This window comes from Algoriphagus sp. 10J20-15 (genome assembly GCF_055809615.1).
Genome location: NZ_JBVVUG010000035.1, coordinates 230,687 through 286,130 on the forward strand (window position 1 = coordinate 230,687; position 55,444 = coordinate 286,130).

General features: G+C 40.7%; 61 protein-coding genes and 10 pseudogenes (2 of these 71 cut by a window edge). 33 read left to right on the top strand and 38 right to left on the bottom strand.

The features are described 5' to 3' along the window. The 9 genes and pseudogenes from AC0L6R_RS14955 to AC0L6R_RS14995 form a co-directional block, all read left to right on the top strand. A protein-coding gene (locus tag AC0L6R_RS14955) for a glycosyltransferase (RefSeq protein WP_473271920.1) crosses the window boundary here: on the top strand, positions 1–1,064 show its 3' portion. The gene continues 7 nt to the left of window position 1, outside the view; only the last 1,064 of its 1,071 coding nucleotides appear in the window; its start codon lies off the left edge, out of view; the stop codon is at positions 1,062–1,064. A gap of 27 nt (positions 1,065–1,091) precedes the next feature. Further along, positions 1,092–2,303 (top strand): glycosyltransferase family 4 protein, encoded by a 1,212-nt coding sequence (locus AC0L6R_RS14960; protein WP_473271921.1) that lies wholly within the window; start codon positions 1,092–1,094, stop codon positions 2,301–2,303. Beyond that, positions 2,300–3,517, top strand: a complete 1,218-nt coding sequence (locus AC0L6R_RS14965; RefSeq protein ID WP_473271922.1) for an O-antigen ligase family protein — start codon at positions 2,300–2,302, stop codon at positions 3,515–3,517. Before AC0L6R_RS14960 ends, AC0L6R_RS14965 begins: the two co-directional genes overlap by 4 nt. 152 nt (positions 3,518–3,669) lie before the next feature. After that, positions 3,670–3,891: pseudogene (locus AC0L6R_RS14970) on the top strand (glycosyltransferase); the annotation flags it as partial. A gap of 113 nt (positions 3,892–4,004) precedes the next feature. Next, positions 4,005–4,499: pseudogene (locus AC0L6R_RS14975) on the top strand (glycosyltransferase family 4 protein); the annotation flags it as partial. A 76-nt stretch (positions 4,500–4,575) separates the two neighbouring features. Beyond that, a complete protein-coding gene (locus tag AC0L6R_RS14980) occupies positions 4,576–6,207 on the top strand; it encodes a right-handed parallel beta-helix repeat-containing protein (protein ID WP_473271923.1) in 1,632 nt (543 codons plus the stop codon). Between the two features lie 3 nt (positions 6,208–6,210). Beyond that, positions 6,211–7,128 (top strand): glycosyltransferase family 2 protein, encoded by a 918-nt coding sequence (locus AC0L6R_RS14985; protein WP_473271924.1) that lies wholly within the window; start codon positions 6,211–6,213, stop codon positions 7,126–7,128. A 167-nt stretch (positions 7,129–7,295) separates the two neighbouring features. Continuing rightward, on the top strand, positions 7,296–8,015 hold the full coding sequence (locus AC0L6R_RS14990) for a sugar transferase (RefSeq protein ID WP_473271925.1): 720 nt from the start codon (positions 7,296–7,298) through the stop codon (positions 8,013–8,015). 154 nt (positions 8,016–8,169) lie between these two features. Then, complete coding sequence (locus AC0L6R_RS14995) at positions 8,170–8,580, top strand: DoxX family protein (protein ID WP_473271926.1); 411 nt, start codon at positions 8,170–8,172, stop codon at positions 8,578–8,580. Positions 8,581–8,590: 10 nt separating this feature from the next. Here AC0L6R_RS14995 and AC0L6R_RS15000 read toward each other — a convergent pair whose 3' ends face one another. From AC0L6R_RS15000 to AC0L6R_RS15010, 3 genes are all read right to left on the bottom strand, one after another. Then, the gene (locus AC0L6R_RS15000; protein ID WP_473271927.1) at positions 8,591–10,708 is read right to left on the bottom strand and encodes an outer membrane protein assembly factor BamB family protein; all 2,118 of its coding nucleotides are present in this window, start codon (positions 10,706–10,708) and stop codon (positions 8,591–8,593) included. Positions 10,709–10,833: 125 nt separating this feature from the next. Beyond that, positions 10,834–12,102, bottom strand: coding sequence for an APC family permease (locus tag AC0L6R_RS15005; RefSeq protein ID WP_473271928.1), 1,269 nt, complete (start codon positions 12,100–12,102; stop codon positions 10,834–10,836). A gap of 101 nt (positions 12,103–12,203) precedes the next feature. Further along, positions 12,204–12,530, bottom strand: a complete 327-nt coding sequence (locus AC0L6R_RS15010) for a Rieske (2Fe-2S) protein (RefSeq protein ID WP_473271929.1) — start codon at positions 12,528–12,530, stop codon at positions 12,204–12,206. A 129-nt stretch (positions 12,531–12,659) separates the two neighbouring features. On the opposite strand from AC0L6R_RS15010, the gene AC0L6R_RS15015 reads away from it, so the two are divergent. Beyond that, complete coding sequence (locus AC0L6R_RS15015; protein ID WP_473271930.1) at positions 12,660–13,403, top strand: hypothetical protein; 744 nt, start codon at positions 12,660–12,662, stop codon at positions 13,401–13,403. Positions 13,404–13,468: 65 nt separating this feature from the next. Here AC0L6R_RS15015 and AC0L6R_RS15020 read toward each other — a convergent pair whose 3' ends face one another. From AC0L6R_RS15020 to AC0L6R_RS15030, 3 genes and pseudogenes are all read right to left on the bottom strand, one after another. Beyond that, on the bottom strand, positions 13,469–14,611 hold the full coding sequence (locus AC0L6R_RS15020) for a cysteine desulfurase family protein (protein ID WP_473271931.1): 1,143 nt from the start codon (positions 14,609–14,611) through the stop codon (positions 13,469–13,471). Between the two features lie 163 nt (positions 14,612–14,774). Continuing rightward, a pseudogene (gene glmM / locus AC0L6R_RS15025) lies at positions 14,775–16,168 on the bottom strand (phosphoglucosamine mutase). A gap of 58 nt (positions 16,169–16,226) precedes the next feature. Further along, positions 16,227–16,457: a hypothetical protein gene (locus AC0L6R_RS15030; protein WP_111609983.1), complete on the bottom strand. Its 231-nt coding sequence runs from the start codon at positions 16,455–16,457 to the stop codon at positions 16,227–16,229. Positions 16,458–16,529: 72 nt separating this feature from the next. Between AC0L6R_RS15030 and mazG the strand changes: the two genes are divergently transcribed. The 4 genes from mazG to fumC all read left to right on the top strand — a co-directional run bounded on the left by mazG (position 16,530) and on the right by fumC (position 19,763). Then, positions 16,530–17,333: a nucleoside triphosphate pyrophosphohydrolase gene (mazG, locus tag AC0L6R_RS15035; protein ID WP_473271932.1), complete on the top strand. Its 804-nt coding sequence runs from the start codon at positions 16,530–16,532 to the stop codon at positions 17,331–17,333. A gap of 82 nt (positions 17,334–17,415) precedes the next feature. Then, positions 17,416–17,796: a RidA family protein gene (locus tag AC0L6R_RS15040; RefSeq protein ID WP_283412262.1), complete on the top strand. Its 381-nt coding sequence runs from the start codon at positions 17,416–17,418 to the stop codon at positions 17,794–17,796. A 6-nt stretch (positions 17,797–17,802) separates the two neighbouring features. Next, a complete protein-coding gene (locus AC0L6R_RS15045; protein WP_283412261.1) occupies positions 17,803–18,288 on the top strand; it encodes a hypothetical protein in 486 nt (161 codons plus the stop codon). Positions 18,289–18,362: 74 nt separating this feature from the next. Then, positions 18,363–19,763: a class II fumarate hydratase gene (gene fumC / locus AC0L6R_RS15050; RefSeq protein ID WP_339866680.1), complete on the top strand. Its 1,401-nt coding sequence runs from the start codon at positions 18,363–18,365 to the stop codon at positions 19,761–19,763. A gap of 77 nt (positions 19,764–19,840) precedes the next feature. On the opposite strand, the gene AC0L6R_RS15055 is transcribed toward fumC, so the two are convergent. The 3 genes from AC0L6R_RS15055 to AC0L6R_RS15065 are packed head-to-tail and all read right to left on the bottom strand — an operon-like array spanning position 19,841 to position 23,713. Beyond that, complete coding sequence (locus AC0L6R_RS15055) at positions 19,841–21,169, bottom strand: dicarboxylate/amino acid:cation symporter (protein WP_283412259.1); 1,329 nt, start codon at positions 21,167–21,169, stop codon at positions 19,841–19,843. Between the two features lie 10 nt (positions 21,170–21,179). Further along, complete coding sequence (gene aroC, locus AC0L6R_RS15060) at positions 21,180–22,265, bottom strand: chorismate synthase (protein WP_283412258.1); 1,086 nt, start codon at positions 22,263–22,265, stop codon at positions 21,180–21,182. After that, the gene (locus AC0L6R_RS15065; RefSeq protein ID WP_473271933.1) at positions 22,265–23,713 is read right to left on the bottom strand and encodes a BatD family protein; all 1,449 of its coding nucleotides are present in this window, start codon (positions 23,711–23,713) and stop codon (positions 22,265–22,267) included. Before AC0L6R_RS15065 ends, aroC begins: the two co-directional genes overlap by 1 nt. Positions 23,714–23,826: 113 nt before the next feature. Here AC0L6R_RS15065 and AC0L6R_RS15070 point away from each other — a divergent pair, with 113 nt between their 5' ends. Continuing rightward, a complete protein-coding gene (locus AC0L6R_RS15070; RefSeq protein ID WP_283412256.1) occupies positions 23,827–24,015 on the top strand; it encodes a hypothetical protein in 189 nt (62 codons plus the stop codon). A gap of 62 nt (positions 24,016–24,077) precedes the next feature. On the opposite strand, the pseudogene AC0L6R_RS15075 reads toward AC0L6R_RS15070, so the two are convergent. Together AC0L6R_RS15075 and AC0L6R_RS15080 are read right to left on the bottom strand one after the other, a co-directional pair. After that, positions 24,078–25,308: pseudogene (locus tag AC0L6R_RS15075) on the bottom strand (ammonium transporter). Between the two features lie 35 nt (positions 25,309–25,343). After that, positions 25,344–25,682, bottom strand: a pseudogene (locus AC0L6R_RS15080) (P-II family nitrogen regulator). A 276-nt stretch (positions 25,683–25,958) separates the two neighbouring features. Between AC0L6R_RS15080 and AC0L6R_RS15085 the strand changes: the two are divergent. Further along, positions 25,959–26,864 (top strand): sugar phosphate nucleotidyltransferase, encoded by a 906-nt coding sequence (locus tag AC0L6R_RS15085; protein ID WP_283412253.1) that lies wholly within the window; start codon positions 25,959–25,961, stop codon positions 26,862–26,864. A 28-nt stretch (positions 26,865–26,892) separates the two neighbouring features. On the opposite strand, the gene AC0L6R_RS15090 is transcribed toward AC0L6R_RS15085, so the two are convergent. The 3 genes from AC0L6R_RS15090 to AC0L6R_RS15100 are packed head-to-tail and all read right to left on the bottom strand — an operon-like array spanning position 26,893 to position 27,929. Next, a complete protein-coding gene (locus AC0L6R_RS15090) occupies positions 26,893–27,387 on the bottom strand; it encodes a DNA replication/repair protein RecF (protein WP_473271934.1) in 495 nt (164 codons plus the stop codon). Then, positions 27,317–27,640 carry a hypothetical protein gene (locus tag AC0L6R_RS15095; protein WP_473271935.1) on the bottom strand — a complete coding sequence of 108 codons (324 nt, stop codon included), beginning with the start codon at positions 27,638–27,640 and terminating at the stop codon, positions 27,317–27,319. The genes AC0L6R_RS15090 and AC0L6R_RS15095 overlap by 71 nt, the downstream gene beginning before the upstream one ends. Then, positions 27,621–27,929 carry an AAA family ATPase gene (locus AC0L6R_RS15100; RefSeq protein WP_473271995.1) on the bottom strand — a complete coding sequence of 103 codons (309 nt, stop codon included), beginning with the start codon at positions 27,927–27,929 and terminating at the stop codon, positions 27,621–27,623. The genes AC0L6R_RS15095 and AC0L6R_RS15100 overlap by 20 nt, the downstream gene beginning before the upstream one ends. A 169-nt stretch (positions 27,930–28,098) precedes the next feature. Here AC0L6R_RS15100 and AC0L6R_RS15105 point away from each other — a divergent pair, with 169 nt between their 5' ends. The 7 genes and pseudogenes from AC0L6R_RS15105 (at position 28,099) to AC0L6R_RS15135 (ending at position 32,420) form a co-directional block, all read left to right on the top strand. Beyond that, entirely contained in the window at positions 28,099–28,686 is a 588-nt protein-coding gene (locus AC0L6R_RS15105; RefSeq protein WP_473271936.1) for a thiamine pyrophosphate-dependent enzyme, read from the top strand. A 34-nt stretch (positions 28,687–28,720) separates the two neighbouring features. Next, complete coding sequence (locus AC0L6R_RS15110; protein ID WP_473271937.1) at positions 28,721–29,137, top strand: thiamine pyrophosphate-dependent enzyme; 417 nt, start codon at positions 28,721–28,723, stop codon at positions 29,135–29,137. A gap of 115 nt (positions 29,138–29,252) precedes the next feature. After that, positions 29,253–29,441 carry a hypothetical protein gene (locus AC0L6R_RS15115; RefSeq protein WP_473271938.1) on the top strand — a complete coding sequence of 63 codons (189 nt, stop codon included), beginning with the start codon at positions 29,253–29,255 and terminating at the stop codon, positions 29,439–29,441. A gap of 11 nt (positions 29,442–29,452) precedes the next feature. Next, positions 29,453–29,968: a tetratricopeptide repeat protein gene (locus AC0L6R_RS15120; protein ID WP_473271939.1), complete on the top strand. Its 516-nt coding sequence runs from the start codon at positions 29,453–29,455 to the stop codon at positions 29,966–29,968. Positions 29,969–30,203: 235 nt separating this feature from the next. Continuing rightward, on the top strand, positions 30,204–30,680 hold the full coding sequence (gene ribH / locus AC0L6R_RS15125; protein ID WP_473271940.1) for a 6,7-dimethyl-8-ribityllumazine synthase: 477 nt from the start codon (positions 30,204–30,206) through the stop codon (positions 30,678–30,680). Between the two features lie 30 nt (positions 30,681–30,710). Beyond that, a pseudogene (locus AC0L6R_RS15130) lies at positions 30,711–32,032 on the top strand (aspartate kinase). A gap of 61 nt (positions 32,033–32,093) precedes the next feature. After that, positions 32,094–32,420 (top strand): DUF6787 family protein, encoded by a 327-nt coding sequence (locus AC0L6R_RS15135; protein WP_473271941.1) that lies wholly within the window; start codon positions 32,094–32,096, stop codon positions 32,418–32,420. Between the two features lie 105 nt (positions 32,421–32,525). Here AC0L6R_RS15135 and recG read toward each other — a convergent pair. The 3 genes and pseudogenes from recG to AC0L6R_RS15150 form a co-directional block, all read right to left on the bottom strand. Next, positions 32,526–34,636, bottom strand: a pseudogene (gene recG, locus AC0L6R_RS15140) (ATP-dependent DNA helicase RecG). An 86-nt stretch (positions 34,637–34,722) separates the two neighbouring features. After that, the gene (locus tag AC0L6R_RS15145) at positions 34,723–35,220 is read right to left on the bottom strand and encodes a phosphotransferase (RefSeq protein ID WP_473271996.1); all 498 of its coding nucleotides are present in this window, start codon (positions 35,218–35,220) and stop codon (positions 34,723–34,725) included. Further along, a complete protein-coding gene (locus tag AC0L6R_RS15150; RefSeq protein ID WP_473271942.1) occupies positions 35,141–35,506 on the bottom strand; it encodes a hypothetical protein in 366 nt (121 codons plus the stop codon). Before AC0L6R_RS15150 ends, AC0L6R_RS15145 begins: the two co-directional genes overlap by 80 nt. 571 nt (positions 35,507–36,077) lie before the next feature. Between AC0L6R_RS15150 and AC0L6R_RS15155 the strand changes: the two are divergent. Beyond that, a pseudogene (locus tag AC0L6R_RS15155) lies at positions 36,078–37,859 on the top strand (sodium:solute symporter family protein). Between the two features lie 19 nt (positions 37,860–37,878). Here the strand turns inward: AC0L6R_RS15155 and gldD are convergent. Further along, a pseudogene (gene gldD, locus AC0L6R_RS15160) lies at positions 37,879–38,435 on the bottom strand (gliding motility lipoprotein GldD). A 185-nt stretch (positions 38,436–38,620) separates the two neighbouring features. Between gldD and AC0L6R_RS15165 the strand changes: the two are divergent. Together AC0L6R_RS15165 and AC0L6R_RS15170 are read left to right on the top strand one after the other, a co-directional pair. Further along, positions 38,621–38,815 (top strand): hypothetical protein, encoded by a 195-nt coding sequence (locus AC0L6R_RS15165; protein ID WP_473271943.1) that lies wholly within the window; start codon positions 38,621–38,623, stop codon positions 38,813–38,815. Between the two features lie 20 nt (positions 38,816–38,835). After that, positions 38,836–39,054, top strand: coding sequence for a DinB family protein (locus AC0L6R_RS15170; protein WP_473271944.1), 219 nt, complete (start codon positions 38,836–38,838; stop codon positions 39,052–39,054). 68 nt (positions 39,055–39,122) lie between these two features. Here the strand turns inward: AC0L6R_RS15170 and AC0L6R_RS15175 are convergent. The 8 genes and pseudogenes from AC0L6R_RS15175 to AC0L6R_RS15210 all read right to left on the bottom strand — a co-directional run bounded on the left by AC0L6R_RS15175 (position 39,123) and on the right by AC0L6R_RS15210 (position 43,006). Then, positions 39,123–39,664 (bottom strand): annotated as a pseudogene (locus AC0L6R_RS15175) (nitroreductase family protein). Positions 39,665–39,846: 182 nt separating this feature from the next. Then, the gene (locus AC0L6R_RS15180) at positions 39,847–40,065 is read right to left on the bottom strand and encodes a DNA alkylation repair protein (protein WP_473271945.1); all 219 of its coding nucleotides are present in this window, start codon (positions 40,063–40,065) and stop codon (positions 39,847–39,849) included. Next, positions 40,029–40,193: a DNA alkylation repair protein gene (locus AC0L6R_RS15185; protein ID WP_473271946.1), complete on the bottom strand. Its 165-nt coding sequence runs from the start codon at positions 40,191–40,193 to the stop codon at positions 40,029–40,031. The genes AC0L6R_RS15180 and AC0L6R_RS15185 overlap by 37 nt, the downstream gene beginning before the upstream one ends. Then, positions 40,144–40,539: a DNA alkylation repair protein gene (locus AC0L6R_RS15190; RefSeq protein ID WP_473271947.1), complete on the bottom strand. Its 396-nt coding sequence runs from the start codon at positions 40,537–40,539 to the stop codon at positions 40,144–40,146. The genes AC0L6R_RS15185 and AC0L6R_RS15190 overlap by 50 nt, the downstream gene beginning before the upstream one ends. A 28-nt stretch (positions 40,540–40,567) precedes the next feature. After that, the gene (locus AC0L6R_RS15195) at positions 40,568–41,530 is read right to left on the bottom strand and encodes an outer membrane beta-barrel family protein (protein WP_473271948.1); all 963 of its coding nucleotides are present in this window, start codon (positions 41,528–41,530) and stop codon (positions 40,568–40,570) included. Continuing rightward, positions 41,505–42,443, bottom strand: coding sequence for an outer membrane beta-barrel protein (locus AC0L6R_RS15200; protein ID WP_473271949.1), 939 nt, complete (start codon positions 42,441–42,443; stop codon positions 41,505–41,507). The genes AC0L6R_RS15195 and AC0L6R_RS15200 overlap by 26 nt, the downstream gene beginning before the upstream one ends. Continuing rightward, the gene (locus tag AC0L6R_RS15205; protein WP_473271950.1) at positions 42,403–42,831 is read right to left on the bottom strand and encodes a carboxypeptidase-like regulatory domain-containing protein; all 429 of its coding nucleotides are present in this window, start codon (positions 42,829–42,831) and stop codon (positions 42,403–42,405) included. Before AC0L6R_RS15205 ends, AC0L6R_RS15200 begins: the two co-directional genes overlap by 41 nt. A 22-nt stretch (positions 42,832–42,853) precedes the next feature. Then, positions 42,854–43,006 (bottom strand): hypothetical protein, encoded by a 153-nt coding sequence (locus AC0L6R_RS15210; protein ID WP_473271951.1) that lies wholly within the window; start codon positions 43,004–43,006, stop codon positions 42,854–42,856. Positions 43,007–43,300: 294 nt separating this feature from the next. Between AC0L6R_RS15210 and AC0L6R_RS15215 the strand changes: the two genes are divergently transcribed. The 5 genes from AC0L6R_RS15215 to AC0L6R_RS15235 all read left to right on the top strand — a co-directional run bounded on the left by AC0L6R_RS15215 (position 43,301) and on the right by AC0L6R_RS15235 (position 45,658). Further along, positions 43,301–43,567, top strand: coding sequence for a hypothetical protein (locus AC0L6R_RS15215; protein WP_473271952.1), 267 nt, complete (start codon positions 43,301–43,303; stop codon positions 43,565–43,567). Next, on the top strand, positions 43,561–44,358 hold the full coding sequence (locus tag AC0L6R_RS15220; RefSeq protein ID WP_473271953.1) for a hypothetical protein: 798 nt from the start codon (positions 43,561–43,563) through the stop codon (positions 44,356–44,358). The genes AC0L6R_RS15215 and AC0L6R_RS15220 overlap by 7 nt, the downstream gene beginning before the upstream one ends. A gap of 308 nt (positions 44,359–44,666) precedes the next feature. Next, on the top strand, positions 44,667–45,014 hold the full coding sequence (locus AC0L6R_RS15225) for a histidine kinase (protein ID WP_473271954.1): 348 nt from the start codon (positions 44,667–44,669) through the stop codon (positions 45,012–45,014). A 6-nt stretch (positions 45,015–45,020) separates the two neighbouring features. Next, positions 45,021–45,326, top strand: coding sequence for a sensor histidine kinase (locus tag AC0L6R_RS15230; RefSeq protein WP_473271955.1), 306 nt, complete (start codon positions 45,021–45,023; stop codon positions 45,324–45,326). Beyond that, the gene (locus tag AC0L6R_RS15235) at positions 45,272–45,658 is read left to right on the top strand and encodes a response regulator (protein ID WP_473271956.1); all 387 of its coding nucleotides are present in this window, start codon (positions 45,272–45,274) and stop codon (positions 45,656–45,658) included. The genes AC0L6R_RS15230 and AC0L6R_RS15235 overlap by 55 nt, the downstream gene beginning before the upstream one ends. 687 nt (positions 45,659–46,345) lie before the next feature. Here AC0L6R_RS15235 and AC0L6R_RS15240 read toward each other — a convergent pair. From AC0L6R_RS15240 to pyrF, 8 genes are all read right to left on the bottom strand, one after another. Continuing rightward, positions 46,346–46,534: a hypothetical protein gene (locus AC0L6R_RS15240; protein ID WP_473271957.1), complete on the bottom strand. Its 189-nt coding sequence runs from the start codon at positions 46,532–46,534 to the stop codon at positions 46,346–46,348. A gap of 22 nt (positions 46,535–46,556) precedes the next feature. Further along, entirely contained in the window at positions 46,557–47,174 is a 618-nt protein-coding gene (locus AC0L6R_RS15245) for a phosphorylase family protein (protein ID WP_473271958.1), read from the bottom strand. An 8-nt stretch (positions 47,175–47,182) separates the two neighbouring features. Then, positions 47,183–47,485 carry a hypothetical protein gene (locus tag AC0L6R_RS15250; RefSeq protein WP_473271959.1) on the bottom strand — a complete coding sequence of 101 codons (303 nt, stop codon included), beginning with the start codon at positions 47,483–47,485 and terminating at the stop codon, positions 47,183–47,185. An 84-nt stretch (positions 47,486–47,569) separates the two neighbouring features. Beyond that, entirely contained in the window at positions 47,570–48,160 is a 591-nt protein-coding gene (gene trhO / locus AC0L6R_RS15255; protein ID WP_473271960.1) for an oxygen-dependent tRNA uridine(34) hydroxylase TrhO, read from the bottom strand. 56 nt (positions 48,161–48,216) lie between these two features. After that, the gene (locus AC0L6R_RS15260; RefSeq protein WP_283412231.1) at positions 48,217–48,852 is read right to left on the bottom strand and encodes an acetyltransferase; all 636 of its coding nucleotides are present in this window, start codon (positions 48,850–48,852) and stop codon (positions 48,217–48,219) included. Between the two features lie 92 nt (positions 48,853–48,944). Then, on the bottom strand, positions 48,945–49,172 hold the full coding sequence (locus AC0L6R_RS15265; RefSeq protein ID WP_473271961.1) for a DUF2851 family protein: 228 nt from the start codon (positions 49,170–49,172) through the stop codon (positions 48,945–48,947). A 113-nt stretch (positions 49,173–49,285) separates the two neighbouring features. Then, positions 49,286–50,206 carry a DUF2851 family protein gene (locus AC0L6R_RS15270; protein ID WP_473271962.1) on the bottom strand — a complete coding sequence of 307 codons (921 nt, stop codon included), beginning with the start codon at positions 50,204–50,206 and terminating at the stop codon, positions 49,286–49,288. A gap of 100 nt (positions 50,207–50,306) precedes the next feature. Then, a complete protein-coding gene (gene pyrF, locus AC0L6R_RS15275; protein ID WP_473271963.1) occupies positions 50,307–51,122 on the bottom strand; it encodes an orotidine-5'-phosphate decarboxylase in 816 nt (271 codons plus the stop codon). 664 nt (positions 51,123–51,786) lie between these two features. Between pyrF and AC0L6R_RS15280 the strand changes: the two genes are divergently transcribed. Then, on the top strand, positions 51,787–52,101 hold the full coding sequence (locus tag AC0L6R_RS15280; RefSeq protein ID WP_473271964.1) for a hypothetical protein: 315 nt from the start codon (positions 51,787–51,789) through the stop codon (positions 52,099–52,101). Positions 52,102–52,317: 216 nt separating this feature from the next. Then, positions 52,318–52,548, top strand: a complete 231-nt coding sequence (locus AC0L6R_RS15285; RefSeq protein WP_473271965.1) for a hypothetical protein — start codon at positions 52,318–52,320, stop codon at positions 52,546–52,548. A gap of 18 nt (positions 52,549–52,566) precedes the next feature. On the opposite strand, the gene AC0L6R_RS15290 is transcribed toward AC0L6R_RS15285, so the two are convergent. From AC0L6R_RS15290 to AC0L6R_RS15305, 4 genes are all read right to left on the bottom strand, one after another. Beyond that, the gene (locus AC0L6R_RS15290) at positions 52,567–53,286 is read right to left on the bottom strand and encodes an ATP-binding protein (protein ID WP_473271966.1); all 720 of its coding nucleotides are present in this window, start codon (positions 53,284–53,286) and stop codon (positions 52,567–52,569) included. Positions 53,287–53,297: 11 nt separating this feature from the next. Next, positions 53,298–53,741: an AAA family ATPase gene (locus AC0L6R_RS15295; RefSeq protein ID WP_473271967.1), complete on the bottom strand. Its 444-nt coding sequence runs from the start codon at positions 53,739–53,741 to the stop codon at positions 53,298–53,300. 63 nt (positions 53,742–53,804) lie between these two features. Beyond that, on the bottom strand, positions 53,805–54,686 hold the full coding sequence (locus AC0L6R_RS15300) for a lysylphosphatidylglycerol synthase transmembrane domain-containing protein (protein ID WP_473271968.1): 882 nt from the start codon (positions 54,684–54,686) through the stop codon (positions 53,805–53,807). A 21-nt stretch (positions 54,687–54,707) separates the two neighbouring features. Further along, positions 54,708–55,444 carry the 3' portion of a glycosyltransferase family 2 protein gene (locus tag AC0L6R_RS15305; RefSeq protein ID WP_473271969.1) on the bottom strand. The gene runs 250 nt beyond the window's last position, so 737 of the gene's 987 nt are visible here — the last part of the coding sequence; its start codon lies off the right edge, out of view; its stop codon occupies positions 54,708–54,710.

Below are 55,444 nucleotides of genomic sequence, written 5' to 3' on the forward strand. Positions count from 1 at the left end.
CACATACTAAAATCATCTTCAATCCCTGCGAAAACAAGGAAAATCAATACATCGCTATTCTGGTCAATGGACTGGAAAAGCATGGGTATGACGTGAACAGACTGGATGATTTTCTTTCTTCAATAAAGCATTATCAATCCATCAAATTGCTTCATCTGAATTGGTTTGAAAATCTGGATGACAGCAGTGCTACCAGTATGTGGAAAAGTTACTTTCGAAAATTAGTAGTGCTAGCTGCTGTAAAATTTGGGAAGAAAAAATTGGTTTGGACGATGCACAACAGGCTTTCTCACGAGAAGAAATCCGGGGAGCTAAGTCGGGTATTAACCGGAAAAATCGTCTCACAAGCAGATGCCATTGTAATACATTCTGAGGTGAGCAGAGATATTTTGCGCAGTCAATACCCAAATCTGAACGCAAAAATCGTCCATATTCCGCATCCTGATTTTGTCGATGTATATGGGCAAATTCTGCCAGAAAGTACTGAGAATAAGAAAGAAAAGTTGAAGCTACTTTTCATCGGTGCAATCAAACCTTATAAAAACATAGAGTTGCTGATCGAAGTGGTGAAAGGTTTTTCAGATTCAGTTCACTTAACCATTGCCGGCAATCCAAATTCTGAAGCTTATCGGGTGAAACTGCAGAAGTTGGCAGAGAAAGCGCCCAATATTTCTCTGGAATTGAAATTCATTCCGGACGCTGAATTACCAAGCCATATTCATCAATCCGATTTATTGATACTTCCTTATTCCTTGGAAAGTAGCCTGAACTCCGGAACTGTCATTCTAGCTTTTTCTTATGGAAGAACCGTCATCTGTCCCAGAATTGGCACTATTGCTGACTTGAATGCAGGAGATGATGTTTTTAATTATAGTTACGAGCAGGAGTCGGAGCACTTGAAAGCTCTGGAAAAGCAGATTCTCAAAGCAGTAACACTTCATCAAACTAACCCCAATTCTCTGATCGAAAATGGCCATAGAATGAGAGATTTGGTTTTAAAGAAAAACAGTAAACAAGTCGTAACTAATAGCCTTATCGAGCTATATGAAAGCCTTCTAAATTAAAACACTTTTTTCAGCTAGTCGAACTCAATGAAAATACTATACATCAACTCTCTCTATAGCCCACTCATCGAAGGAGGAGCGGAGATTTCCCTAAAGCTGATCGTGGAGGGAATGAAATCTCTTGGCCATGAAGTCCTAGTCCTGAGTCTAATGCCTGAACCAGGTCTGAAGATGGAGCATGTTGATGGAGTAAAAGTATATAGGGCTGGTTTGCAAAACGGGTATTGGCCTTATTCCAAAACGAAGAAAAACAAGTTAGTAAAGCTTAATTGGCACTATCAGGACCAGTCCAACGAAAAAATGGCTAGGGTAGTAAAAACGATTCTAGATGCTGAAAAACCAGATATTGTCTCCTGTCACAACCTCGCAGGTTGGTCTGCGGCAGTCTGGGAACCAATACACCATGCCGGAATCCCAATCGTTCAGGTGCTACACGATCTGTATTTGCTTTGTCCGAATAGTAACATGTTCAAGAATGAGCAAACCTGCGAAAATCAGTGTTTGAGCTGTAAACTTTTGCGAAGCAATCACGCTGAAAAGTCAACCCAAGTGTCTGCAGTAGTAGGTATCAGCAATAGCATTTTGCAGCGTTTTATTGATTTCGGCTACTTCTCGCGTGCTTCCAAAAACATTATTTACAACACACGAACAATTCCAAACCCATCTGCAAAAGCTCCTAGAAAATCTGAGCAACCAATTCGATACGGCTACTTAGGCACTCTATCTAAAGTCAAGGGATTGGAATGGCTAATCGAACAATTCAAGACCTTAGACTTCGATGCTAACTTGAGCATTGCTGGAAAAGGGGACTCGGAATACGAAAAACATCTGAAAGAAATTACCTCCGGAGCGAATATTGAGTTTGTAGGTTATATGAATTCCACCGAATTTCTAGCAGAAATCGATGTATTGATAGTCCCATCACTCTGGGAAGAACCGCTCGGCATGGTGGCTATCGAGGCCTTGGCAAACCATGTTCCGGTGATCGCAAACAAAAGAGGAGGACTTCAGGAAACGGTAAAGGACGGAATCAATGGGCTTTATTGTTATGACAGCGAACCGGGTTCTTTGAGCGCGGTGATGCGACAGATCTATTTTGAGCCACATCTTTACAATCAGTTTAGTCAAGCTGCTCGGGAATCTGTAGCTTCTATTTTGGATGCGGATCGCTTGATCGGGGAATATGAGACTGTTTTGAAAGAAGCATTGAAAAAACCACTAACTGTTTTTTCAAAATGAGCACACCGGAAATTACATTGAAAAATCAGACTTCGACCTTTGAAGGACATCCTTGGAAAGCAATTTCCATTGCGGAAACCCTTTTTTTGCTATCGCTGATCTCCATGTTCCTTCCGGTAAAAGTTTACCCGGTATTTTTTCTGGTGAGTTGCTTCTTTTTTTACAGAGAAACGCCTCAGATTAAATTCCCAAATTGGTCAATCGCTCTGGCCGTTTTCAGCTCCTACGCAGTAATCAGCTATTTGATAACTTATCCAGGGCAGCCCCTAGCTTTTACCAATATTATAAAGCTACTGATCAATTTCTCTTTCCTCTTTTTTGCTATCAATTGGCTGAACTCACAAGACAATGAATCAATAATAAAAAGGTTAGATACAGTTTTGCTGGCTGTTTTAGCACTATCACTTGTGCAACTTCTCATTTATCATCAGGCATACGATTTCAAATTAATCACCGGGAGTGAATCATCTGGACAAGCGAGCACCCTTTATCGAGACTCGCTATATTATTGGGGATTGGACGATAAAAACATGTTCGGTGCGCGCATCGCCCTTATAGGATTTGTATTTATCTGTATTCCAGTGGTTTTGAAAAATAAGCTGTCGGCCTGGAGAATCCTTTTTGTATTCCTAGTTGCCTTTCTAAGCCTTTCCCGCACGCCTATAGTTGCTCTAATTTTTGGAGTTTTCTTTCTTATTTGGATTTCCATAGGAAAAAAATGGAAAATCGCTATGCTCGTTTTAGTGGCATTTGCCCTTCCTTTTGTACTTCAGAAAGTTATTCGAATAGATTCTTTGACCTCATCCAATGACGGCATGGGCATCCGGTTAGTCTATTGGAAGGCCTTCATCCAGAATTTTAACTCTATCTCACCCTTTGGAAATGGATTTCTAAGCGCTCCAGAATTCCTTGGAGAAAATGCGGAATTTTACAGAGGCGAACCTCACATTCACAATACATTTATGTCCGCTTATCTGGAGTTAGGTGTGGTTGGGTTTATTTCCTTCACCGCCTTTATATTCTGGTTTATACGGGAGTGCTGGCGCAAAATGGACAATTCTAAACTGTGGGTTGCTCTTTTTCTACCTGTTTTAGCCATTATGATGATTTTGTATTCCGGCTATGACAACGATCTGGTGATGTACTTCTGCCTAATATTTCTCATCGGCTCCTTCAAGGAAATCAATTTCAAAAAAGTCCAAATAAGCCTATGAATCGACAACAAAAGATATTGATCGATAGCCGCTGGGCGGGTAATACAGGAATCGGTAGACTGTATCACGAGGTAATGAAGCTTGCTCCAGTGGAAGCCAACTGTGAATTTGTAAAGAGCAAAATGGGCTTGGGGAGTTTACTTTCCCCTTTGATGCTAGGTGAGGAAATAAAGAAATCAAATGCTGATGTTTTCTACAGTCCGTCCTTTATGCCTCCTGCTTTCTCGAAAACGCCATTTATTTTCACCGTGCATGATTTGATGCATTTATTTTACTATTCAAAGCTGCACAAGATTTATTACGAGCAGGTGATAGCTAGGCTGGCGCCAAAAGCTAAGAAAATCATTACTGTTTCTCATTTCAGCAAAAAGCAGCTGGTAGAAATTCTTGGAATTCCCGAAAGCTTGATTCAAGTGATTTATAATGGAGTGGATAACCACTTTCTGCAAAATGAAGAGGAATACGAAAGCGCCCGCCCCTATTTTTTATATGTGGGAAACCGGCGCAAAAACAAAAATGTACCGGCCATGCTAACTGCTTTTGCAAAGGCAAGGATCCCGAACGACTTTATGTTTTTTCTTTCTGGTAACGAGGATCCGGAGCTCGAGGCATTGATCAACAGTCTCGGTATCCAAAAAAGGGTTCGGTTTTTGGGTTTTATAGAAGACTACCGAAACTATACAAAGGCGCACATGCTACCTTATTTGTTTCGCTAATGGAAGGCTTTGGCTTACCTATCATTGAATCCATGGCGTCGGGCACTCCTGTTTTGACTTCAAACACTAGCTCCCTTCCTGAGGTCGCTGGCGGAGCTGCACTTTGTGTAGATCCTGAAGATGTTTCTGCGATACAAAAAGGCATAGAAAAATTGGTCAACGATGAGAATTTCTATGTAGAATGTGTTGTAAATGGATTGAAACGGGCGCCGGAATTTAGCTGGGAAAAAACTGCTAAAGCCACTTGGGACACCATTCTTTCCTAAATCAAACCATGCTTAACTACCTTTCATTATTTCTGCTTTTTCTTCACCATTAACAGGAATCTGCCAATCGGATTCTTTGCAAGTTGGAGGGTACACCAATGTTCTTGACTTTGGTATATTGGCTGATTCCGAAAAGGACCAGACAGAGGCAATTCAGACCCTGATTAATCAGGCAAAAGAAGGTGAGACTATTTTTTTCCCGGAAGGTGAATACCAGATTCGCACCATCCTACTTAAGTCCGGCGTGAATATTCTTGCAGAAGGAATTCTAAAACATCACCCTTCAGTTAAAGTGGGTGAATATTCCATCGAGAAACAAAACTCACCAAATCCCTTGATTCTCGGACAAGGCGTGATTGATGTGAGAATTTCTTTGAGGGGCGAATCCAAAAATGAAGGCATTTACCTATTAAAAAGCCATCAAATCCGAATTTATAACACCGAGCTAATTGGCGATTCGACAAAGCTAAGAGCGTATCCTGGCATTATGACTTTTGAGTCTAGTGGTATTGAGATAGTCAATTCGAAGATTCATCATTTTGGTATGCCTAGGACCGAAACTCACACCTATCAGCCGGGAACAGGTATTCGAATACTGTCTAGTAATACAATTTCCATACATGATTCTGAGATTTATCAAAACGGTGAGAATGGTGTATTTATTCACGGTAGCCGCAAAGTAGAAGTCATCAACAATGTCATCCGCCACAATGGAATGTCGGGTATACAAGTGGCCTTCGGCGAGACCGGCAAAGAAAAAGATTACAATTTCTCCTATAATATCTTGGAAGAAAATGCCTCCGATGCGATTGACATTAACAACCGATCCAAAGAAAAAGCAAAGGATATAGAATGTGTGATTACAAAAAACATCACGTGTGGAAATGGTTTTGTGAAGGGTGAGTCTACTCCGGATGGCTCTGGAATCGTTACATTGATCAATGTATCCAATGTGTTGATTTATAAAAATGAAGCATACCGAAATAACCGACCTGCTATTTACGTGGAAAGCTGTGGAGTCATATTGGGGAAAGAAAACTGGGCAGATAATCAAGTTGAAATAACGCTGGATTTAGAGGAATTGCTTCTAGAGAAAAATAGATTCAGCAGCATTAATTTGATCGCAAATACAAAAGCTCAGAAAATTCATCTTCGGGACAATGAGCTGGGTTCTCTTTCCCTTCCAAATGGTATTCGTGTCGATAAGTTCTTCATAGAAAACAACAGCTTTTCACATGCTAACTTCAATCTAAACTTGAAAGGGGAAGTTGAATTGAAAGACAATAAGATTGAGAATAAATCGAATAACCCAGCTATTTTAATTACGCAGGCTGATGGGGCAATAATTGAAAATAATGAAATTGTCAGTCAAAATGCATCAGCGATCATTCTCAGGAAAACCGCTAAAAATGTACAGCTCATCGGCAATCAGATCAAATCGTATAACACCGCTATTTTTGACGACAGCTCCAAGGAATTAGTCGTGAAAAACAACAAAATCACATCAATCCTAGGAGGCGCGGAAAATCAGGCATTTCGAAGTCATTATCCTAATCAACTGACTTTGGAAGGCAATGAGTATAGAGGAATTGAAAATACAGAAACCGTACTTCTCGTGGGAAAGGGAAAGGCGTCGATCGGAAAGGAAAAAATCATTTCGGGTAGTGCTAATTACGGTGAAGTAGACGTATCAGAAATTTATTTTTAAACTATGAAAGTCAATCTTTTTATTCCTACACTGAATGCCGGCCCGATGTGGAAAGAGGTACTTGCTGGTGTGGCAATGCAAAACTATCCTATTTCAAGATTGGTAATCATCGATTCGGGTAGTACCGATGGTACTTTGGATTTGATCAATGAGGAAACTTGCGATTTAATTCAAATTGACAAAAAGGACTTTGACCATGGAGGTACACGCCAAATGGCTGCCGAGACATTTCCCGATGCAGATATTTTTGTATTTCTTACGCAAGATGCAATTCTAGCAGAGCCAGATGCCATTTCATCGATGGTTCATTCTTTTACAGAGAATCAGGAACTAGGGTTGGTCTATGGTAGGCAGCTTCCCCATAAGAATGCCAAGGTTTTAGAGACCCACGCACGCCTGTTTAATTATCCCTCTGAATCCAAGGTTAGAAGTTTGGAAGATGCTGATCGCTATGGAATTAGGACTATCTCTTGCTCCAATTCCTTCGCTGCATATCGTAAGACAGCTTTTTTTGAAGTCAATGGATTCCCAATAGGATCCATTTTAGGCGAGGATGTATTGATTGCGGGGAAAATGTTATTGAATGGATGGAAATTGGCATACCTTTCGCATTCCAAAATATACCATTCACATGATTATTCAGCCATTGAAGAATTTAAGCGATATTTTGATATTGGAGTATTTCATATCAACAACCGCTGGATCTTCGAGAAATTTGGCAGAGCAGAAAGTGAAGGATTCAAATATCTCAAATCAGAACTCACCTACACACTTAAGCATAATCCATTACTGATCCCAAAATGTCTGATTGCAACTGGGGCGAAATTGGCTGGGTATAAACTGGGGCTGCACTACCGCTCCCTTCCACTTGGACTTTCCAAGTCCCTATCTATGACAAAGGCTTATTGGAGCCATTCCTAACCTTAACCCACTAGGAAAAAAACGCTCGATTTGTGGATAGCCTCCACATAAATAATGTTAACGATTTCCCAAAAAGCACCCTATTCATCAAAATAGGCATGTTTATGCTTGGCATCCCTATTGGATAAGACAAAGTACCACAGTAATTGACTTAAAAGACTAAACCAATGATACGTAATCAATCAAACCAACAAGAAATTGTTTTTAAAGGCTACCAGTCGGGAAGGATTATCCCTGACCTTTTTGCCTTAACAAATATTTCCAGAAACTCTGTTTCACAGACTGTTAATGAAGGAATAGAACTTACTACAAGATTTGTAAAAAGATCTTTCGATATCTTGTTTTCCACCATCGCCATTCTTGCAGGCCTACCTGTATTTATTGCTTTGACAGTTATTACTAAGCTAACCTCTAAAGGTCCTGTATTTTATAAGCAGGAAAGAATTGGTAGAAATGGCGAACCATTCTACATTCTTAAGTATAGAAGTATGATTGTAGACTCTGAGGTGAATGGACCACAGCTGACTACGGACAATGATCCTAGAATTACCAAATGGGGTAACTTCATGAGAAAAACTCACTTAGATGAGCTACCTCAATTCTTCAATGTGCTGATGGGTGATATGTCAGTCGTTGGGCCTAGACCCGAGCGTGCCCACTTTATTAAGCAGATTGTCGCTAGACAGCCTCAATATGCCCAGCTATTGACTTTGCGTCCAGGGATTACTTCTATTGGCCAAGTTGATTTTGGCTATGCAGAGACCGTAGAAGAAATGTGTCAACGAGTAATCTTGGACTTAAAATACCTTTCCCAAGTAAATCTATTAACTGATCTGAAAGTCATCGGGCAGACAGTCATGACAATGATCAATAAAAAAGGGAAGTAATTTAACAGTTAACCCAAACATTAAAAGGCAGCCTTACTGGCTGCCTTTTTTTTATGCCTTACTATAACATCATGCAGCAAGTTGTATAAAAAGGCCTTTGATTATTGAGAGCAAATCATAATTTGGATTGCAATCTTAAAATTCACCCTGAGAAATGAAGAAGACTGTATTAGAAGACATAGGCCTTTTAGCGCTTAGATTAGGAGCCGGCGGTATGATTATAACACATGGCTATCCTAAATTGCTACGGCTTTTTGGTGACGATCCCATCAAATTCATGGATTTTCTAGGTTTGGGTCCAGTGGTTTCTTTGTCACTTGCAGTATTTGCTGAACTACTTTGTGGTATTTTAGTGATCATTGGATTCAAAACTCGTCTAGCCACAATCCCACTTATGATTACTATGCTGATTGCTGTTTTTGTGGCCCACGCTTCAGACCCATTTGGGAGAAAAGAATTACCTCTCCTGTATTTTATAGTTTTCTTCTGTATTTTAATTTTCGGGGCAGGTAAGTTTTCCATTGATGGAATGACGAATCGCAGATCAATGTATTACAAAGGGTAGTCTCAAAAGATTACTTTGGTAAAGCATAAGCCACATAAGCGTCACCACTTCTAGTTCCTTTCCCACCTCCACAGGCAATTACTAGAAATTGCTTTCCATTCATTTCATATACTGCCGGGGTAGCGTGTCCCGACGCAGGAAGTTTAGCTTCCCAAAGAATTTCACCAGTTTCCTTATCGAAAGCTCTAATTTTCTCATCCTTTGTAGCAGCAATAAAAAGGACACCACCAGCAGTGACCACTGGTCCACCGTAATTTTCAGTGCCAGTAGGAGCAAATCCCTGGGCGCTCAGTGAATCAATTTCTCCCAGCGGAACTTGCCACTTTTTCTTGCCTGTATTCATATCGATTGCGGTTAAAAGCCCCCAAGGCGGGTTTGACCCGTACATTCCATCTTTAGTGACCAACTTTTTATAGCCATCCATATAATAGCGGGGGAAAAGCTGTGTAGCTGCACCTTCCATTTCTTTCTTATCACCTTCATCTGGGGCTTTATCCAAGAGATAGTTTAAGAGAACCTTCTTATTTTCATCAGCGATATGAACAAAAGAAGGCATCGCTCCCCTTCCTTTTTGAAGCAAAATAGCCAAGGAATCATAGGTATATTTCTCCTTCACTCCCAATAAACTTGGGATTGCCGGAGGGTTTCCTTTTCTATCTAACCCATGGCAATTCCCACAAAAGTTTGTGTAAACGGATTTACCAATATTTTCAAAATCCGCATTCGGAGTCATTCCTATTATCCAAGGAATTTGATTTGCATTCACGTATAACGTTTGATTTGTTGGATCAAAAGAAGCACCGCCCCATTCTCCACCACCATCCATTCCTGGGAAAAGAACCAGAGGTTTGGTCGGATGAGGAGGAGCCCAAGTATCACCATAAATCGCATTTTTCAACTGACTTCTGATATCTGCTTCCCACTCAGGCTTTAGATTTAAAATGCTTTTGTCCTCAAAAACCATAGTCATAAACGGCTCAGGCAAAGATGGAATAGGTTGAGTCGGAGAAGTAAATTCCCCCGGCATCGAAGACTGAGTCATAGGCGTTTCTTCAATGGGCCAAACCGGCTCCCCTGTCTCCCGATCAAACACATAGGTCATCCCTTGTTTGGAAATCTGCGCGACTGCATCTATCCACTTTCCGTCCTTCTGAATTCGAATTAAGTTTGGATTTGCAGGAAAATCTCGATCCCAGACATCATGATGTACCGCCTGAAAATGCCAAATTCTTTCACCTGTTTGGGCATTCAATGCAATCAGAGAATTGGCATAAAGATTATCTCCTTTGCGATAGCCTCCCCAAAAATCATAGGTAGCCGAGCCGGTTGGCACAAATACGATTCCTCGCTCATGATCCACTGTCATTCCAGCCCAGTTATTTGCTCCACCAATCTGTTTTATATTCGCTGGATCCCAAGTCTCAAAGCCAGGTTCTCCTTCCTGAGGAATAGTATGGAAAATCCATTCCCGCTCACCAGTTCTGATATTGTAGGCACGAATGTGGCCTGGTGCAGCATCCAACCCTTCGGAAAGTCGCATCCCAATAATCAACAAATCACCATACACCACACCAGGAGCATTTGCTACTATCAGGAAATCCTCGCGTTCTGTATCTAATCCTTTTCGAAGATCAACTTTACCCTGATCTCCAAAACCAAGAATTGGCTCACCAGTCTCTGCATTTACTGCCATCAACCAATTTCCCGCTCCAAAAAGAATTCTTTTATCATCACCATCCTCCCAATAGCTTACACCACGATTTGTTCCTGCCCAGGAATTTTCTCCTCCCAGCACCTCAAAAGGATCAAATCTCCAAACTTCCTGCCCTGTGGCTGCATTTACTGCGAACACATTTAACGTAGGCGTCGAGCCATAAAGTAAACCATTTACTACTATCGGCTGACATTGAATTTGCGAGCGCTCGGTTGCATCTCCAGTATGGTATGTCCAAGCAACTTCCAGCTGGGATACATTTTCCTTAGTGATTTGGGATAAAGAAGAATACCTCGAACCATCTTCTGGGCCTCCATAGTGCGACCAATCGGTGTAGTCAATTTCTGAAACTTTCTGTTGGCAGGCAGAAAAAAGTAATATAGAGCCAAAAGCAATAGGGAGGAAAGCTTTCATGGAATAGGTTGAGTTGGGTTTGAAAGCAAAATATCCAGAAAAATTCATGTAACAATTCTCAAATTCAATAAACAAGAGGAAAACTGACAAGAACTTTGCGTGATCTTTGTTGTTAAAAAGCCACCTTAATCTTTTCTTGAAAAAATCTTGTGAACTCCATAAATCACAAAACCCAACGCTGTCCAGAGGGCCATATCTGTAATCTCCTCTATTTGAGTGCTACTGAGAAGCCAGATCGTAGCAGCTATTTCCGCGACTGCCAAGGGTATTCCAAATTTTAACTTGTAGTAATCTGCATCTGGTTGGCTTTTGCGCAAGCGAATCAAAGCTCCGCATACCAATAGGTAAATCAGCAATCTGGCTATGACAGAGATCGCCAGTGACCCCATAAAATCCCAGACCGTTGCGACGATAATAATCAGAATAGAAAAGAATAAAACTGCAACTGTTGGCGTGCGAAATCGGGGATGAACAAAGGAAAATATTTGAGGGAATTGCCGCGATTCGCTAAGCGCAAAAGGCAACCTGGATCCGCTAAGGATTTGAACATTCAAGGTTCCCAAAATAGAAACTATAGCTCCAATCGTAATAAACAAGCCTCCACCATATCCCATGATTCGGGAAGCTGCGTCAGCAAGCGGCTTGTCTGAAGTAGCCAAATCTGGCAAAGTTCCGATAGCAACTATCTGAATCAACACATAAAAAACAGTAATAATCAGCGCTCCAGTCATCAAAGCAAAAGGCAGATTTTTTCTAGGATTTTGAACCTCCCCAGAGATTACCAAACCTGCTTCAAAACCACCGAAAGCAAAAATTAGCAACAAAGCAGAGTTTGCAAACTCAGGCATTGGCGGAGGCGAACTGAAATCAAAAGCATCAGCATTTAAAAAGAAAAGTCCAATCACAATAAAGAGCGTCAACGGAACCAATTTTGAAATTGTCAGGATATTTGTGGTGCGGGTAGAATCTTTGATTCCAAGTAGGTTAATCCCTGTTAACACTGCTGTAATCCCCACAATCATTAGAATTCTCATCCATTCTTCCTGAAAAACCGGTGAGAAAAAAGACATGTAAATGACCAGCAAATTGACCAAAGTAGCATAGCTAAAAAGCCGGGTTAGCATCAAAACCCAACCTACAGCGAAAGCCGGAAGGTTGCCAAATGCTTCTTTGATGTAAAGGTAGGGTCCGCCAGTTCTGTCAAACCTAGAACTGACTTCCATAAAGACTAAGATGAGCACCAGCATTACTACTGCACAAACACCAAAAGCCAACAATGAATAAGGTCCAGAAAGCGCAAATGCTTTTGCCGGAAGGCCAAAAATACCTGCTCCAATCACAGAATTAATAATCAAAAAAACCAGATCCCATCTGCGAATTCCGCGCTTTAACATAGTTTGAACTTGGGTGAATGAATTATTAAAGTAGCTAGAAAATTCAATTGTCAATGCGCAAATTCAATTATCAAGTTTAAAACTTGATAATTGGTGATAGGCTATTCATTTGGAACGGAGATCTTTAAGCCTTCCTCTGTCAGTTCCACTGAATAGGTTTCCAAAGCCGAGCATAAACCGAGCTGGACCTCTCCAGATTTCAAGTCAAAAGAATAACCGTGCAAAGAACACCTGATTATCCCGGCATCCAGATCTCCCTGTAACAAGGAAGCTCCACGATGCGGACAGGTACTTTGAAATGCGAAAAACTCATCCTTTTGCCTTACCAAGGCGATAATCTGACCGTCCAAATCAATCTGGTGAATGGTGTCTTCGGCAATCATTTGCTCCGCTTGACTTTTGGATGCCCCAATCAAGAAAACTTTCATTTCATTAAACTATGAATTTCAAAGGCGAAAACTCTCATTTATCAGGAAATCACGCCATCACATATATAAAGCATTGGTTTTCTGCCGAATCTTGTTGAATTTAATAGGTGAATAAAACCCGTTAAGTCCATGAAAGCAACTATACTTTTTTTTACAGCCTTAATATTCTTCAGTTGGGCAGAGGCTCAAAGCCTGCAAGGCGCTTGGAAACTTACCCATCAAGATGGTCAAGAAGTAAAGGATATTGAATACATCAAGATTTATCAAGATGATTATTTCGCATTTGGAGCTAAGCAGGTCGCTGACAATCACTTTATCAGTGCCGGTGGAGGCCCATTTACCTATAATGATGGTAATTATGTGGAGACTTTAGATTTCTTTACCCTAGATCCTTTTCAAGTTGGAACTTCAAATAAATACAAACTGGATTGGGTGAATGAGAAAATGGTGATTTCATCGGATATCAATGGGAAAATGCTCGTGGAAATCTGGGAAAAAGTGTCTGACACGGTAGACGATCTTACGGGAAACTGGGTGATAACAGGTAGAAAAAGAGGAGAAGAAATATCCAGATCAACTCCGGGAGCTAGAAGAACTGTGAAAATCCTTAGCGGGGGTAGATTTCAATGGATTGCTTTCAACTCTGAAACAAAAGAATTTTCCGGAACGGGGGGAGGCACTTACACTGCTAAGGATGGTAAATATGTGGAAAGCATCACTTTCTTTTCCCGGGATGATAGCCGGGTCGGTGCCAACTTAGACTTCAATTATGAGGTAATCGACGGAGAATGGCATCATAGCGGTCTAAGTTCCAAAGGCGACCCTATTTATGAGATATGGACTCCTTATGCTATTGGATATCAAGGCAAATAGGAATTTAAAATTCTAAAAGCTGAAATTAAAAAAAGGAGCCTTCTGAGCTCCTTTTTTATTATTTATTATGCTTCGACGGCGTAAAGTTCTTTCAACTTTCCGACTGTATAATCCACTTCCTCTATCGTATTAAATCGGCTGAACGAAAATCTAACCGCATCCCGTTCTGGTGTGTGATTGATTGCTCTTAGCACATGCGAACCAACTGTAGCTCCAGAACTACAAGCAGACCCTCCTGAAGCAGATACACCTTCCAAATCAAGATTAAAAAGCAACATACCACTGTTCGCTTCGGATGGAGGTAAGCTTACGCTGAGAACAGTGTATAAACTCTTATCCAAATCTCCTGAAAGTCCATTGAATTCTACTCCAGGAATTTCCTGAGTCAGGCTTTGGATAAAATGCTTTTTGATTGCTTCAACATGAACTTGATGTTCAGCCATATCTTCATAGGCAATCTCCAAAGCTTTTGCGATTCCGATAATTCCAATCACATTCTCCGTTCCACCACGCATATTTCTCTCCTGAGCTCCGCCGTGAATCAAAGGATGAATTTTCTTATCTTTTTTTACATAAAGAAATCCTGAACCTTTTGGCCCATGGAATTTATGTCCACCTGCGACTATGGAATCTACTGGAAGGGATTTTAAATCATGAACATAATGCCCCATAGTCTGCACTGTGTCAGAATGGAAAAACGCACCATACTCTTTGGCAAGAGAACCGATACGATTCAAGTCGTTCAGGTTTCCTATCTCATTGTTTGCATGCATCAGAGAAACCAGGCTTTTTGGATTTGCTTTCAGCAATTCTTCCAGCTGATTTATATCCAACTCACCTTTTTCATTTACATCTAAAATGCTAAGCTTGATATAGCCCTTTTTCTCACACATTTCTAAGGTGTGCAAAACAGCATGATGCTCTAGTGGAGAAGTGATCGCATGAGTGATTCCATGACTTTCGATCCCGCAAACAATCGCGGTATTATCAGCTTCGGTCCCTCCTGAAGTGAAGAAAATTTCTGCAGGAGTTACATTTAACAATTCAGCTACCTTCTTTCTCGATCTTTCTATTGCAGTCCTCACTTCTCTACCAAAACTATGGACAGAAGAAGGATTGCCATAATGATTTCTCATAAAAGGAAGCATGGCATCGATCACTCGATCGTCCATGGCAGTGGTGGCTGCATTGTCTAAATAAACTTTCATCGTACTCGTGTTGGGTTGTATATTCTTTACGGCGATTACCTGGAGGTATGCCAATAATCGTATTTCCTTTTGGTTGGCTCGACCGATGACCGGTGACCGAAGTAGCCTCAATGCTAGAGTTACCTTCTCACTTTGAATTTATATATTTTTAATTCTGTATAGCTTAAATCATGGAAGCGTTGACCACTTCTTTGATATCAGCAATAAGCTTTTTCGCTAAGTGCTCTGCGGTAGCTTCTGATTCAGATTCAGAGTAAATCCGTATAATCGGCTCTGTATTTGACTTCCGCAAATGTACCCATTCCTTTTCAAATTCGATTTTTACTCCGTCTATGTCGTTGATTGGATGGCTTTTATACTTCTTTTTGATCTCAAGCAAAATATTATCAACATCAATCTCTGGAGTGAGTTCGATTTTATTTTTTGAAATATGATAGCTTGGGTAAGTTGCTCTTAGTCTGGAAATGCTTTTTCCGAAATTAGCCAAGTGAGTCAAAAATAATCCGATTCCCACTAAAGCATCACGGCCATAATGAGAAGTAGGGTAGATAATACCACCATTTCCTTCACCGCCAATGATTGCATCTACCGCTTTCATTTGGTTGACAACATTCACTTCCCCTACTGCTGAAGCATTGTAAGTTCCTCCTCTTTTTCGGTGACATCACGTAGTGCCCGTGTAGAACTAAGGTTAGAAACAGTATTCCCTGGAGTCTTTGAAAGCACATAATCAGCAACTGCAACCAACGTATATTCTTCTCCAAAGGCTGATCCGTCCTCATTGATAAATGCCAAGCGATCTACATCTGGATCAACTACAATTCCTAAATCGAAACTTCCTCTTTCGAGCTTCTGAGAAATATCTCTTAAATTTTCAGGAAGTGGCTCTGGGTTGTGAGGAAAATGGCCATCTGGGGTACAGTACATTTCCTCTATTTCCGTGACTCCCAAAGCTCTCAAAAGCATAGGAACTGCAATTCCTCCTGTGGAATTCACCGCATCTACTACTACTTTGAAATTTCTGGCCTTGATCGCTTCTACATCTACTAGATCCAGATCCAACACATGCTGAATATGCCGCTCGATGTAATCATTGATTTGAGTATAGCTTCCAAGTTTTTTTACTTCCGCAAAAGAAAAATCCTCCTTATCAGCTTTCTCTAAAATGTCTTTTCCTTCTGCGTCTGATATGAATTCACCCTTCGCATTAAGAAGCTTTAGGGCATTCCACTGCACTGGGTTATGGCTTGCAGTTAGGATGATTCCTCCACCGGCTTTTTCCAAAGGAACTGCAAATTCGACAGTAGGCGTAGTACTCAATCCAAGATCGATCACATTGATTCCCATTCCTTGGAGCGTAGCCGAAACCAATCCAGAAACCATCTCACCGGAAAGACGTGCATCTCTACCGATAATCACCTTAGGATTATTTGTTTTTTCGAGTACCCAAGCTCCATATGCAGAAGCAAATTTGACTATATCTATGGGAGTAAGTCCATCGCCAGCCTTTCCGCCGATAGTACCTCTGATGCCAGAGATTGATTTAATTAGTGACACGTATGGTAATTTGATTTGATTAAAAACTAATAAATCCCGTCAGGCGACAGGATTAACTTTATTTGAATTTGGCCATGACCTTGTCCACTTCATTGTCGGGATTTCCACAAGAGGTATCACCATCCATGGTCTTTCCGCAAAATCCGCAGGTTGCTCCTTCTTTATTGAGAAAGGGACTTTGGGAGGCACAAGTGCCCTTGAATTCGCCGTTTTTGAGGAATATCAGCCTTACAGACATCATAATGAAGAATAAAGCAACGAAACCAAGGGTAAGAAATACGGTTGTCATAACGGATAAATTTGCGCAAATTTAAGGCTTTACTTCGAAAACGTCCACAAACCTAGCATAGTTTCCTCACCCATGACAAATTTGAGTACCCGAGCCGAGAAATTGGCAGCTTTTGATAGATTACTTACCATCATGGATGAACTCAGGGAACAATGTCCTTGGGATAAAAAACAAACGACAGAAAGTCTAAGACATTTGACAATCGAAGAAACTTTTGAGCTTTCTGATGCAATTCTCGAAGGAGATCCTGACGAGGTCAAAAAAGAATTGGGAGACATTCTCCTTCACATCGTCTTTTATGCGAGAATAGGTTCGGAAGAAGGCAACTTCGATATTACGTCAATGATAGATGCGCTATGCGAAAAGCTAATCCGTCGTCATCCGCATATCTATGGAGATACTAAAGCTGAAGACGAGGAAGCAGTGAAGCAAAACTGGGAAAAAATAAAACTCACTGAGAAAGGAAATAAATCCGTCCTTGGCGGTGTACCAAAATCCCTACCTGCGCTAATCAAAGCGATGCGGATTCAGGAAAAAGCTCGTGGTGTTGGGTTCGATTGGGAAGAAAAAAGCCAAGTTTGGGAGAAAGTTGAAGAGGAAATGCAAGAATTCAAGGAAGAATTCAATGTAGCAGATGATAAGAAAATAGATACCGAAAAAGCCAGCGGAGAATTTGGCGACTTACTCTTTTCTTTGATTAACTATGCACGATTTATTGACATAAATCCGGAAGAAGCTTTAGAACGAACAAATAAGAAATTCATCAAACGATTTCAATACCTGGAAGCTGCTGCAAAGGAATCTGGTAAAACCCTCAGCGAGATGACCTTGGCCGAGATGGATGTTTATTGGAATGAAGCGAAATTAAAGGCTTAAGGCAAATATTAAAAACCTAAAAGCTCGACATACCCACAAGATTATTTTGGACATAGTACCCAAATTTGAAAATTAAAGATAAATGGCAAATCACATAATCTTCACCAATGAGGCTCCAGCGCCAATTGGACCCTATTCTCAGGCAGTTTTAGCTGGCAATACGCTTTATGTTTCCGGACAGATCGCTTTGGATGCAGAGACTGGCGAATTGATCAATGAGAATATCACTGAGGAAACTCATGCAGTGATGAAAAACCTAGAGGCTGTACTTAGAGCGGCGAATTTCACTTTCAGCGATATCGTCAAATGCAGTATTTTTATCAAAAGCATGGATGAGTTTGGCACAATCAATGAAGCCTATAGTCAGTACTTTACATCAAATCCTCCCGCACGCGAAACTGTAGAAGTGAGTAAACTGCCCAAAAATGTAAATGTGGAAATTTCTTGTATAGCTGTTAAATAACCATTATTGAACCTTTTCCCCTACGATACTGAAACCTTAGTCAGCGCTCTTTCCAAAGAAGAGGTGCTAAGTCATTTGAATCGTGTGACAAGAGAAGTCAATTATTTGGATCCGAGAACTCAGGTCAAAGGAGATATTCTTTTCAATGGCTTGATCGGCCAAAAAGGATTCAGAATTTCAAAGGTTGTGGATAGAGCCGACACATTTCTGCCGTTGATTTTGGGGAAAATCGAAACAACTCCCCGGGGATGTATTCTGTTTATTAATTACAGATTATTTCCAGGAGCACTTTTTTTCATTGCTTTTTGGTCTGTCATTTTACTAGCCTTTACTGCATTTTATTGCTTTATGATTCCCAATTTTAGCTATGCCACCATTTGTTTGGGCTTGTGCATTATCAATTATGTAGTAGCGATGTATTTTTTTAATAGACAGGTGAAGGCCTCACGCAAAGTATTTCACCAGCTGATCAACTTCCAGATGAAGGATTAGCGCTTCTTTCTTAGGGAAAAATGGCTTTTGGACTTAATTTAGCGCCGCAAAAAAGATTCAATAAAACATACAATATGAGCATCCGCATAGAAAAAGACACCATGGGGCCTGTAGAGGTGCCTGCTGACAAATACTGGGGCGCACAAACCCAACGTTCAATCAACAATTTCAAAATCGGCGGTGAGAAAAACCGCATGCCAGTTGAAATCACTCATGCTTTTGCGATTTTGAAAAAAGCGGCGGCACAGACCAATGCCGAACTTGGAGTTTTAGATCAGGAAAAAGCTGATATCATCGGAAAAGTATGTGATGAGATTTTGGCAGGTCAGCACGATGATCAATTTCCTTTGGTAATCTGGCAAACTGGTTCAGGAACGCAGTCTAATATGAACTCTAACGAGGTAATTGCTTACCGTGCTCATGTACTGCTCGGAGGTTCTTTGGAAGATGCCAAAAAGAAAATCCACCCAAATGACGATGTAAACAAATCTCAATCTTCCAACGACACCTACCCTACTGCTATGCATATCGCTGCATACAAAATGGTAATGGAGACTACGATTCCTGGAGTTGAAAAACTTAGAGATACACTTGCTGAGAAAGCAGAAGCATTCAAGGATGTGGTGAAAATCGGGCGTACACACTTTATGGATGCCACACCGCTTACCTTGGGTCAAGAGTTCAGTGGTTATGTGGCACAGCTTAATCATGGCTTAAAAGCCTTGAGAAACACCCTTTCACATTTATCTGAATTAGCGCTAGGAGGAACCGCCGTAGGAACTGGTCTTAATACGCCAAAGGGATATTCCGAGTTAGTGGCTAAGAAAATTGCTGAACTTTCAGGACAGCCTTTTGTCACTGCTGAGAATAAATTTGAAGCGCTGGCTGCTCACGATGCAATGGTAGAAACTCATGGTGCATTGAAGCAATTGGCAGTTTCCCTGATGAAAATTGCCAATGATGTAAGAATGCTTTCCTCTGGTCCTAGATCTGGGATCGGTGAGATTTTGATCCCTGAAAATGAGCCAGGATCTTCCATCATGCCAGGCAAAGTAAACCCAACACAAGTTGAAGCCTTGACGATGGTAGCTGCTCAAGTGATGGGAAATGATGTAGCTATTTCTATAGGCGGATCAAACGGTCATTTTGAATTGAACGTATTCAAGCCATTAATCGCTTCTAATTTCCTTACTTCAGCTAGACTAATTGGTGATGCATGCGTGTCATTCAATGACCATTGTGCTGTTGGCATCGAGCCAAACACAGCTATGATCCAAAGACATTTGGAGAATTCATTGATGCTGGTGACTGCATTGAATCCACATATCGGATATGAAAACGCAGCAGCTATCGCTAAGAAAGCGCATAAGGAAGGTACAAGTTTAAGAGAAGCTGCGATTGCGCTTAACTTATTGACTTCTGAGCAGTTTGATGAGTGGGTGAAGCCTGAAGAAATGACGGGAAGTTTGAAATAAAAATCTTTGTAGTCTAAAATAAAAATGGTCCCTTCATAAGATGGGACCATTTTTTATGTAAGACCAAAAGTTAATTTCTATTCGTTTGGGGTCAATGGGTTTGATTTCCTAATCAATCCATCTGGCAACTCCCCTTCAGTACTTGCTACAATAGTACAAACTGTCGCATCCCCAGTGACATTCACTACTGTACGGAACATATCCAAAATTCGATCAGGAGCAATAATTAATGCAATACCAGCCGCAGGAACACCAATTGATTCCAGTACAATAATCAACATAATCAATCCAGCACCCGGAACACCAGCAGAACCGATTGAGGCAAGTGTTGCTGTCAAAACAATCATCAGTTGTTGCGTTAAACTCAATTCCATTCCCAAGGCCTGCGCAATGAATACCGCTGCAACACCTTGGTAAAGGCTAGTCCCATCCATATTCACGGTGGCTCCTAATGGAAGTACAAAACTCGATATCTCCTCAGAGACCCCTAATTCTTCCTCCACTTGTTTCATCGTAACAGGAAGCGTTGCAGAACTTGAACTTGTAGAGAATGCAAGCAATTGGGCTGGTCTGATTGCACGGAAAAAGTCTCTATATTTCACCTTAGTGAAGGCCATCAAAATAGCTGGATAAACCACCAAAATCATGGTAAATAACCCTCCCAATACTACCAAGCTATATTTCAATAAAGCCATTAATAACTGCACTGCAGAATCTGGGTTTTCACCAGCAATCTCCACGATTAAGGAAGCCATGAGTGCAAAAACTCCAAAAGGAGCAATCATCATGATAAAATTGACAATTTGAATAATTACATCATTCATCCCGTCAAAGAATGCGATAACTGGAGCAGCCTTGGCTTTTGGGATTTTCAGCAAAGCAATACCAACTAGAATTGCAAAAAACACCACTTGGAGCATCGCAGCGTTATCTGTAGTAGCACTAAAAACGTTATCCGGAACTATATCCACCAAGGGCTGTAAGGGACTTTGCTTCTGAAGCTCAGCTGCTTGACCCACACGTGAGCCAGCATCTCCTTCATACAAGCTCATAAGATTTTCCCGAGTCTCAGGAGGCAAACTTTTTCCTGGCTTAAAAACATTCACCATTACAAGACCAATAGTCACAGCAAGAACCGTAGTAACCAAGTAAGTCCCGATTGTTTTTCCGCCAATCCGACTCAATTTGGAAACATCGCCCAAATTAGAAACACCAACAATCAATGAAGCTAGTACCAAAGGCACTGCAATCATCTTTAACCCGTTAATGAAAATTGTCCCAAAAGGCTTAATGTAATCTATAGTAAAGGAATTGGGGATGGAAGTCTTGATTACTACTAAACCAAAAATCAACCCCAGAACAAGTCCGATGATTATTTGGGTATGTAAGGGTATCTTTTTAAGCATATATAAGGGTTTAGAAGTCTTCTAGTTTATTACTTTTTGACAACAAAATATAATCAGCTATGACCAAAGCGGCCATTGCTTCCACGATCGGTACAGCTCTAGGTACTACACAAGGATCATGGCGACCTTTTCCGGAAACTATTACTGAATCTCCGGCTTCATTTACAGAATCCTGATCCATCATGATCGTTGCGACAGGTTTGAATGCAACATTGAAATAGATATCCTCTCCATTGGAAATGCCACCTTGGATTCCGCCAGAATGATTGGTCAGGGTACGCACTTTATCGCCGTCCTGCACAAACGTATCGTTATGAGCTGATCCACGCATTTTCACACCTTCAAAACCGCTTCCATATTCGAAGCCTTTCACCGCATTGATACTGAGCATAGCTTTTCCAAGCTCGGCGTGCAATCGATCAAAAACAGGTTCTCCAATCCCTGCAGGTGTGTTCTTAATCACACAGGTCACGACTCCGCCAATGGTATCACGGTCTTTTCTGACTGTATCAATCAGCTCGATCATTTCCTCTGCCTTTTTTGGATCAGGGCACCTCAGAATGTTCTCTTCAGCTTTGCTAAGATCTAATTCAGTATAAGTTTTGTCCAGTTTCAACTCACCAACCTGTGATACAAATGCTTGCACACTGATCCCTTTAGTTTCCAAAAGTTGCTTAGCCAAAGCACCAGCCACTACACGGGCAGCTGTTTCTCTTGCTGAACTTCTTCCGCCGCCCCGATAATCCCGTAATCCGTATTTTTCGAAATAAGTGAAATCTGCATGGGAAGGGCGAAACTTATCTGAGATATGAGAATAATCCTTACTCTTTTGATCCGAATTATTGATCACTATCCCAATTGGAGTTCCTGTCGTTACTCCTTCAAAAACCCCGGATTTAATCTCAAACTCGTCCTCTTCCTTACGTTGTGTGGTGATTTTGGACTGTCCTGGCTTCCTGCGTTGCATCTCTGCAATAAGCTTAGCCTCATTTATTTTTAGTCCTGCTGGGCACCCTTCGATGATTACCCCCAAAGCTAAACCATGCGATTCACCATAAGTGGTGATCTTGAATAGCTTTCCAAATGAATTACCCATTATCTCTTTCTAATTATCAATACAGCCAATAAAGCCACCGAAATCAGTAGCAACACGTTGATTGCGATTGTAAAATAGTATTTATATTTCTCGTTTAAAAACCGATTGTCTTCAGTAGAAATGCGGTCGTAAAGCCCTCCTAATCTTTGAGAAGAAATCGCCTGATTTGCTTTACTTTCTCCTACTACTGTGATTTTTGCCTGCGGCCTAAGTGTATCATACACCGCACGATCGGGATCAAAATAAACCCATTCAAAATTCTTCGCAAGGTCTACTTCTCCTGCTTCGTTGATCGTGATGTAATAATTGAATTCTTTAATACCAGAAACCCGCCCGTACCCTCGGTTTATTTGCTGACGTACATTTGGGTCATAGGTATTCAAATTTGCCATCGGGATTCTCTTAGGAGCTGAGATCGCATTAATATTCCCAACGCCACTAACCCCAAAATTATAGTCAAATCCTTGTCCCGTCTCTACCTCTATATTTTTGATATTTTCTCTAAGTTGAAACTGCCCCACGCTCACTTCATTTTTAAGTGGATGTGGAGGAAGAGGCTTCACTTTTATAGTCTTTGGGTTCGAGTAAAAAGTCTTAAAATCCTCCTGTCTATTGGCTCCGAAGAAAGTGGGATTCTTGGCGATTTTATATTTGATCATTTCCCAAGGAATTCTCGGGATGACTAGTTCTCCTTCAGAAAATGGGAAAAATGTCGCCTCATATACCTTAAACTTTGTCCATCTTTTTCCATTGATGGTCACCTGCTCCCGATCGATATTACTAATGTTGAAATTTTCCTCCCATGCATTTGTAGGTTTTATTTTCTTCAAAATATCATCCAACTGTCTGCCGGCTTCATGAAAACTAAATGCGGCTTGATTTGCTTCAGACATATAAAAAGCCAAACTGATATTCACCCCTTCTCCCTGAAAAACCTCCTCTTTGTCTACAGTTACTGAAAAAAACGCATCATCTTCTACTTCTACATATTCAGGATCTTCCACAGCCGATCGTCCAAAGAAATCAGCAAATGGATCTAAAGCCTGATTTCTACCGCTATTAGAAGACGAAGCGTCTACGACAGTGATTTTTTTACCAGCGGAAGAATAGGCTTGTCCATTAATGGAAAGCTCAAAGGACGGTAAAGTAAAATCTCCTTTTCGGCTTGGCTTATAATATTGTATGATGCTGTTTGAACTGCTCATCTGACCATTGATGAGGTTCATCGAGGAAGACTGAGAGATTCCTTGTTTTTGGAAACTTGGGATCTCGGGAAATTGATCGTAAGACTTGATTTTCTCGTTGCTGAGCGTTACTTTGATAGTGAATGTTTCATTCAAGCCGATCTCAGCAGGTCCAAGCTCAATCTGTACATCTTGAGCCACAGCCAATCCAGAAATCAGGAAGAGGCCATATACGAAAATGAATCGGGCAAGCGTTTTAATCATGGTTGCGAAAATAGGGAATATTCTACTCTTTGATTTCTAAAATAACGCAACATATGGAGAAATGCCTCCGTATTGAAACTTAAAATCAGTTAAAACCTTAAACTCTTTAGACTATGATCGAATATGTGAAGACTATCTTACAAAAGGTCAGCTTTTCAAAATATTTGTTTGAACGTGAGCTGAGAAAAGGATTAAGATTAATTTCACCCACAGAAATTCAGGAATTCAAAGACTGGTGTTACCAGATGTTTGGTAAAATTCACCACGTGATTTTAAATAGATATTTCGAGCCAGCATATTAAATTTAAAGCCCCGACCAAATTGGACCGGGGCTTTTTCATTTATGGTAGTTGGTTGTCTTTAATTAATCTTTTGTCGCAAAATCCGGATACGCACGCATACTGTGTTCGTTGATATCCAAACCTTCCGTTTCTTCAGCTTCATCTACTCGGATTCCAATGGTCTTTTTCATTACGAAAAATATCACTCCAGCGAAAATCACACAGAACACTCCCACTGCAACCACTCCGATCAATTGAGAAACAAACTGACCTACGCCAGCAAGATCTCCGAAAATACCAACTGCTAAAGTACCCCAGATACCACCTACTAGGTGAACTGAAATTGCTCCAACTGGATCATCAACTTTGATTTTATCAAAGAAAACAACAGCCAGGACTATTAATCCACCGCCTACTAGACCAATGATGATCGAAGAATTCACACCCATCTGATCAGCACCTGCTGTGATCCCTACTAGACCAGCCAGAATACCGTTTAATACCATCGTGATATCATAGGTTTTAAACATCAAATAGGAAACGATCAATGCCCCAAAAGCACCAGCGGCAGCAGCCATAGAAGTAGTTACAAATACTTTGGAAACCAATCCAGGATCGGCGCTAAGCACGGATCCGCCATTGAAGCCAAACCATCCAAACCACAGCAAGAATACGCCTAGTGTAGCTAATGGGATATTATGACCAGGAATTGCTGTCATGCCTCTAGAAGTATATTTTCCAATTCTAGGACCTAAAAGTGCAGCTCCAATCAAGGCACCCCAGCCTCCTACAGAGTGGACAATCGTAGAACCTGCAAAATCATAGAACGGTGTTTCCAATGTATTAAGGAATCCTCCACCCCATTTCCACATTCCTACGATAGGATAACAAATCCCTACATATAAAAAGGAGAAAAAGATAAACGGACCTAGCTTCACACGCTCTGCTACGGCTCCAGATACGATAGTAGCAGCGGTGGCAGCAAACATGGCCTGGAAAATAAAATCTGTAAAGAAAGTACTAACCTGCGTTGTACTCACTAGTATCCCAGCCTTCTGGAAGGTTAAGACCAAAACCTGCAAATCCAAAGAAGGAACCTGCATATTCTGCACCTGGATACATTAAGTTGAAACCTACAAAGGCGTAAGTCAACAGGCCAATTGCAGGGATAATAGTGTTTTTGAATAGAATGTTAACGGTGTTTTTTGAGCGAGTCAAACCAGCTTCCAAGCTGGCAAAGCCCAAATGCATGAGGAATACCATGGTGGTGGCAATCATCATCCATAAGTTATTTACGGTAAATAATTCTTGCATTTGATAAAATAGGTTCGGTAGATAAATGAATTAAATTAAAGTGCCTGCTCGCCAGTATCTGTATTTCTAACACGATAGGCTTCCAATACGTCGTAGACGAAGATTTTTCCATCACCTACCTGCCCCGTCTTGCCTTCAGTAAGAATGCAGTTAATCACGGGTTCCACCAATTCTTCTACAGTGACTATTTCGATTTTAGTCCTAGGAATATATGCCGGCTCATAAGGCACTCCGCGGTACCATTACAAGCCTGGCATGCTCAGGCCCATCCCTTTCACCTCATAAAAGGTGAGAAACTTCACTCCGAGAGCAGCCACACAGGTGTGAATCTGGTCAAAACGTGAAGTCCTGATAATTGCTTCAATTTTTTTCATTTTTTCAATGGGTCTAATGGTTTTTTGAGATTATGGCATAAAACTAAACAGAAAATTAAAATAATTGATACCTAGGGTAAATTTTTAGCCATAGTTTAGATTTATCAGCTTATTTATTTGCATCAACAGTATTTTTTATACCTATTATAGAATTATAGGTTGCTATTTTGTGCGCATTGGGTGTTTTGTAAGCCACCTACTATTTTCAAAATTCATTAGTTCTCTTGTCGTCCTGACATAAAAACTTATTTTTGCCATCGATTTATTAAACCTACTATGAACCAAAAACCTACACTTTTATTATTGGCCGCAGGAATTGGAAGCCGATATGGCGGAAATAAGCAAATCGATGGATTTGGCCCTAACGGAGAAACTATTCTTGAATATTCCATTTTTGATGCTATCAGAGCTGGTTTCGGTAAGGTTGTCTTTATTGTGCGGGAAGAAATTCTAGAAGTGGCGAAAGAGAAATTTCTTCCAAAGCTTGAAGGCAAAATTGAAGTCGACTTTGTGATTCAGTCACTTGACAGCTTTGTGCCTGCAGAATTGAAGCAAGCGGATCGTAAAAAGCCATTCGGAACAGCACATGCTATGCTCTGTGCAAAAGATGTAATCAAAGAGCCTTTTGCGGTGATCAACGCAGATGATTTTTATGGAAAAGAAGCTTTTGATGCTATCGGCAAATTCTTAACAACTGAAGTCAAATCAGACCTACACGCAATGGTAGGCTATGCCATCCAGAATGTACTTTCGGACCATGGCACAGTTAGCCGAGGAGTATGTGAAACAAATGAAAAAGGCCACCTGATCGGAATGGTAGAAAGAACTTCTATCGCACGAGAGGATGGAAAAATCATTAGCAAAGGAGAAGGCGAAATTTTAGAAATCGCCGAAGGCACACCAGTAAGTATGAATTTCTGGGGCTTTCATCAAGATGTCTTTGCTGATGTAGAGAAAATGTGGAATGAATTCCTTCCAGCTAATCTTGAAAACCTGAAATCAGAATTCTACATCCCAACTGTTGCCAATAACCTGATTAAAGCAGATGAGGCTGCATTTGATATTTTGGAAGGTGGTAAGACTTGGTTTGGGGTCACTTATACAGAAGATAAGCCTGTAGTGATAGATTCACTGAAAAAACTACATAATGCTGGAGAATATCCGGCTGATCTATGGAAATAAGATAAGGAGCTTCGGCTCCTTTTTTCTATCACTCTATTTTTCCAATGACGCCATCTTTGATTGAGAAGAAAACCACATCTGAATCTAACTCGGATAAAATCTTCTTTGATCGCTCAGGTCTCGCATCGGTCAAAAATATCTGTCCAAAGGTGTGTTGCGAGATCAGCTGCATCATTTGAGCAATTCTCAGATCATCTAGCTTATCAAAAATATCGTCCAGCAATAGAATTGGCTTTTCACCCTCTCTTTCAAAAATCTGGAATTGCGCTAGCTTCAGTGCAATGATGTAAGACTTCTGCTGTCCTTGACTTCCAATCTTCCGAATGGGATGATCAACTATCATGAAGCCAAAATCATCTTTGTGAATTCCTGCATTACTGTTTTTGGTGATCAGGTCTTTTTTGCGAAGGCTTTTGAAATACTCTTCAAAGTCCGGGCGCAAAGCCTCAGTTTCATAAATCACACTGACCAGCTCCTGTCCTTGAGAAATCTCTGAATAGTGACTTTGTAATAAGGGAGCCATTTCTGTCAACAGCTCGATTTCTTCTAGCAGCTAGGACACCACTCAGTTCAATTAACTCAGAATCGTAATTATCCAAAAGTGTCAAATCACGTCTGCCAGTTTCGGCGAACTTCTTCAGCAATGCATTTCGCTGCTTCAAAAAATGATGGTATCGAATCAATTGATCGAGGTACGCATGATCAAGCTGGGAAATCAACCCATCAAAAAACTTTCTGCGTCCGTCGCTTCCACCTTTAATCAACTCCCGTGTCATCAGGAGCTATGAGGACCAAAGGAATCAGACCTACATGCTCCGAAGTTTTGGCAAGTGCCTTTCCATTCTGATAAATCTGCTTCTTTTTCCCCAATTCTACCGTGCATCTCACCTCCAGTTGCTTTTCTCCTACCAGTTCAAATTGCCCCTTGATCGCAAAGAAATCCTTCTCATGCTGAACATTCAGACTGTCGCTGGATTGCACGGCGCTTTTAGTCAAAGACAGATAGTGAATCCCATCCAGCACATTGGTTTTTCCACTTCCATTTAAGCCTACAAAGCAATTAATCTCGTTGGAAAATTGGAGTCGGGTCTTCTCAGTGACTTTTAAATTGTAAGAGTTCGAAGAGACTTCAGGTGCATGAGATTCGGGTAATTATTTCGAAAGGGAGCCTGTTATTTCAGGGCGGGATGAGTATATTTGGATCCTAAAATTAGCATATTTTCATCATTACGATATGGCAAAGAAAACTGCAGCGACTAAGTCTAAAGTAAAATATTCAAAAGAAACTTACACCTTTTGGTACGAGAGCATGCTCTTAATGAGGAGGTTCGAGGAGAAAGCTGGACAACTTTACGGTCAGCAAAAAATCAGAGGATTCTGTCATTTATATATCGGTCAGGAAGCATGTGCTTCTGGAGCTATTTCGGCTTTGACCCCAGACGACAAGTGGATCACAGCTTATCGTTGTCACGCTCACCCACTTGGATTGGGTACTGATCCAGGTGCTGTAATGGCTGAGCTTTTCGGTAAAGCAACGGGTACTACCAAAGGAAAAGGTGGTTCCATGCACATTTTCGATAAAGAGAAAAACTTTATGGGAGGTCACGGAATCGTAGGAGCACAAATTCCTATGGGGCTTGGAATGGGCTTCGCGGAAAAATATAAAGGCACCAAAAACCTAGCAATTTGCTACATGGGCGATGGTGCTGTACCGTCAAGGTGCTTTTCACGAAGCATTAAACTTGGCTATGCTTTTACAAGAACTTCCTGTGATTTTCGTTGCGGATTGAAAATAATGGCTACGCAATGGGTACTGCCGTAAAAAGATACCTTCGAACGTTGAAGATCTTTCTACCTTGGGAGAATCTTACGACATGCCATCATTTGCAGTGGATGGAATGAATGTAGAAGCAGTTCACGAAGCAGTAGCTGAAGCTGCTGATAGAGCAAGAAGAGGCGATGGACCAACTTTGCTTGAAATGATGGAACTTTACAGATACAAAGGACACTCGATGTTGCTGATCCTCAGAAATACAGAACCAAAGAAGGGGAAGTCAGAAGAATACAAGCAGCGTGATCCAGTAGAACAGGTACTTTCTACTATCAAAGAAAATAATATTCTTAGCGAGGAAGAGCTTGAGGAAATCGTAAAAGGCGTAAAACAAAAGGTAACGGACGCGGTGAAATTTGCTGAAGAATCCCCTTGGCCTGACGGACAGGATGCTTTCAAGGATGTTTACATCCAGGAAGACTATCCTTTTGTAATGGAATAAATCAATAATTACATAACCACTTAAAAGCCATGAAGACAGAAAGCTTTCATGGCTTTTTTATTGGGCTTTGTAGAAATTATAAAAACCGTATATTTGCGGCTGAAATTTGAGTAGCATGGCAACGAAACAAACTAAAAGAGTACACCCTGAACATCACAATGATCTTTTGGAAGATCCTTCCGAGATAGCAACAAGACTTGGCAGAGGTGAGGCTTTTTTAAAGCAGAATAGTAAGGTACTAGCTGGCGTATTGATCGCAGCAGTGGTTTTGAATCGGAGGGATTTTATTTTTCCAGATCAATAATCAGAACCAAAATGAGGAAGCACAAGGAGGAAATGTTCCAGGCTGTGTATTTCTACGAGCAAGACAGTGTTCAACTTGCCTTGGAAGGCGACGGAATCAATGCTGGGCTACTTGATATTGTAGAGGATTACCCAAGAACAGATGCAGCAAACCTTGCACATTTCTACATCGGGTCCATCTATCTTTCTGAGAGAAAATACGAAGAAGCAATCAATGAATTGGAGCAATTCTCCGCTGATGATTTCTTGGTGCAAGCAAAAGCTTATTCACTTATCGGTGATGCAAACATGGAGCTTGGCAATACAGAAGCGGCTATTTCTAATTACAAAAAAGCGGCTGACTATGATGAAAACAAGTATTTCACTCCTAAGTATTTGACCAAGCTTGCTATCGCACAGGAAGCTGCAGGTAATGTATCTGAAGCAATTGCAGCCTCTACTGAGATCGAAGAAAAGTATTTCGAATCTTTCGAATTTTATCGCCTGCACGAAAACATAAAGCTCAGCTTCAGAAGGTCTTGCCGCTAAGTAATGCTTTTTCTATAGCATACTAGAAGAGTAAGGCCCTGCGGTCTTACTCTTTTTTTGTTTAAACCAATTTCAAAATTACCATTTGCCAAAATATGGAAAGCATCAGGCTCTAAAATCTAGGCTCTTGGTTCTCAATTCTTGATACTTGATACTTGAAACTTAAAATCCTGATTCTTGGCTCTTGGTTTTCAGTTCTCGATACTTTAATAAAAAACTTTAAAAGCAATCTCATATGGCAACTTCTCTTAAAAGCCTTAGTGCGCATTCATCCAAAAACGTTCAGGACATTAGCGACAAAACATTTGGAATCATCGTATCCGAATGGAATGAAGACGTGACAGAAGCGCTCTATTCTGGTGCTTACCAGACCCTTATTGAAAATGGAGCAAAGAAAGAAAATATCATTCGAAAGAATGTCCCTGGTTCATTTGAGCTTACTCTTGCTGCTCAATGGCTAGCTCAGGAAGAAAGCATTGATGCAGTAATCTGTCTCGGATGCGTAATCCAAGGTGAGACTAAGCACTTTGATTTTATCTGTGACGCGGTTGCTCATGGTATTACCAATGTGTCCTTGAAATATAATAAACCAGTGATTTTTGGAGTATTGACCCCTAATACTCAGCAGCAAGCAATGGATCGTGCCGGGGGAAAACATGGTAACAGAGGCGACGAAGCAGCTATCACCGCTGTTAAAATGCTTGGATTCTAAGACAAAAACCTACTAACCTTTTACAAGCGTATGAAAATCATGAAATTTGGTGGCACCTCTGTGGGGCCGTGCCAGAAGCGCATACACAGGTAAAAGGCCTGATCACCCGTGGTGATGAATCAAAAATCGTAGTTCTTTCTGCTCTTTCCGGCACAACCAATTCGTTGGTTAGCATTGGAGAGGCTCTGGCTTCAGCTGATAAAGTGCTGGCTAAATCAAGGATCGATGAGCTTCATGCACATTACAATGACTTTTATCCAAAACTGGTAAAGACAGAAGTAGCAAGAGAAAAGGCTCAGGAAATCATCAAGGAGCATTTTGAGTTTTTGAATATCCTTTTGAGAATCTCTTTTAATGAGGCAATCAATCGCGACATTCTAGCACAAGGCGAATTGCTTTCTACGAAGCTATTTCATACCCTTTTGGAAGAACTGGAAATTCCTGCTGTTTTCCTTTCTGCACTTGACTTCATGAGTATTGATGAAAATGCAGAGCCGGAACTTCAAAAAATCTCAGATCGATTGAAGGTAATACTTGCCCAGCATCCAGATGACACAATCTTCATCACTCAGGGTTTTATATGCAAAAACCACCTGAATGAGGTGGATAACCTGAAGCGTGGCGGATCGGATTACACTGCTTCTTTGGTTGCTGCCGCAATTCAAGCTACAGCCTGCGAGATCTGGACGGATATCGACGGTATGCATAATAACGATCCTAGGATTGTTGATAAAACGCGCCCAATCGCTGAAATGTCCTTCGACGAAGCTGCCGAGCTTGCTTATTTTGGAGCCAAAATTTTTCATCCGGCATCTATCTGGCCTGCGCAGCAATTTAACGTACCGGTGAAATTGCTCAACACCATGCAACCGGAAGCTCACGGAACATTGATCAAAGCTGAAGTGGATTCGGTTGGTGTAAAAGCTATCGCAGCCAAAGACGGTATCACAGCTATCAAAATTAAATCCAGCCGAATGCTTTTGGCTTATGGTTTCCTGAGAAAGGTATTTGAGATTTTTGAAAAATATAAAACTCCAATCGATATGATCACTACATCTGAAGTGGCAGTATCGGTAACTATTGACGATTTAAGTCACTTGGACCATATTTTAGAAGAACTGGGTACATTTTGTAGCGTGGAGGTTGATAGAGACCAGACTATCATCTGTATCGTGGGCAATATGGTTTCGGAAAGCAAAGGCGCTATCCAATCCGTAATTGATTCGCTGATAGAATATCCTGTTAGAATGGTATCCTTTGGTGGTAGCCGCCATAACGTTTCAGTTTTGGTAGACTCAAAATTCAAAAAAGAAGCACTTCAAAGTCTCAATCAAGACTTATTTACTTGGTAAAAATGATAGCCGGCCTAGCGCCGGCTATTTTATTTAGACTGATTCTTATTACTTTTGGGTAATGTCAGCGGAAAACGATAAACCAGGCTTTCTTCAGCGCCTTCAATCTAAATGGAAATTGGATAGCCTGCTTCAGGTCGTGTTGGTTTTGGTTGTTTTTGCCTGCACCGGATTCACCATACTTTTTATCAAGAATCCAATTCTTGACTTCTTTGGCGTAGAAAAAGGAGGTTTAGTCAACACACTTTTATATCTCTTATTGGTACTTCCACTTTATCAGATATTTCTACTGATTTATGGCTTTATTTTCGGCCAGTTTAAATTCTTCTGGGAAAAAGAGAAGCAGATTTTCAGAAGAATAGGTGGATTGTTTTCTAAGCGGAAATAACTTTTTACCGCATAACTCACGGAGAATTTCGCAGAGGGCGATTTTTATAGTTTGTTAAAGGCGATAAGCCAATTTTTCAATTATCAAATTTTACAATATTTCAATTCAATCCAGAATCCTGCTCCAATTCACTGCAGTCTTCTTCTGTTGCTTAATCTGTCTAAGAATCGGAGCATTTTCTGGGTGAGTCAATTCTGGGTCATTTACCAATAATTGCTGGGCTGCATCCCTCGCCAAAGTCAGAATCGGAGCATCTTTACTTAGATCAGCAATCAGCAAATCTGTGATTCCACTTTGCTGCGTTCCCATCAGATCTCCCGGTCCGCGTAATCGCAAATCCACATCAGCGATCTCAAACCCATGATTGGTACGAACCATTGTTTCCAATCGCACCCGGGAATCCTTAGAAAGCTCATACTTGCTCATCAGGATGCAATAACTCTGCTCAGCACCTCTTCCCACTCTTCCGCGCAACTGATGCAATTGAGAGAGCCCAAAACGCTCCGCATTCTCTATGATCATCACCGAAGCATTGGGCACATTCACTCCCACCTCAATTACCGTAGTCGCCACCATGATCTTCGTTTCACCTTTCACGAATCGTTGCATCTCGTAGTCCCTTCGCATCCGCCTTCATACTTCCGTTCACGATGCTAATTGGATAATTGGGGAAATGCACGGGAGATACTTTCAAAGCCATCCATGACATTTTTCAAATCCATCTTTTCGGACTCTTCGATCAGCGGGTAAACGATATAAACTTGCCTTCCTTTTTTGATTTCTTGATTAATAAAACCAAAGACCTTCAAGCGATCCTTATCATAGCGATGCACTGTTTGAATCGGCTTTCTTCCTGCAGGCATTTCATCGATCACTGACACATCAAGATCTCCATATAGCGTCATCGCTAGCGTCCGTGAATGGCGGTTTCGCTGTCATGACTAACACATGAGGAATGAATTCTTCATTCTTAGCCCAAAGCTTAGCTCGTTGCGCTACACCAAAACGATGCTGCTCGTCGACTATTGCCAAAGCCAGATTTTGAGATGGACGGTGTTTCTTCTAAAAGTGCATGTGTACCGATCAGGATTTTCAGTTCTCCTGAAAGCAGTTCCTCGTGAATGATTTTTCGGGCAGATTTTTTAGTCGAGCCCGTGAGCAAAGCAATTTTCAGCCCCATCATATCTGCGAATTCCTTCAAACCGGCATAATGCTGTGTCGCCAGAATCTCCCATGGGGGGACCATCAGCGGCTCTTCTGCGCCCCAGAACTGATCGCTATCAATGCGCAAATAAACGCAACCATCGTTTTACCGCTTCCCACATCTCCTTGGATCAGGCGATTCATCTGCTTGCCTGACTTCATGTCGCCAGAAGACTTCACGAATTACCCGTTTCTGGGCATTGGTGAGCTCGAAAGGAATGTGATTGGTGTAAAACTCCGTGAGCAACTCCGTGTTGTTCAGTATCTGTCCACGAAACTTTCTCAGTCGGGGCTACCTTCAGCATTAAAAGTCGAAGTTGCAAATGGGAAATAACTCCTCGAATTTTAATCGCTTTCTTGCTCGTTGTAGCAGGTTTGGATCAGTAGGAAAATGAATCTGCCGAATAGCCTCCTTTTTACCAATAAGTTGATATTGCTGCAAAATCTCCCCAGAAATCGTCTCCTGAATATGTGGAAAGCAAACCTGTACCAACTGCTCCATGATTTTGGAAATCCCTTTGGAATCCAAAAATCTGGCTCTTAGCTTTTCTGTGGTAGAGTAAACAGGCTGGAAGTTATTTCTTTTTTCGTTAGCTGAGGTAAGTGGCTCCATCTCTGGATGTGCTATACTCCACTTTCTTCCAAACTGTGCCGGTTTACCCAAAAAAACATAAGCTGCGCCTGGTACAATATTCTTTTGAACCCATGCAATCCCTTTGAACCAGGCGATTTCCATTTCCCCAGTTTCATCCGCCACATGCGCCACAAGTCGCTTTTTATTACCCATTCCTACGAGCTCAAGGTTTCGGATTTTGGCGATCACCTGCACAGATTCCATCTCAGAATGCAACTCCCGAATCTTGAAAAACTTCGTCCTGTCCTCGTAGCGAAAAGGATAATCGCTGCAGCAATTCCCCGAAGGTGAAAATATTCAACTCCTTGTTGATCAGAGCTGCACGCTGCGGGCCAACTCCTTTGAGAAATTCTATCTTGGTGTCAAAAAATCCGGACAAGGAAAATTGATTTTTGGGTTAGGACAAATTAAACCCACTCAGTCCAATTGCCAATAAAAAATGACCGGAATTGTCAGAATACAATTTTAGGATTGTGTGACAGCCTTCCAGATTTTCTCTATTTCAACCTTATTTTCCTGAAGACTTTGCAGCAAAAGCATTTGGTTTTTTGCCCGGTGAAAATTCTGTTCAGGATATTCCACTTTATAATATACGTTACCTTGGAGGTGGTCAGTGAAAAAGCGAAGGCCCATAATGCATATCATTACTTCCCCTGCCAGAAGCAAGGATTTAGCTTCCTCTTCGGTAGCCAAAGTTTTAATTCCTTCCCAGTAGCCTTTGAGCAATTGTTCGAAGACAGGGATTTCCACTTTGATCTCCTCCCAACTCTGACTGGTCTCAGATACGGAGCAAGCCACAGTTCGTACCAAATCCCCAAAATCATACATCAAGAATCCGCTCATCAAGGTATCCAAATCGACTACAGCTTCCACTTTTTGAAGATCATGTGAAAAAATCAGATTGTTGATTTTTGTATCGTTGTGGGTTAGTCGATTTGGAAGAAATAGCCTGGAATTCCAGATAGGCCGAAATCAAATCCTTCTGATTCAAATAGAAATCCAAAATTGCCTGATCCTCTTTTGAAAGCGCAGCTTTCCCTGCAGCGACTTCCTGCAGCTTTGCAAAGCGCAGATCCAAGCGATGGAAATTTGGGATGCATTCCTGCAGCTGGGTAGTATCTATTTCCTTTCCCCATTCCGCAAATACTCCATAAGCCTTTGCAGGCAGGTAGGCCTGATCTAGCTCTGAGATTTCTTGGATAGTCTGCCCTGAAACGAATTCAAACAGTCGGAAAAGACGGCCGTGCACCGTTGTGATTAACTTATTATTTGAGTTTAGGATAGGCAGAGGCAACTGAAATGGCAGAAAAGTATCATTCCCCTGAGATTTAACTAATCTTTTATTGTGAGAGATGCTCAGGATATTGGAACACCCCGTTGTTAAATTCCTGCAAAATGAATTTCGCATCTCCGGTCTCAATCAAATAAGTACCATGAATCAAACCTGCACCAAATGCCTGAAATTCAAAATTCTCAAAAGAGTTAAAAGTATAATGTGCCAGAATACCGAGCGATGTCTTCGCTTAATCATGGCCCAAAGCTATAGTATCGTATCCAATTCAGAATTATCAGAAAGAGAAAGATGCTCTCCAAAAGTGAGATTATACCCATCTATACCTCATTGTTGACAAAAATGGATTTTCTTACTAAAAGTAAAAGCACATTTTATATTGCAGAAGAGCCGACTTGCCAAAATTCTGTGTAATCTTCGGTAAAGTCTTTTCCTGTTTGATAGAAAATAAATACATTTAGCAAAATTTATCATTTAAGTAGAAAGTTATTTTCGAAAAAATTTGAAGAACTCCTTAATCCAATATACTATGAATGTTACCGCCATAGACTTGGTCGATCATTGCTGCTTTCTTTGTCATTTCCCTCCTAATAGGGCTTTACACGTCGGGAAAGGCAGGGTCTTCTGCCAAAGAATTTTTTACTATCGGGGAGAAACATGCCATGGTGGTTGCTGGGCGTATCAATGGTAGCAACTACTTTCTCAGCAGATACACCAAATTTGGTGACTGACATCGTGAGAAAAAACGGTGTTGCCGGTAACTGGGCAGTAGGTGGGCATTCTTACTTACTGGCATGCTGACAGTATTTGTCTATGCCAAACTGTGGAGACGATCTGAAGTGACTACTGACTTAGAGTTTTACGAATTACGCTATTCGGGCAAAGGAGCAGCTTTCTTGAGAGCATTCCGAGCAATCTATCTTGGCGTTTTCTTCAATGTGGTAATCATGGCAACCGTTTCACTTGCCGCGATTAAAATAGGCGGAGTAATGCTTGGACTTACCCCTATTCAAACTTTGTTGATTGCATCTATTGTAACCGTAGTATATAGCTCTCTTGGTGGTTTAAAGGGCGTATTGCTCACAGATTTCTTCCAGTTTTTTATCGCAATGATAGGCTCGTTCGGAGCAGCATATTTTATCATTGACCTTCCGGAGATTGGTAGTTTGAACAATCTGTTAACCCACGAAAATGTAGCTGGTAAACTTGATTTCCTTCCTGATTTCTCTAATCCGAATGCATACATCCCACTTTTCTTGATGCCAATCGCTATCCAATGGTGGGCAACATGGTATCCAGGCGCTGAGCCTGGAGGAGGAGGATACATCGCTCAGCGTATGCTTTCTGCCAAAGATGAAAAAAATGCAATAGGTGCTACGTTGTTTTTCAATATCGCCCACTACGCCATGCGACCATGGCCGTGGATTCTGATTGCACTAGCATCCTTGATTATATTCCCAAATATCTCAGATCTACAAACAGCTTTTCCAAATATCCCAGCAGATAAATTGGGAGATGATTTAGCTTATTCGGCTATGTTGACTTACCTGCCAACAGGTCTAATAGGTATTGTTCTAGCATCCTTAATTGCTGCAGTGATGTCTACCCTTTCGACGCATTTGAACTGGGGATCTTCGTACATCGTCAATGATTTCTACCTGAGATTTATGAAGCCAGAAGCATCCGACAAAGAGTTGGTGGCTGTAGGTAGAATCTCCACTGTTGTGCTCATGATGCTGTCAGCAATACTAGCTTTAGCCCTTTCCAGTGCTTTAGACGCATTCAACATATTACTTCAAATTGGCGCAGGAACTGGTCTGATTTTTATTCTGAGATGGTTCTGGTGGAGAATTAACGCTTATACCGAGATCTCCGCCATGGCGATTTCCTTTGTAGTAGCGATCTTCTTTGAGGTTATCAACCCAAAAGCAAACTGGATCATGATCCCTGAAAATCAAGCTTACCTGAAGCTAATCTATAGTGTAAGTATTACCACTATTGGATGGTTGATCGTAACGTTCATGACTGCTCCAGAGAAGGATGAAGTACTACTTTCCTTTTATAGAAAAGTCACTCCAGCTGCATTTGGCTGGAAAAAAGTATTGGATAGATATCCTGCTGAGAAGCAAGTTATCGGACAACTACCAAAAGAAATCGGACTAATGATGATTGGTTCCGTGATGGTTTATGCAGCCTTATTTTCCACTGGTTTCTTTATTTACGGCAATTTGCTGGGAGGATTTATCGCCGGAGCAATTGCTCTAGCTGGTGGTGTCATTATCACATCAGATCCTGGAAAAAATTGAGTTAATCCACAAATTTTACTGAATTCACCCATCAGAGTCAGGGCCATGTCCTCCTCTGATGAATTCTATTACCGGAGCAAGAGAATCATTTTTCATAGCCGTATTAAAGTACAGGGCACCTCTCAAAAAATTCTGCGTCAGAGATCAGTTACAAAAAACTGAAAGTGCGTAGGCACCTCTCCAGTGAGCTCAGCAACTACTCCTGTATACCCCTCAGGCGTTAAAAGTACTGCTTCCTCTATTCCATAAGCCTTCACTTGATGCTGTGCTGTCAGTCGAAAGGCATCGTTGGATAATTTTTTAAAATTAACCTTGTCTCCATCTATTCGCTTATAAGTTAAGTGCACCTTTGCCCCAAACTCCTCATAATTTAAATTGACCCAATCTTCTTCAGCCAAATTGAAAGTATCTGCTTCCACCTTCGAATAAATGGAATAATCAATTTGATACGGATACCCTGTAGTTAGCCTTTCAAATGAATGGTCAGGCAAATCAATTCGATTATAGCCCGGCGGTTTGGGTAGGTAAAGTTTGCTCACAGAGCAACAGTACCTACTAATATCAAAACTAGCCCTAGATATTTCCTCATGCTTAAAGAATTAGAGAAAGTGTTTGATTTGGCTGGGGAATAAATGAAATTTAACCAAACAACCAATCCCAATTCAAATGGAAAAATCAATAAAAACCATCTCGAGGCAGTTTGATACTTGCCATTTTTCTGTTGGTTGCCTGAGCAGCCACAGCGCAAACGACAAAGGACGAGTTTATGAGCAAATGGCAAAATAGTAAGCAATTCACTATTGATGTGCTTAACAAAATGCCTGACTCTGGCATGGATTACAAAACTGATCCAGAGGCTATGTCTTTCAAAGAGCAAATCCATCACATTGGAAATGCAATCGTAGGAATCTCTCAGGGCTTCCTAAAAGGAGGCGATCCTGGACTTCAACAATCGATCTAGCTACTGCTTCAAAGGCTGATTTGGCCGCTTACGTTGCAAAATGCTATGACTACGGCACTACTACAATGAATGCGCTTTCTGATGCAGATGCGGCTGAGTCCATTGAAGTATTTGGCAACAAGGTAACTAGACGCCAAGTAATGGCTTTGCTGATGGATCATAGCACTCACCATAGAGGATCTGCGATTGCTTACTTAAGGGTACAGGGAGCAGAGCCTCCAGCTTTTGTGGGTTTCTAGAAACAAGTTAGATGCATAAAAAAGCGGCTATGATTAATTTCATAGCCGCTTTTACATTTATAAGTAGATTATCCTCTTACCCAAGCTACTTTTTCTTCGAGGGAATCTCGTTTGCCCTCTGGCCAATTATCCGTAGCTGGCTTAGCTAGGTAGAAAAAGCCCATAAGCGTGTCTTCACCTTCGAGTCCGTAATCTTCTCTTGCTTCCTGCCAGAAAGTAGGCCCACCAGTCCCCCAATAAGCCGCCAAACCATGAGCCGAAGCTGTTAAATACATATTCTGAACAGCCATAGAAACTGCAGCAATCTCTTCCATCAGTGGAATTCCTGCTGATCTTTTCAAAATTATAGCAATCATGTGTGAAGCTTTCAATGGCTGCTGTTTGAACTTTTCATAAGTTCCTTCCAAAAATGGCGTACCGTTCTTCTCAGCTCGCATTTTGTACATATCGGCTTGATAATCCGCAAACTTCTTTAGCCTCACCTGTGTACACTATAAATCTCCATGGTTGAGTTAATTTAGGAGTCAGGAGCCCAACGCGCATTTTTCAGGATTTCTTCGATGATGCTATCATCTATTGGATGATTTTCTTTGAACTGTGCCGCAAACATGGATCTACGTCCTCGGATGATTTTATTTACTTCTTCGATGTTGAAATCGGCTTTTGCATGTATTTTTTACTTTTTTATGAGTATTCGTATTTCTAAGTGCAAAGAAAGGAAATTGGTTCTGCGTACAGAAAATTTGTTTTGATAAAAACTTAGGCTAGAGTTCACCTTTTCAAATCTGTTGTTCAATTCCCGGATTCGAACTTTTCAATAGCGTACCGCAAAGCCGTTGGTGGCATCGTCTTGTAATACTTTCTCAAAAACTCCATTTCGACTTCAAAATCAACATTTCCTACTTCCCGAAGCATCCAGCCAACAGCTTTATGGATCAAATCATGCTCATGATGGAGGAGTTTCTCGGCCAGTGCTAACACATCTTCAAAATGCCTCTCTCTTGCATCCAATAATAACAGCTTATCATTGCTACTCTTTGCTTCCAAAGATGGCCTGAATCAGCTAATTCGTAGAAAAGAGACTTATCTTTACTTAAATAGTAATGACCTAAAATATGATGGCAAGAGCTGTCGACCAAGTCCCCAATTGTTCACATAATCAAGTTTGCTCAAATAAAATTCAACCAACTGTTTCTGCTCGGAATTTGTCTTTAATTTTTGATATCGATATACCAAAATGTATATAGCCGTCAACCTGACCTCGTGATATTTATTTTGCAAGAGCACAGTTATTTCCTCAAAACTGATTTCTTTGAAGACCGCCTTAGCCACTTTACGCTGTTCGGGCACAATTACTCCAAGAAACTGATCTCCCTCGCCGTATCCTCCTGGCTTTGATTTGAAAAATCTAGGAAAGAATGCGGCTTTTACGGGATTTGCTTTGTCAGAAAGAGCTGCAATTACTTGCGCTGTTAATTCACTCATTGTTAAAAATAGAAAACCTTATGCTTTTCTAAAAGTCATCTCCACCATCACCGCCTTCTCTGCGGCTTTCATTTTGACCTGGTTTTTCTTTAAAACCACCGAATCTATAAGTAAAAGCCAAGGTACCCACTCGAGTTTCCCGCTGAAAAACACGCTTCTCATCAAAACGGGGGTTATTAGTAGTAATCCTAAAATTCCGAGTATTGAAAATATCGCTAACATTAGCAGAAATCGTCGCTTTGCCATCAAAAATATCTTTTCGCAAACCAACATTCAAACTATACTGAGGTTCTATTTGCCCTTGAGGTAATACAATCGGACCACGGTAATTTCCTTGAAACTGTACATTAAACCAATTTGGGATCAACCAGTTGGCAAGCAGGTTTAAAGTCCAACTGAAATTTTCATTACTGAAACTTTCCTCAATATTCTCCGCGTTGATTCGAGAATAAAATAAATTCCCCGTCAAGGTAGCATCCAGATTATTGGATACCTGAATCTGATTGATCAACTCAAAACCCGTACTGGACCTGGTATCTGCATTTTGCCGACTTTGTATTGCCACATTATCGTCGGTCAAAATGGTAATCCTAGTTTCTACATCAGTGCTGTAGCGATGGTAAACGGTGGCGTTAAGGAGATATTTTTCCCAACCCTTCATATAGCCAACTTCATAGCTGTCGGTAAATTCCGGCTGCAAGTAAGGATTACCTATGCTAAAGTTATACTGATCCCTCACTCTGTAAATAGGTGCCAAATCCCAAATGCTCGGCCGGGAGATTCTCCGGGTATAGTTCAAAGTCAATTCATTTTCTGGAGCTATTGTGTAGCTAAAAAATGCACTAGGAAATACATTGAAATAATTATTTGGAATGCTTTCATTATTTCTCACTGTTTCTCCTTGGGTCTCGGTGTATTCCCCTCTCAGACCTAGCTGATAACCAAATTTCCCCTTGGTATTTCTGTCAGGTGAAATATCCAGCGTATACATACTCATCAAAATCAAAGGTATCCGACAACGTATCTACCACAACTGGATCAAAATCTGTAAACTGATCGCCTTGGGCAAATTCCTGACTCCATTGCCAATTGCCCAATGTAGCTTTTAGCCCTGTTTCTATGGAAGCTCCATTTTGAAAAGGCTTCTCATAATCCAATTGCGCCACATAGAGATTACTGGTTCTAGGTCTATCATTTGTCTGAATCAGCCTCTTAACCGGGTCAGAATTGCCGTCAGCATCAAAATATTCTTGATTGGAGTAGTCAGTTTGTGAGCGGTTGTCGTAAGAGTATGAAAACGAGGTATAGAGCTTTTGACCAAGGCTATCAAAATTTAAAGTATAATTAATCCCCCCTTCGTAATTTCCGCTGGAGCTCCATTCATTGTTTTGCCGAACAAAACTCGAATCTACTGAGCCAGTCTGACTGATATTGAGTTGGGTTACATCTGAATACTCAACTTCATCATCGAAATTGCCCTGAAAATAAACTCCTAACAATCCTCTTTCTGAAACATTGTAATCTACACCAGCCCGTATCAGATGCGTCTTTTCCAATTCATATCCATCCTGATCTTGCTCCAAACTTGGAGAAAATCCCTCTAGGTAATTTGTTCGTGAACCCTCTCCAGTTTCTATCTGACGGCGATCTTGCCAGTTATATGAAGCATAGAAATTAGCCTTCTCTGTCCCATAATTCAGATTAACACCGGCTTGATATTTTTCTCTTGTGCCGATGGAAGCATTCAACTGTCCATTAAACCCTGTCTTTTCGTTCTTTTTCAACACGATATTTATAATCCCGCCAACACCAGTAGCATCGTACCGAGAGGATGGGTTGGTTATTAGTTCTACCGATTTTATACTATTTGCAGGAAATCTGTGACAAAATACTTTCGGTATCATCACCGGAAAGATTGGACGGGCGTCCGTTGATGTAAATCAATATATTTCCGCTTCCTCGCATGGTGATACCACCTTCATCATCTACTTGAATCGAGGGGAGTGTACTCAGCAGCTGTGACGCAGTTTGACCCTCTGCCACGATACTGTTTTCCACATTATAGGTTCGTTTATCTATGTCAGATTCAAACATGGAGGTCACACCTTCTACCACCACTTCATCGAGATTTTGAGCATCTTCTTCCAGCGTGATCGTTCCCAAGTTTACTGAGTTTTTGTTTTCACTAAGAGTGATTTTCTCATAGAACTCCAAGTAACCAATAAAACCCACCCTCAAAATATACTCTCCTGCAGGGCTTGTAAAATCAAAGCTTCCATCAAGCTCACTCATTCCTCCTGTGACAAGTGCGGAATCATTGGGGGAAAGTCAAAGCAACATTTGCAAACTCCAAGGCAGATTCACGTTTGCCATCCATAACTTTTCCTTTGATGCGGATTTCCTGAGCGAATACACTAGAGGAGGCTACTGAAATAAAAAGAATAACTAACGGTGAATATTTAGTCATAAGAATAGATAGAAAATAGAAGTTAAAATTTGCAAATTTAGAGGCTGATTTTTAAAACCTTTAAGGTCAATATCTTACAATTGAACACACATGTATTAACTTCTAAAAAGCACTAAGGTTTTACTTTTTAAGACAAAACATGTTATATGGAAAAATGTCTGTATAATGAGAAAATTATCAGTTCAAACGGTAAGGATTTTCTCATGCGTTAGGATTTTTTTATTCCCTTGGATATTATTGACCAGCTAGTGAATCATTTACCTATCTTTAAAAATGATTAGATTGTTTTTCTTAATGAGCTGTGTGCTAGCCTGTATACTAATTAGCACTCGCTCTATAGCCCAAGCTACTCAAGACACCATTCAGCAAACAGACCTCTCACATTTAGCAACTTTATTTGAAGCTACCGAACCCGGAGATTCCTTAGCCGGTGTCTATCTAAAGAAGCTAATCATTCAAAGTGAGAAACTAGGTAAGTTTGACCTGATGGCAGATTATGTGCTTAAGATGGTAGATCATTCTTCACCTTCAGTTCAGGATCCTCAACTGAAGGAATGCTGAAAAAGGCCATTACCCATGAAAACGAGCTAAGTAAATCCGAAGATAAAGGAAACCTCCACCTAAAATTAGCCGGCGAATATTTTGGATACGAGCAATTTGACTCTGCGATTGTGGAATATGGACATGCCATAGATAGATTTACTGAAGAGGATTCCATTTTTATCGCAGACTCTTATTTTTTTAGAGGTCAAGCGAGGGATTACAAGGGGGAGCTACTTCGTAGTATGCAAGATTATCAGCAGGCGAGAGATATTTATTCCAAACTTGGAGATAAAGAATATGTAAACTATGTAGATGGAGGCATGGCTATTCTTTTTAGCAAATTTTCGATTTTTAATGAAGCTGAAAAAATCAGAACCGCTTTGATCTCAACGTATCAAGAAGAAAGCATTTTTAATGTAGCGATCCAGATATACAATCAAGCCGAAGATTATGGAAAACAGGGGAAATTAAAAGATCAAGAAACCTATCTCCTCCGAGCAGATTCCTTGACACCGTTTGATCCGCGGGATTTCTACACTGAAAGTATAATCAAACTTTCCCTTAGCAATTTCTATGGAGAGCAAGGAAATTTGGTAAAGCAAAAAGAATTCTTTTCCCAAGCCCAAGATATGGTATCCCAAGTTCCTGAACTAGCGACTACAAACCCTGTTTACCTCAATGCAAAAGCGCTGTTAGAATATTCTCAGGGTAATTTTCTAACCGCAAATCAACTAGCCAATGTCTCTTTAGATGCAGCCAGAGAATCAAAAAACATGGATCATTTGATAAAAGCCTACAAGCTTGGGTGATACTTACAATGAATTGGGCCAATCAGAGAAAAATTATTTGAAATCAGGCAAAAATTAACGCATTACACCGATTCAATTTTCGCTTTACAATCAAGCCACTACTTTCTCCTATTTCCAAACGCTTTATCAAAGAACAGAGGAGGAAGGGAAAAAGAAATTCTAACAAAAACTCAAGAGATAGAATCTATCAGCCGGAAAAATCAGGCCAGACTAAGGCTGATTAAGAGTGTATGGTTTTTATACTGATCATAGCAGGGGTAGTCATTTTTCTGTGGAAAAATTTGCAGCACGAGAAGAAAAAGAAAGAAATGCAATCAAGATTTTTCCAGGAGCTACTCAAGAATCAAGAAGCCGAACGGGTTCGTATATCAAAGGATCTTCACGATGGCTTAGGCCAAAGCCTACTTTTGATAAAAAACAAAGTTGCGCTGTCAAAAGACAATACAACAGGTGAGCTGCTGGATACGAGCGATGAGCGAATTAAGATCGAATACGCCAGGTCTCTACACCCTATGCAATTAGAAAAGCTTGGACTAAGCAAAGCAGCCGAACATTTACTTGATCAGATCGATAATGAAACCGACATCTTTGTATCTTCTGAAATTGAAGAGTTGAAGGGTGTCCTGCACAAAGATGAGGAACTTCGAACTGTATAAGAATCTTTGCAAGAATCGATTAATAATGTCCTGAAGCACTCTCAAGCAAGTGCATTGCGCGTATTACTTAATGAATTTGAAAACAGAGTAGAGTTGAAAATTGAAGACAATGGAAAAGGTTTTGATTTTTCTGAGAAATTCAATGATTTTCAAAGTCTTGGACTAAAAACCCTTAAAGAACGTATCGCTGCGCTAAATGGAAGTATGAAAATCAACAGTGAGAAGGGGAGTCGGAACCAGCTTAAGTTTTATTGTTTATGTCTAATCAAAAACCCACCGTCGTTATCGCAGATGATCACCCGATCTTATTAAAAGGATTGCAGGAATTTCTGGGTGAATTTGGATTGGATGTTGTTGGGATAGCAAAAGATGGACAAGCAGCATTTGACTTGATTATGAAAATGAAGCCACGACTTGCCATTATAGACATGGAAATGCCCTTTAAAACTGGGCTTGAAATTGCTTCGGATTGCAAAACATTAGGGATTGATACGAAAGTCATTTTACTCACCCTTCATAAGGAACTATATTCTTTATCATCAGGCAAAAGAGCTAAACCTATCGGCTTATATTTTGAAGGAATTTGCTTTAGAAGATCTCTCCAAAGCTATCTCTATCGTTTTGGAAGGAGGGCATTTTTTTAGCGAGAAAATTTTTGAAGGGATAAAAGAAAAACAAATTCGCCAGAGATGAGAATCCACTACAACTCCATCTGAAGTAAAGATACTAAGATTTAATCGCCGAAGGGATTTCTACCAAAGATATCGCTGACGAACTTTTTTATTTCTGAACGAACAGTTGAAAAGCACAGGAGCAATATGATTGCAAAGGCTTCAACTTGAAAAAAAGCACAATTCTTTGCTGATATGGGCTCAAAAGAATCGTGAAATTATTGACTAATAGCTTTTTGCTATAATCCAAATGAAAAAAAATACGTATTACCGCGTATTGAGCTACGCTGTTTTATTGGGTAAGTTTGGTTAAATAATTCTTCACAAAGATTTTTTTAAGATATGAAAATATCAAGCGTTTTAAGGGGATTTTAAAGTAATCCAAACCATAAAAAATCGTGATGAGCTACTCGTCTTAGGTTCCTGGAAAGACCTTGTACAGTCTTTCCGGACGAGCGGCAGAAACATTCTTGTCAATAGAAATGAATCACTTGGCATCTACCTATGCAAGCAAGAATGTGCAGACTTTATGAACAAAATAATTCAGGATATTGATTACCATGAATGGGAGGACTTTAAATTAGAAAAGCCCATTTTCAACAATCAATTCCAAGCGTAAAGGGTGATTTTTTCAACAATAAACTTTTAGGGCTGCGCGGATCATACGATCCACGGTTTTTTCAGCTTCTTTTTATCAAACTCCCCACTTGGCCGATTTGCTACTATGGCATTTAAGCTTAGCATTCGGTGGTTAAGTAGTTGCCCCATAGCATAGTAGCCAGCAGTCTCCATCTCGAAATTGGTCATTTTCAATCCATCTACTTTCAGATCGGCCAGTCGTTGGATCATATTCTCCATCTTTGGCTTAAGCCTAATTTCCCTGCCCTGTGGAGCATAAAAGCCCAGGTGCAGTGAGCGTGACACCACGATGAAATTCAGTGGGTAATTTTTGCACAAGCTCACTCGAAGCGGAAGCTTGATCAGGTACAAAAGCCAGATCGAGCGTCTGTTTCACTACTAATGCCCAATCTTGATTACCCTCAAGTTTTGGATAAAACTGCATCAATGTATCTAAACCTATTGCAATCTCAGATGCCAGCAGACTTCCAACTGGCAAATCTGCCTGCATGCTTCCAGAAGTACCTAAGCGGATAATTTCGAGACTGGTCTCCGTTGGCTTTACAGTATGTGTTTTCAGATCTACATTGACTAAAGAATCCAATTCAGTCATCAGAATCTCGACATTGTCAGTCCCCATACCCGTGCTCATCACAGTCACTCTTTTACCATTCAGTCTCCCGGTATGCGTCACAAATTCACGCTTACTCCCTTTGAAATCAATCTGATCGAAGTATTTGGACACAAGTGAAACCCGGTCGGGATCACCAACTGTAAAAACCAAAGGCAGGTTCTCTGGCTTCAAATGCAAATGATAAATGCTTCCATCAGCATTTAATATCAATTCGGATTCTGGAATTTGTCTGCTCACACTACAAGTTAAGCATTTGATTTTTCTTTGGCTTTACGGACAAGGCCTTTATATGGATTGTAACCATTGGTATTTTTTTGGTAATACCCAGTACCGTCATAGGCTCTTTTTTCCGGGTTTTCTTTGCATTCTGTAGAACAGGCGCCTTCCATTTCCCAGCCACATTCTTCACACATCGGGACGTGTGCATTACAAGTCTGATTGGCACAGTTTACCATTCGATCCGAAGGTGTGCCGCACACGTGGCATTTAGACACAACTTTGGGTGTTACCACCTTATTCACATCTACGGCTCTTCGATTGTCAAACACGTGAGGCTAAGTTGCCTTCAAAATCTTCGCCTCCAGCTTCCATTGCCGTATTTGATGATCCCTCCATGAAGTTGGTACACATCTTCAAAACCCTGCTCTAAAAGAAAAAGAAGAAGCTTTTTCGCACTTGATTCCTCCGGTGCAATGAGTCAATACTTTCTTGTTTTTCAGATGCTCCAGTTCTTTCACTTTCTCAGGGAAATCACGGAAGTTATCAATATCAAGGGTCAAGGCATTTTTAAAGCGTCCAAGCTCATGTTCGTAATTAGAACGTACATCCAAGATTACCACATCTTCCTGATCCTTCAATTTCTTGAATTCCTCCGGATCAAGATGCTTGCCTGTTCTCACATTAGGATCCAGATGTCTTAGAGCACTATGGACAATCTCAGGCTTGTAGCGCACATGAATTTTGGTAAATGCATGGGTATTATGAGAATCTATTTTGAACTCAGTTTTTGCGAAACGCGGATCAGCATGGATATAAGCCATGTATTTCTCACAGTCTTCTTCCAAGCCGGAAACTGTACCGTTCAACCCTTCATCAGAGATAATGATGCGGCCTCGAATGTTGTTTTCGATACAAAATAGGTGATGCTGCTCGCGGTATTCTTCAGGATTTTCAATCTTTGCGTAGCAGTAGTAAAGGAGAATTTGATAGTTTTTGTTTTCCATAACTGTAGCCCTGTTGCGGCAGGGTGTTTAGGGATTTATAATTTGAAATTTCTAATTTATTTAACTTTTGCTGCTGGGTTACCAAAAACAGTTTCATTCGAGCCAACCGTAGCTATTACTACTGATCCAGCGCCTACTCGGGCATTTTTACCAATCGTAACTCCAGACACAATAGTAGCTCCTGAGCCAATGAAAGCTCCTTCTTCTATTATCACATCGGAATTGATCACCGATCCAGCACCAATTTGGACGAAGTCGCCTAATTTAGCTTTATGTTCAATCACTGCCGCCGAATTGATAATACAGTGGCTTCCAATTTCAACCCCGGCTCCGATATTTACATTGGCATTGATGAAATTACCATGACCAATGATAGCGTCAGTGGAAATATAAGAACGCTGATGGATCGCATTCACCGGCTGCACCTTGCGACGATCATTCAACAATTCCACTAAGAATTTGCGGTATTTAGGATTTTCTTCGGCTACAAATGCTTCTGTCTTCTGACCGATTAACTTTAAGAAACCGTCATCCTCAGGATTGCCAAGAACTGAAACCGTATTGATCTCTGCTCCGTGGATTTTTTCGTCCTCATCCAAAAATCCATACACAACTACATTGTTACTGTTGAAAATCTCAAGTGCTGGATGTGCGATGCCTTTAGCACCAAAAATTATAACTGGTTTTTCCATAGTTTTCTGCAATTCAGGCTGCAAAAATACAGGAATTCACTGGCTTACCCAAAAATCATTTGGATTCTGATTTGATCAGCACTTGGGCAATTTTACACTGGAGGCATTTGTTTGGCTGGCAATAATTCTTGTACAGCCCTATCATTTCCCTGGGAATCAAAGGAATTCTGGGCCAGCCAGCCATACGATTGAAATCTTCGAATGATATGATTATTCTCCGCAGAAACCTCCTGTAAGAGATCGAAACAGCGCTCTTGCCAGTCTGGCTCTTCGAAATATCGTCCATAAGCAAACCATAGCGGAATTACATGATTGATCACCAAAGAGCTCTAAAGCTGAAGTGGAAATTCCGGAGCTTGTCTGCCTTTCTGAAGGTTTACCAAAACTATAATGATACTGCAAGTAATCGCTCGATTTCACTTTTAGCAATTTTTTAAAACCTGCGAAATACATGAGAACCCAGCATCACAGACTGAAGTAAATTTGGAGCCTTAGATAAAATCGCTGCTAACTGAGCGATTCTGAGTGTGGGGAAATTACTTGGACGCACTCCCATAAAGGTCCAATGTTGACGCTTCATTGGAGAATCCCATCCATACTTTTTACAAAAAAAATCATATTCACGAATCAAAAATTGTACATAGGGCTCTTCCGATTCTGAAGGAAGCAAACCTGATTGGCCTAACAATAAAGCTTCCAATACTGGCAATTGATCCCTGTGCTTTTGGAGAATTTTATAAGGTACCAACCTAGCTAATTCACTCATGGCTTCGTTATTCTTCTTAAAGCCAAAGCAGGTGAATAGCCATCGATAAGCTGTTTCTTCCCAATTGTCAGTTGTAGACTTAAGAATTTGCAGAATCAACGTAGATTTTTCTTGGAGTCTTTCTACCAAAGCTTTTTCTAGTGTAGAAAACCTGACAATTTCTGGAGCCTCACGTAACCCATGTGCACAAGGGAGGTCCGATTTGAAATCCAGCATCCGCTCATAATTTCTCCAGATATCCAAATAAATCAATCCTTTCAGCTCTAAAGTGGGCATTGCAGTTCCATCATTTCGAAGCACTTCAAGATCATCCTCCCAAACTACGTGTAACACTACGGAATTATAAGCTGGATTTCCACCATGGGAATGCTGCTTCCATTCGCTAGCCAATCTGTGCACCTCCACATGACCATGAAATATTACTCCTCCAATCACCACCACGGAATCATGGAAGTCCGGTCCTTCGCTCTGATTGTGAAATCCAACTTGGATTATTTTCAACTCATCGCCAGCTGTAGTATGTAGTTTCGCCTTTTCGAAGTATTGGTATTTCCAGACTAGCTGTAAAAAGTCTTCCTTAAAAGTCATAAAAGTATCGATTAAAAGTCAAGTGAATTTAACCAAAAACTAAAAAACAAAAAAGTCAGGAAACCCTGACTTTCAAAATATTAGCCGATGATATACTTAATTAAAGGTACTTCTCTAATAAAGTCTCCATTTCCTGTTGCAGCTTCAATGCCTCCCTTCTCGCTGCTATTCCGAAATCTTTTTCTCCGGAAGCATATATGATCCCTCTACTTGAGTTCACCAAAAGCCCACAAGTGGAATTCATGCCATACTTTGCAACATCCGCTAAGCTTCCGCCCTGGGCACCTACTCCAGGAACTAAAAAGAAATTTTCAGGAACAACCTTTCTGACCTCTCCGATTAGCTCTCCGCGTGTGGCGCCAACCACATACATGAGGTTTTCAGGAGTGCCCCATTCCTGACTTTTTTCCAAAACCGTTTGATATAAAGGTTTGCCATTTTCGTCTTTGATCAACTGGAAATCCATGGAACCCGCATTCGATGTCAAGGCCAAGAGAATTACCCATTTATCTTCAAACTCCAAAAATGGGGTCACGCTATCCGCTCCCATATAGGGTGCAACTGTCACCGAATCAAAGTCCATTTTCTCGAAGAATGCTTTGGCATAAAGCTTCGAAGTATTTCCAATATCACCTCGTTTTGCGTCTGCAATAGTGAAAATTTCCTCTGGGATAAGTTCATTTACCTTTTCAAGAGTCTCCCAACCCTTTGGCCCCAATGCTTCGAAAAAGGCAATATTCGGCTTATAGGCCACTGCATAGTCGGCAGTTTCTTCTATAATCTCCCTGCAAAAACTAAAAATAGGATCGGGCTCATGTTTCAGGTGTTTAGGAATTTTATGGATATCTGCATCAAGTCCTACGCACAAAAAGGATGATTTTTTCTGGATTTGGGAGAAAAGCTCTGCTCTGGTCATGGAGTTTGGGATTTTGGCAAAGGTAGGGAACGAAAATGGCTTAGAAAAGACATGAGAATCTTCTCAGAAAAGATGGTTGGAACAAAACTTACTTTACCCATTTAAATAGTTTGAACTAAACAGCGAATAAACTACTTTAGAATCTTAAACAAATTATTGATATGTTTAAAAGGCTTGACAAAAGATTTAAAGTACGGCTAATTGTAACCTTTATTTTCCTCTTGATCTTCGACTTCATGTATGCTTTGGTATTTCCTAGTTCGGAACCCATTTGGTTTCAGTTCATTGGTTCATTCTTTTCGTCAGGGGTTATAGTTATTGGGTTAGCACATTTTTTCAATAAATATGTTCAAAAATCAAACGGATGAATTATGAGGCATCAAATAAGAGAGTCACAAACCAAAAATTACTGGGGTTCAGAAAAAAGTATTTCTTGATTTTTATAGTTCTGGTTTTCTCCTTCCACTCAACTTCATATAGTCAAGTCCAAGGGTATAATCCTAACACCTCTATACCGACCTTCGAAATTTCCTATCTCATCATCAAGTAATCCGAATCATCTGACAAAGAATTTAGCTTTCCAAATACTACTATTTCCTCGTTTTTAGAAGAATTCCCAAATCCCGACAAGAATGAAGACTTCTATTATGAGATGGATGAAAAGATGGCGCGACTAATCACCTATGGGCAAAATGAATTCTATTTCCTAGGTGAAAAAATGGATGCATTCCACCTGAAAGATTCCAAATTCTCTATTGGAAATGGTAAAGATTTTATAAAAATAGGAGACTCTCATTCATCGGTATCAAAGCTATTTCCATCCTATGAACTGGAAATTGAAACAGATTATGAGACAAAAGAGAAATATGGAGTTATAAGAATAACTACATCGGATAAAGGATTGGTCTATGATGATGAAGACTCAATCATATTATTAGTCGATGTTAAGTCTGGTATTATTACAGAAATACGTAAGTGATTATATATTTCAATAAGTGTAATAGAGGTCTCCCTATCCTGTTCGTACTGCTTCTTCTCTTTTCGCATGATTCCAGCTCTCAAGATATTACAGGTTCTTGGCGATGGTTCGAATTTGAAGATAGAGCATTCACAATCCATCTATATAAGCCCGAGCTTGATGATGACGTTATGGGGTCATATGATTTCATAGGAGAACACTGCGGAGTGTATTATAATGGGGGCAGAATGGACTGTAGCTACGAGGAATATTCTACTTTCTCTAAACAGAATCTCCGAAAATGTATTCACAGGAACGATTCTAAGTGCATATTCTCTCGCTGTCAGCGAAATCAGAATAACCTACTTCCCCAGCAGTAAGGAAATAAGGTGGGAAGTAACAAAAGAGGGTGTGGGAAAAAACCATCTACCAAATTACTTTCCGCTCGATGTGATGATGGAGCAATAACAAAATTAAAGAAAGGCCTCAAAAGCCTCCCTTTATCTTTTTCATAAATCTTGCTAAACCTATAGCACTGGTATTTTCCCCTAACGGAAATTCATCCTTACCTGCATAGATGAAATAGCAATGGTCTGCTGATATATCCTCCACAGCATTCAGGAAGCCTTTTGAAAGCTTCGGGCTTAAGGTCCGCTTGATTTCTATCGCCCAAACTTCTCCGTTCAGACTCAATACCAAATCAAGTTCTGCTCCACCCGTTGTCCGATAAAAGCCATATTCAGCTCCTTTAGGCAAAACTGAAATAATATTTTCGATGATAAATCCTTCCCAACTTCCGCCTACCACAGGATGTCCTAGCAGATCATCCAGTTTGGTTAAGTTCAATAAAGCATGTGTAATTCCAGAATCCCTGATGTAGATTTTGGGGGACTTCACCAGTCGCTTGCCCGCATTCACTAGCCAAGGTCTGACAGAACGAATCAGCAGAAGATCTTCAAGCATTTCCACATAACTTTTCACAGTCGGAGAAGTCAAATCTAGACTTACACCAAGTTTGGATAGATTGATCAATTGTCCTTGCTGATGGGCGAGCATAGTCCAGAGTCGACGCAGACGGTTGGCAGGCACAAATTGCGCAATCTGCGGGATATCTCTTTCCAGATAGTTAGTGATGAAATTACCACGCCAAGTCATGCTTGATCTATCGGAACTCGCAAGAAAACTGTCGGGAAAACCTCCACGCATCCATAGTTTTTCTACATGCCTTCTATCGAATCCACTTCCATCACATTGAATCCGGGGAGTTCTTCATAGGCAATTCTGCCTGCCAGTGATTCGGAAGATTGCCGGATCAGGTCCAAAGAAGCGGAACCTAAAATCAGAAATTGGCAAGATCTAAAGCCTTTCTTTCTCCTTCGATCTATCACGCCTCGCAAAAGCGGAAAGAGGTCAGGCATGCGCAGGATCTCATCCAAAATTATCAAATGACCTTCATGCAGGTCAAAATATTGCTCTGGTTCAGCAAGCTTACTACGGTCTGAGGGACTTTCAAGATCGAGGTAAATAGACTGAGGATCGATGGTTTCCACGAGCTCTTGCACCAAGGTAGTTTTACCTACTTGCCGTGGACCCAGAATCGCTATAGCCGGAAAATCAGGCATCAATTCTTGCAGTTTCAAAAATAAATCTCGTACAATCATCCTTGCAAATTTAAAATTTGCAAGGATGAATTTTTATTATTTCATTGAAAAACAGATATTTAACTATTTATCATCAAAATTAATGGTAATCATAGATCCTGTAAGTGAAACCATCGCGGTAATCAAGAAAAAGATCAAACTGAAAGCGACTGCAATCGCCTCATCAATACCTGCATACGTATGCGCATAGACAAAAACTAATTCTCTAGCACCTACGCCACCGATAGTCAATGGCAGCACTGCGACTATAGAAGAAAGCAAGAAAACCAGTTGATAAGCTAAGAAATTCTCAGTTACGCCGAGGCTTTTCAGTATAAACCAAGCACATATCAATTGTGCTAACTGGCCAGCCATCGACCAGCAATTTGCTTTCCAAAAAGAGGGTAGAAATGCTTTGAAGAGTAACTTTTGCATCAGCCAAAAAGCTGGAAATACCAGCAAGGCAGCAATTACCACCAAGAGCTCCCAGGGAATTTGCGAAGCAAATGGCAAGGTCAAATCCACAGGAAGAACCAATGCCAACAGTAAAAACACAATCGCGACCAAACCTCCCAAACGATCCAGCAGCGAAGCTTGAACCAGTGGCTTTACGGGAGTTTGATAGTGTTTATTCAGTAAGTAAACTTTATACCCATCACCACCAATCCCGCCAGGTAGAAAGAGATTGTAGAACATACCGATGAGGTAAAGCTTGATATTGAGCATTTCGGAGATTTGCACACCGATATTTTTGAAGTAGAGATTGAGGCGAAAAGCTGTGAAAAGTTTACTCAGCACAAAAGTTAACACCGCAGGTATTAGCCACAGCCAGTTAATAGTTTTGGTGAGTTGCCAAAGCTGATCTGTGTCAATTTTTCGAAAAACTAGAAAGAGCGCCAATCCAGTTAGAACCAGCTTTAGGACAGTCGTTAATTTCTTTTTAAGGGAACTTTCTGTTTTCGCCAAAATCAATTGCTATTTGAAAACCTACTTAGCGCTGTCAATTCCTTGAGGCACTGCAATAACAGGCTCCAATACACCTTGATAGACAGACTTGATGGAATAGGTCGTCTTATCCTGAGACTCAAAATAAGTCCGAACAATGATCTCCGCAATAATTCCGGTGGTGATAAACTGAATACCTCCCAGCACTAAAATAAAACCAAGGATCATAATTGGTCTTCCCCAGATGTCTTCGCCCATTATTTTCAGAATGAGCAGATAAAAATTGATCAGCAAACCAATCAAAAACGCGATAATCCCTATCCCGCCAAATAAGTGAATTGGTCGCTGAAAATACTTTTGGAAAAATAACATCAGAATCAAATCCGACATCACTTTGAAGGTTCGGCTCAGGCCATATTTCGATTCGCCATGAATCCGTGGATGATGCTTCACATCCATTTCGGTCATTTTAGCTCCTTGTTGCTTCGCCAGAACAGGAATAAAACGGTGCAATTCTCCATACAACCCCATTCCCTGCGCAATCTCCGCTTTATACACACGAAGTGTACATCCGTAGTCTTTCAAGTAAACTTTGGTCGTATTCCGGATCACCCAGTTGGCGATCTTACTTGGGATTTTGCGAAGCACAAATCCATCTTTTCTATTCGCTCTACGGCCTGCTACCACATCCCATTCTTCATCGATTGCCTTTTGAAGCATCACAGGAATGTCGGTTGGATCATTTTGCAAATCCCCATCCATGGTGCAGATGTATTCAC

Excerpts from the sequence above, each read along its gene's own strand:
- AC0L6R_RS14990 (WP_473271925.1), top strand. The coding sequence starts at position 7,296 with ATGATACGTAATCAATCAAACCAACAAGAAATTGTTTTTAAAGGCTAC.
- AC0L6R_RS15095 (WP_473271935.1), bottom strand. The coding sequence starts at position 27,640 with ATGACACGGGAGTTGATTAAAGGTGGAAGCGACGGACGCAGAAAGTTT.
- AC0L6R_RS15200 (WP_473271949.1), bottom strand. The coding sequence starts at position 42,443 with ATGATACCGAAAGTATTTTGTCACAGATTTCCTGCAAATAGTATAAAA.
- AC0L6R_RS15015 (WP_473271930.1), top strand. The coding sequence starts at position 12,660 with ATGAAAGCAACTATACTTTTTTTTACAGCCTTAATATTCTTCAGTTGG.
- AC0L6R_RS14985 (WP_473271924.1), top strand. The coding sequence starts at position 6,211 with ATGAAAGTCAATCTTTTTATTCCTACACTGAATGCCGGCCCGATGTGG.
- AC0L6R_RS15120 (WP_473271939.1), top strand. The coding sequence starts at position 29,453 with ATGAGGAAGCACAAGGAGGAAATGTTCCAGGCTGTGTATTTCTACGAG.
- AC0L6R_RS15115 (WP_473271938.1), top strand. The coding sequence starts at position 29,253 with ATGGCAACGAAACAAACTAAAAGAGTACACCCTGAACATCACAATGAT.
- AC0L6R_RS15090 (WP_473271934.1), bottom strand. The coding sequence starts at position 27,387 with ATGGCTCCCTTATTACAAAGTCACTATTCAGAGATTTCTCAAGGACAG.
- ribH (WP_473271940.1), top strand. The coding sequence starts at position 30,204 with ATGGCAACTTCTCTTAAAAGCCTTAGTGCGCATTCATCCAAAAACGTT.
- AC0L6R_RS15270 (WP_473271962.1), bottom strand. The coding sequence starts at position 50,206 with ATGACTTTTAAGGAAGACTTTTTACAGCTAGTCTGGAAATACCAATAC.
- AC0L6R_RS15105 (WP_473271936.1), top strand. The coding sequence starts at position 28,099 with ATGGCAAAGAAAACTGCAGCGACTAAGTCTAAAGTAAAATATTCAAAA.
- aroC (WP_283412258.1), bottom strand. The coding sequence starts at position 22,265 with ATGGGTAATTCATTTGGAAAGCTATTCAAGATCACCACTTATGGTGAA.
- AC0L6R_RS15020 (WP_473271931.1), bottom strand. The coding sequence starts at position 14,611 with ATGAAAGTTTATTTAGACAATGCAGCCACCACTGCCATGGACGATCGA.
- AC0L6R_RS14960 (WP_473271921.1), top strand. The coding sequence starts at position 1,092 with ATGAAAATACTATACATCAACTCTCTCTATAGCCCACTCATCGAAGGA.
- trhO (WP_473271960.1), bottom strand. The coding sequence starts at position 48,160 with ATGGAAAACAAAAACTATCAAATTCTCCTTTACTACTGCTACGCAAAG.
- AC0L6R_RS15165 (WP_473271943.1), top strand. The coding sequence starts at position 38,621 with ATGAGCAAATGGCAAAATAGTAAGCAATTCACTATTGATGTGCTTAAC.
- AC0L6R_RS15190 (WP_473271947.1), bottom strand. The coding sequence starts at position 40,539 with ATGAGTGAATTAACAGCGCAAGTAATTGCAGCTCTTTCTGACAAAGCA.
- fumC (WP_339866680.1), top strand. The coding sequence starts at position 18,363 with ATGAGCATCCGCATAGAAAAAGACACCATGGGGCCTGTAGAGGTGCCT.
- AC0L6R_RS15295 (WP_473271967.1), bottom strand. The coding sequence starts at position 53,741 with ATGATTGTACGAGATTTATTTTTGAAACTGCAAGAATTGATGCCTGAT.
- AC0L6R_RS15055 (WP_283412259.1), bottom strand. The coding sequence starts at position 21,169 with ATGCTTAAAAAGATACCCTTACATACCCAAATAATCATCGGACTTGTT.
- AC0L6R_RS15285 (WP_473271965.1), top strand. The coding sequence starts at position 52,318 with ATGGGGGCAGAATGGACTGTAGCTACGAGGAATATTCTACTTTCTCTA.
- AC0L6R_RS15220 (WP_473271953.1), top strand. The coding sequence starts at position 43,561 with ATGCTGAAAAAGGCCATTACCCATGAAAACGAGCTAAGTAAATCCGAA.
- AC0L6R_RS15235 (WP_473271956.1), top strand. The coding sequence starts at position 45,272 with ATGTCTAATCAAAAACCCACCGTCGTTATCGCAGATGATCACCCGATC.
- AC0L6R_RS15010 (WP_473271929.1), bottom strand. The coding sequence starts at position 12,530 with ATGAAAGTTTTCTTGATTGGGGCATCCAAAAGTCAAGCGGAGCAAATG.
- AC0L6R_RS15240 (WP_473271957.1), bottom strand. The coding sequence starts at position 46,534 with ATGATCCAACGACTGGCCGATCTGAAAGTAGATGGATTGAAAATGACC.
- AC0L6R_RS15225 (WP_473271954.1), top strand. The coding sequence starts at position 44,667 with ATGCAATCAAGATTTTTCCAGGAGCTACTCAAGAATCAAGAAGCCGAA.
- AC0L6R_RS15260 (WP_283412231.1), bottom strand. The coding sequence starts at position 48,852 with ATGGAAAAACCAGTTATAATTTTTGGTGCTAAAGGCATCGCACATCCA.
- AC0L6R_RS14995 (WP_473271926.1), top strand. The coding sequence starts at position 8,170 with ATGAAGAAGACTGTATTAGAAGACATAGGCCTTTTAGCGCTTAGATTA.
- AC0L6R_RS14965 (WP_473271922.1), top strand. The coding sequence starts at position 2,300 with ATGAGCACACCGGAAATTACATTGAAAAATCAGACTTCGACCTTTGAA.
- AC0L6R_RS15290 (WP_473271966.1), bottom strand. The coding sequence starts at position 53,286 with ATGCGTGGAGGTTTTCCCGACAGTTTTCTTGCGAGTTCCGATAGATCA.
- AC0L6R_RS15205 (WP_473271950.1), bottom strand. The coding sequence starts at position 42,831 with ATGAGTGAGCTTGATGGAAGCTTTGATTTTACAAGCCCTGCAGGAGAG.
- AC0L6R_RS15135 (WP_473271941.1), top strand. The coding sequence starts at position 32,094 with ATGTCAGCGGAAAACGATAAACCAGGCTTTCTTCAGCGCCTTCAATCT.
- mazG (WP_473271932.1), top strand. The coding sequence starts at position 16,530 with ATGACAAATTTGAGTACCCGAGCCGAGAAATTGGCAGCTTTTGATAGA.
- AC0L6R_RS15215 (WP_473271952.1), top strand. The coding sequence starts at position 43,301 with ATGAGCTGTGTGCTAGCCTGTATACTAATTAGCACTCGCTCTATAGCC.
- AC0L6R_RS15005 (WP_473271928.1), bottom strand. The coding sequence starts at position 12,102 with ATGTTAAAGCGCGGAATTCGCAGATGGGATCTGGTTTTTTTGATTATT.
- AC0L6R_RS15000 (WP_473271927.1), bottom strand. The coding sequence starts at position 10,708 with ATGAAAGCTTTCCTCCCTATTGCTTTTGGCTCTATATTACTTTTTTCT.
- AC0L6R_RS15210 (WP_473271951.1), bottom strand. The coding sequence starts at position 43,006 with ATGACTAAATATTCACCGTTAGTTATTCTTTTTATTTCAGTAGCCTCC.
- AC0L6R_RS15040 (WP_283412262.1), top strand. The coding sequence starts at position 17,416 with ATGGCAAATCACATAATCTTCACCAATGAGGCTCCAGCGCCAATTGGA.
- AC0L6R_RS15195 (WP_473271948.1), bottom strand. The coding sequence starts at position 41,530 with ATGTATACGCTGGATATTTCACCTGACAGAAATACCAAGGGGAAATTT.
- AC0L6R_RS15030 (WP_111609983.1), bottom strand. The coding sequence starts at position 16,457 with ATGACAACCGTATTTCTTACCCTTGGTTTCGTTGCTTTATTCTTCATT.
- AC0L6R_RS15065 (WP_473271933.1), bottom strand. The coding sequence starts at position 23,713 with ATGATTAAAACGCTTGCCCGATTCATTTTCGTATATGGCCTCTTCCTG.
- AC0L6R_RS15085 (WP_283412253.1), top strand. The coding sequence starts at position 25,959 with ATGAACCAAAAACCTACACTTTTATTATTGGCCGCAGGAATTGGAAGC.
- pyrF (WP_473271963.1), bottom strand. The coding sequence starts at position 51,122 with ATGACCAGAGCAGAGCTTTTCTCCCAAATCCAGAAAAAATCATCCTTT.
- AC0L6R_RS15280 (WP_473271964.1), top strand. The coding sequence starts at position 51,787 with ATGGCGCGACTAATCACCTATGGGCAAAATGAATTCTATTTCCTAGGT.
- AC0L6R_RS15070 (WP_283412256.1), top strand. The coding sequence starts at position 23,827 with ATGATCGAATATGTGAAGACTATCTTACAAAAGGTCAGCTTTTCAAAA.